The sequence below is a fragment of the Noviherbaspirillum agri genome, assembly GCF_054780595.1.
On sequence record NZ_BAAGWA010000003.1, the window covers coordinates 169,250 to 226,742 of the forward strand.

General features: G+C 62.0%; 50 protein-coding genes (1 of these 50 only partly in view). 28 read left to right on the forward strand and 22 right to left on the reverse strand.

Going from position 1 to position 57,493, the window contains the following annotated elements:
• Positions 1–430: 430 nt before the first annotated feature.
• Positions 431–1,693 carry a dienelactone hydrolase family protein gene (locus tag ACYVIA_RS06360; protein WP_460839038.1) on the reverse strand — a complete coding sequence of 421 codons (1,263 nt, stop codon included), beginning with the start codon at positions 1,691–1,693 and terminating at the stop codon, positions 431–433.
• Positions 1,694–2,093: 400 nt separating this feature from the next.
• Between ACYVIA_RS06360 and ACYVIA_RS06365 the strand changes: the two genes are divergently transcribed.
• Entirely contained in the window at positions 2,094–2,345 is a 252-nt protein-coding gene (locus ACYVIA_RS06365) for a DUF6139 family protein (RefSeq protein ID WP_460839039.1), read from the forward strand.
• Between the two features lie 202 nt (positions 2,346–2,547).
• Here ACYVIA_RS06365 and ACYVIA_RS06370 read toward each other — a convergent pair whose 3' ends face one another.
• Positions 2,548–3,366: a DUF429 domain-containing protein gene (locus tag ACYVIA_RS06370; protein ID WP_460839717.1), complete on the reverse strand. Its 819-nt coding sequence runs from the start codon at positions 3,364–3,366 to the stop codon at positions 2,548–2,550.
• Between the two features lie 407 nt (positions 3,367–3,773).
• Here ACYVIA_RS06370 and cls point away from each other — a divergent pair, with 407 nt between their 5' ends.
• Positions 3,774–5,204, forward strand: coding sequence for a cardiolipin synthase (gene cls, locus ACYVIA_RS06375; RefSeq protein WP_460839041.1), 1,431 nt, complete (start codon positions 3,774–3,776; stop codon positions 5,202–5,204).
• Positions 5,205–5,494: 290 nt separating this feature from the next.
• Positions 5,495–6,892 carry a PQQ-dependent sugar dehydrogenase gene (locus ACYVIA_RS06380; protein ID WP_460839044.1) on the forward strand — a complete coding sequence of 466 codons (1,398 nt, stop codon included), beginning with the start codon at positions 5,495–5,497 and terminating at the stop codon, positions 6,890–6,892.
• 6 nt (positions 6,893–6,898) lie between these two features.
• Here the strand turns inward: ACYVIA_RS06380 and pcaC are convergent, their stop codons facing one another.
• Positions 6,899–7,309, reverse strand: coding sequence for a 4-carboxymuconolactone decarboxylase (pcaC, locus tag ACYVIA_RS06385; RefSeq protein WP_460839046.1), 411 nt, complete (start codon positions 7,307–7,309; stop codon positions 6,899–6,901).
• A gap of 137 nt (positions 7,310–7,446) precedes the next feature.
• On the opposite strand from pcaC, the gene ACYVIA_RS06390 reads away from it, so the two are divergent.
• Positions 7,447–8,058: a LysE/ArgO family amino acid transporter gene (locus ACYVIA_RS06390; RefSeq protein WP_460839049.1), complete on the forward strand. Its 612-nt coding sequence runs from the start codon at positions 7,447–7,449 to the stop codon at positions 8,056–8,058.
• A 12-nt stretch (positions 8,059–8,070) separates the two neighbouring features.
• On the opposite strand, the gene ACYVIA_RS06395 is transcribed toward ACYVIA_RS06390, so the two are convergent.
• Both ACYVIA_RS06395 and nhaR read right to left on the reverse strand, forming a co-directional pair.
• Positions 8,071–9,081, reverse strand: coding sequence for an MBL fold metallo-hydrolase (locus ACYVIA_RS06395; protein WP_460839051.1), 1,011 nt, complete (start codon positions 9,079–9,081; stop codon positions 8,071–8,073).
• A gap of 86 nt (positions 9,082–9,167) precedes the next feature.
• Entirely contained in the window at positions 9,168–10,085 is a 918-nt protein-coding gene (nhaR, locus tag ACYVIA_RS06400; RefSeq protein WP_460839054.1) for a transcriptional activator NhaR, read from the reverse strand.
• A 180-nt stretch (positions 10,086–10,265) separates the two neighbouring features.
• Between nhaR and ACYVIA_RS06405 the strand changes: the two genes are divergently transcribed.
• Together ACYVIA_RS06405 and ACYVIA_RS06410 are read left to right on the forward strand one after the other, a co-directional pair.
• Complete coding sequence (locus ACYVIA_RS06405; RefSeq protein WP_460839056.1) at positions 10,266–10,955, forward strand: Bax inhibitor-1/YccA family protein; 690 nt, start codon at positions 10,266–10,268, stop codon at positions 10,953–10,955.
• A 106-nt stretch (positions 10,956–11,061) separates the two neighbouring features.
• Positions 11,062–11,835 carry a TerC family protein gene (locus tag ACYVIA_RS06410; protein WP_460839060.1) on the forward strand — a complete coding sequence of 258 codons (774 nt, stop codon included), beginning with the start codon at positions 11,062–11,064 and terminating at the stop codon, positions 11,833–11,835.
• Between the two features lie 119 nt (positions 11,836–11,954).
• Here the strand turns inward: ACYVIA_RS06410 and ACYVIA_RS06415 are convergent, their stop codons facing one another.
• The 3 genes from ACYVIA_RS06415 to ACYVIA_RS06425 all read right to left on the reverse strand — a co-directional run bounded on the left by ACYVIA_RS06415 (position 11,955) and on the right by ACYVIA_RS06425 (position 15,420).
• Positions 11,955–13,541, reverse strand: a complete 1,587-nt coding sequence (locus tag ACYVIA_RS06415; protein WP_460839063.1) for a CHASE domain-containing protein — start codon at positions 13,539–13,541, stop codon at positions 11,955–11,957.
• A gap of 543 nt (positions 13,542–14,084) precedes the next feature.
• Entirely contained in the window at positions 14,085–14,489 is a 405-nt protein-coding gene (locus ACYVIA_RS06420) for a hypothetical protein (protein WP_460839065.1), read from the reverse strand.
• 73 nt (positions 14,490–14,562) lie between these two features.
• A complete protein-coding gene (locus ACYVIA_RS06425; RefSeq protein ID WP_460839068.1) occupies positions 14,563–15,420 on the reverse strand; it encodes a nuclear transport factor 2 family protein in 858 nt (285 codons plus the stop codon).
• 119 nt (positions 15,421–15,539) lie between these two features.
• Between ACYVIA_RS06425 and ACYVIA_RS06430 the strand changes: the two genes are divergently transcribed.
• The gene (locus ACYVIA_RS06430; RefSeq protein WP_460839070.1) at positions 15,540–16,373 is read left to right on the forward strand and encodes a helix-turn-helix domain-containing protein; all 834 of its coding nucleotides are present in this window, start codon (positions 15,540–15,542) and stop codon (positions 16,371–16,373) included.
• 63 nt (positions 16,374–16,436) lie between these two features.
• Here the strand turns inward: ACYVIA_RS06430 and ACYVIA_RS06435 are convergent, their stop codons facing one another.
• The 7 genes from ACYVIA_RS06435 to ACYVIA_RS06465 all read right to left on the reverse strand — a co-directional run bounded on the left by ACYVIA_RS06435 (position 16,437) and on the right by ACYVIA_RS06465 (position 24,838).
• A complete protein-coding gene (locus ACYVIA_RS06435) occupies positions 16,437–19,067 on the reverse strand; it encodes an EAL domain-containing protein (protein ID WP_460839072.1) in 2,631 nt (876 codons plus the stop codon).
• Positions 19,025–19,663, reverse strand: a complete 639-nt coding sequence (locus ACYVIA_RS06440) for a SpoIIE family protein phosphatase (protein ID WP_460839074.1) — start codon at positions 19,661–19,663, stop codon at positions 19,025–19,027. Before ACYVIA_RS06440 ends, ACYVIA_RS06435 begins: the two co-directional genes overlap by 43 nt.
• Positions 19,660–20,082: an anti-sigma regulatory factor gene (locus tag ACYVIA_RS06445; protein ID WP_460839076.1), complete on the reverse strand. Its 423-nt coding sequence runs from the start codon at positions 20,080–20,082 to the stop codon at positions 19,660–19,662. The genes ACYVIA_RS06440 and ACYVIA_RS06445 overlap by 4 nt, the downstream gene beginning before the upstream one ends.
• Complete coding sequence (locus ACYVIA_RS06450) at positions 20,060–20,440, reverse strand: STAS domain-containing protein (RefSeq protein WP_460839079.1); 381 nt, start codon at positions 20,438–20,440, stop codon at positions 20,060–20,062. Before ACYVIA_RS06450 ends, ACYVIA_RS06445 begins: the two co-directional genes overlap by 23 nt.
• An 11-nt stretch (positions 20,441–20,451) precedes the next feature.
• Entirely contained in the window at positions 20,452–21,486 is a 1,035-nt protein-coding gene (locus tag ACYVIA_RS06455) for a protoglobin domain-containing protein (protein ID WP_460839081.1), read from the reverse strand.
• Between the two features lie 263 nt (positions 21,487–21,749).
• Positions 21,750–23,795 carry a putative bifunctional diguanylate cyclase/phosphodiesterase gene (locus ACYVIA_RS06460; protein WP_460839082.1) on the reverse strand — a complete coding sequence of 682 codons (2,046 nt, stop codon included), beginning with the start codon at positions 23,793–23,795 and terminating at the stop codon, positions 21,750–21,752.
• Between the two features lie 47 nt (positions 23,796–23,842).
• Positions 23,843–24,838: a PAS domain-containing protein gene (locus tag ACYVIA_RS06465; protein ID WP_460839083.1), complete on the reverse strand. Its 996-nt coding sequence runs from the start codon at positions 24,836–24,838 to the stop codon at positions 23,843–23,845.
• A 371-nt stretch (positions 24,839–25,209) separates the two neighbouring features.
• Between ACYVIA_RS06465 and ACYVIA_RS06470 the strand changes: the two genes are divergently transcribed.
• The 11 genes from ACYVIA_RS06470 to ACYVIA_RS06520 all read left to right on the forward strand — a co-directional run bounded on the left by ACYVIA_RS06470 (position 25,210) and on the right by ACYVIA_RS06520 (position 37,770).
• Positions 25,210–27,753, forward strand: coding sequence for a CHASE domain-containing sensor histidine kinase (locus ACYVIA_RS06470; protein WP_460839085.1), 2,544 nt, complete (start codon positions 25,210–25,212; stop codon positions 27,751–27,753).
• Positions 27,754–27,924: 171 nt separating this feature from the next.
• On the forward strand, positions 27,925–28,608 hold the full coding sequence (locus ACYVIA_RS06475) for a response regulator transcription factor (RefSeq protein ID WP_460839087.1): 684 nt from the start codon (positions 27,925–27,927) through the stop codon (positions 28,606–28,608).
• Positions 28,609–28,668: 60 nt separating this feature from the next.
• On the forward strand, positions 28,669–29,820 hold the full coding sequence (locus ACYVIA_RS06480; protein WP_460839089.1) for a methyl-accepting chemotaxis protein: 1,152 nt from the start codon (positions 28,669–28,671) through the stop codon (positions 29,818–29,820).
• A gap of 9 nt (positions 29,821–29,829) precedes the next feature.
• Positions 29,830–30,198: a response regulator gene (locus ACYVIA_RS06485; protein WP_460839091.1), complete on the forward strand. Its 369-nt coding sequence runs from the start codon at positions 29,830–29,832 to the stop codon at positions 30,196–30,198.
• A 210-nt stretch (positions 30,199–30,408) separates the two neighbouring features.
• Positions 30,409–30,738 carry an STAS domain-containing protein gene (locus ACYVIA_RS06490; RefSeq protein WP_460839092.1) on the forward strand — a complete coding sequence of 110 codons (330 nt, stop codon included), beginning with the start codon at positions 30,409–30,411 and terminating at the stop codon, positions 30,736–30,738.
• Positions 30,739–30,741: 3 nt separating this feature from the next.
• Positions 30,742–32,940 carry a chemotaxis protein CheA gene (locus ACYVIA_RS06495; RefSeq protein ID WP_460839094.1) on the forward strand — a complete coding sequence of 733 codons (2,199 nt, stop codon included), beginning with the start codon at positions 30,742–30,744 and terminating at the stop codon, positions 32,938–32,940.
• A gap of 51 nt (positions 32,941–32,991) precedes the next feature.
• On the forward strand, positions 32,992–34,632 hold the full coding sequence (locus ACYVIA_RS06500) for a methyl-accepting chemotaxis protein (protein ID WP_460839096.1): 1,641 nt from the start codon (positions 32,992–32,994) through the stop codon (positions 34,630–34,632).
• Positions 34,633–34,643: 11 nt separating this feature from the next.
• On the forward strand, positions 34,644–35,210 hold the full coding sequence (locus tag ACYVIA_RS06505) for a chemotaxis protein CheW (RefSeq protein WP_460839098.1): 567 nt from the start codon (positions 34,644–34,646) through the stop codon (positions 35,208–35,210).
• A gap of 153 nt (positions 35,211–35,363) precedes the next feature.
• Complete coding sequence (locus tag ACYVIA_RS06510) at positions 35,364–36,170, forward strand: CheR family methyltransferase (protein WP_460839100.1); 807 nt, start codon at positions 35,364–35,366, stop codon at positions 36,168–36,170.
• Positions 36,167–36,709, forward strand: coding sequence for a chemotaxis protein CheD (locus ACYVIA_RS06515; RefSeq protein WP_460839102.1), 543 nt, complete (start codon positions 36,167–36,169; stop codon positions 36,707–36,709). Before ACYVIA_RS06510 ends, ACYVIA_RS06515 begins: the two co-directional genes overlap by 4 nt.
• Positions 36,706–37,770, forward strand: coding sequence for a protein-glutamate methylesterase/protein-glutamine glutaminase (locus ACYVIA_RS06520; protein WP_460839104.1), 1,065 nt, complete (start codon positions 36,706–36,708; stop codon positions 37,768–37,770). Before ACYVIA_RS06515 ends, ACYVIA_RS06520 begins: the two co-directional genes overlap by 4 nt.
• Positions 37,771–37,902: 132 nt before the next feature.
• Here ACYVIA_RS06520 and ACYVIA_RS06525 read toward each other — a convergent pair whose 3' ends face one another.
• The gene (locus tag ACYVIA_RS06525) at positions 37,903–38,205 is read right to left on the reverse strand and encodes a hypothetical protein (RefSeq protein ID WP_460839106.1); all 303 of its coding nucleotides are present in this window, start codon (positions 38,203–38,205) and stop codon (positions 37,903–37,905) included.
• 141 nt (positions 38,206–38,346) lie between these two features.
• Positions 38,347–38,946, reverse strand: a complete 600-nt coding sequence (locus ACYVIA_RS06530; protein ID WP_460839108.1) for a short chain dehydrogenase — start codon at positions 38,944–38,946, stop codon at positions 38,347–38,349.
• 148 nt (positions 38,947–39,094) lie between these two features.
• Between ACYVIA_RS06530 and ACYVIA_RS06535 the strand changes: the two genes are divergently transcribed.
• Entirely contained in the window at positions 39,095–39,994 is a 900-nt protein-coding gene (locus ACYVIA_RS06535; protein ID WP_460839110.1) for a LysR family transcriptional regulator, read from the forward strand.
• Between the two features lie 73 nt (positions 39,995–40,067).
• Here the strand turns inward: ACYVIA_RS06535 and ACYVIA_RS06540 are convergent, their stop codons facing one another.
• Positions 40,068–40,688, reverse strand: coding sequence for a 3'-5' exonuclease (locus ACYVIA_RS06540; RefSeq protein ID WP_460839113.1), 621 nt, complete (start codon positions 40,686–40,688; stop codon positions 40,068–40,070).
• Positions 40,689–40,912: 224 nt separating this feature from the next.
• On the opposite strand from ACYVIA_RS06540, the gene ACYVIA_RS06545 reads away from it, so the two are divergent.
• From ACYVIA_RS06545 to ACYVIA_RS06570, 6 genes are all read left to right on the forward strand, one after another.
• A complete protein-coding gene (locus ACYVIA_RS06545; RefSeq protein WP_460839115.1) occupies positions 40,913–41,611 on the forward strand; it encodes a c-type cytochrome in 699 nt (232 codons plus the stop codon).
• Entirely contained in the window at positions 41,608–42,894 is a 1,287-nt protein-coding gene (locus ACYVIA_RS06550; protein ID WP_460839116.1) for a cytochrome c, read from the forward strand. The genes ACYVIA_RS06545 and ACYVIA_RS06550 overlap by 4 nt, the downstream gene beginning before the upstream one ends.
• Before the next feature lie 73 nt (positions 42,895–42,967).
• The gene (locus tag ACYVIA_RS06555) at positions 42,968–45,745 is read left to right on the forward strand and encodes a type VI secretion system Vgr family protein (RefSeq protein ID WP_460839118.1); all 2,778 of its coding nucleotides are present in this window, start codon (positions 42,968–42,970) and stop codon (positions 45,743–45,745) included.
• 8 nt (positions 45,746–45,753) lie between these two features.
• Positions 45,754–46,767, forward strand: a complete 1,014-nt coding sequence (locus ACYVIA_RS06560) for a hypothetical protein (RefSeq protein WP_460839119.1) — start codon at positions 45,754–45,756, stop codon at positions 46,765–46,767.
• 55 nt (positions 46,768–46,822) lie between these two features.
• Complete coding sequence (locus ACYVIA_RS06565) at positions 46,823–49,756, forward strand: T6SS effector BTH_I2691 family protein (protein ID WP_460839122.1); 2,934 nt, start codon at positions 46,823–46,825, stop codon at positions 49,754–49,756.
• A complete protein-coding gene (locus ACYVIA_RS06570) occupies positions 49,753–50,700 on the forward strand; it encodes a DUF6708 domain-containing protein (RefSeq protein WP_460839124.1) in 948 nt (315 codons plus the stop codon). The genes ACYVIA_RS06565 and ACYVIA_RS06570 overlap by 4 nt, the downstream gene beginning before the upstream one ends.
• A gap of 198 nt (positions 50,701–50,898) precedes the next feature.
• On the opposite strand, the gene ACYVIA_RS06575 is transcribed toward ACYVIA_RS06570, so the two are convergent.
• On the reverse strand, positions 50,899–52,002 hold the full coding sequence (locus ACYVIA_RS06575; RefSeq protein ID WP_460839126.1) for a GGDEF domain-containing protein: 1,104 nt from the start codon (positions 52,000–52,002) through the stop codon (positions 50,899–50,901).
• A 233-nt stretch (positions 52,003–52,235) separates the two neighbouring features.
• Here ACYVIA_RS06575 and ACYVIA_RS06580 point away from each other — a divergent pair, with 233 nt between their 5' ends.
• Together ACYVIA_RS06580 and ACYVIA_RS06585 are read left to right on the forward strand one after the other, a co-directional pair.
• Positions 52,236–52,886, forward strand: coding sequence for a 1-acyl-sn-glycerol-3-phosphate acyltransferase (locus ACYVIA_RS06580; RefSeq protein ID WP_460839127.1), 651 nt, complete (start codon positions 52,236–52,238; stop codon positions 52,884–52,886).
• 163 nt (positions 52,887–53,049) lie between these two features.
• Positions 53,050–54,123, forward strand: coding sequence for a 3-deoxy-7-phosphoheptulonate synthase (locus ACYVIA_RS06585; RefSeq protein WP_460839129.1), 1,074 nt, complete (start codon positions 53,050–53,052; stop codon positions 54,121–54,123).
• Positions 54,124–54,205: 82 nt separating this feature from the next.
• On the opposite strand, the gene ACYVIA_RS06590 is transcribed toward ACYVIA_RS06585, so the two are convergent.
• The 3 genes from ACYVIA_RS06590 to ACYVIA_RS06600 form a co-directional block, all read right to left on the reverse strand.
• Positions 54,206–54,490, reverse strand: coding sequence for a hypothetical protein (locus tag ACYVIA_RS06590; RefSeq protein WP_460839131.1), 285 nt, complete (start codon positions 54,488–54,490; stop codon positions 54,206–54,208).
• A 97-nt stretch (positions 54,491–54,587) separates the two neighbouring features.
• Positions 54,588–55,601 carry an AI-2E family transporter gene (locus tag ACYVIA_RS06595; RefSeq protein WP_460839134.1) on the reverse strand — a complete coding sequence of 338 codons (1,014 nt, stop codon included), beginning with the start codon at positions 55,599–55,601 and terminating at the stop codon, positions 54,588–54,590.
• Between the two features lie 199 nt (positions 55,602–55,800).
• Positions 55,801–56,562: a hypothetical protein gene (locus ACYVIA_RS06600; protein ID WP_460839137.1), complete on the reverse strand. Its 762-nt coding sequence runs from the start codon at positions 56,560–56,562 to the stop codon at positions 55,801–55,803.
• Positions 56,563–56,913: 351 nt separating this feature from the next.
• Here ACYVIA_RS06600 and ACYVIA_RS06605 point away from each other — a divergent pair, with 351 nt between their 5' ends.
• Positions 56,914–57,493, forward strand: the 5' end (the start) of a protein-coding gene (locus ACYVIA_RS06605; protein WP_460839138.1) for a sensor domain-containing protein. It continues 2,030 nt past the right edge of the window; 580 of the gene's 2,610 nt are visible here — the first part of the coding sequence; it begins with the start codon at positions 56,914–56,916; its stop codon lies off the right edge, out of view.

Here is a 57,493-nt window from a genome sequence, read left to right on the forward strand (position 1 = left end):
GGCTAGAGGGTGTTATGAACTGGAGCAGGGGTCGCGCAACCCCGAGAAGCGGCCGCATACTAGGCGCAGCGACGCGTCGTAGCGGGGCTACGGCAAGGAGCTGCAACAACGTAGGCGGCCACTTCCCGGGGTTGCCCGAAGGGTTCCGTCGAGAACGGCGCATCGCGGTGTCGCAGGCCGCTTGCAGTACCCGTACTGCGGCGCGTCCTGCTTCGTGCGCTGCATCCGTTCTCGACGGAACGCGACCCCTGCTCCAGTTCATAACACCCTCTAGAAATACGGTCACCGGATGTTGCATCGATGACAGCGAATGCGTGCGCCGAAATCAAGGGACGCACATGATAAGTGAAAAGGCAGGGAAAGGGGATGCGGAGGGAAACGAAAAACCGGAGAACGCGGGGGAAGGTGCGCTCTCCGGTACCGGCACAGATTACGGGCCGGTCAGCTTGGACGTGTCGGGATTGGGCGCTGCGGCGGTCGCGGTCACCGGCGTGGTGGTGCTGTTGGCCATCACCGGCTGCGCCTCATCGACCCAGACCACGTTGTTATCGACTGCATACAGCTTGCACGGCTCGCTGCTGTTCTTCTGACAATCGGCCAGCGCCTGCTGCACCGGATCGTCACCATCTTCCACCCAGCTCCATGCGCCGCTGGACGAAATCGCAAACGCGCGCGGCGTGGACTTGTTCAGGAAGGCGCGATACTGCTCGCGGCCACGGTCACGCAGGAAAGGAATCGCGTCGACGTTGTCGAGCGCCGCGTACTGCGTCTCCGGAATCTTGATCCCGTCGTCGAGTGCGAGCACCGTCTCGGTCGGCATGCCGAGACCCTGCAGGAACTTCTCGGTCTCCGGCCACCAGATCTGCACGCCGTCGCGGCTGCCGCTCATGCCGTGCGCATCTTTCTTGAACGGGCCGTAGGCAACCAGCTTCGCCATGCCGCCGGCCTTCACATAGGCATGATGCAGGCGCGATGCGAGTTCGGGGCCGAAGTGATGGTCGTTCTGGCCATAGAACCACAGGCTTGGCAGCGCAGTCTTGGCGCCATAGGTGGCGAACGCCTGCTCCAGCGAATCCTGCCAGCGGCAGTTGCCGCCATGCATCTTCAAACCACCGGCAAAATTGATCAGGCCTTTGACGCCGGGGAATTGCTGCGTGCCGAAGGCCATTGCGGTCAGGCCGCCATAGGACTGGCCGGCGACGACGATGCGCTCCGAGTCTGCCCACGGTTGCGTGCGCAGATACTGCAGCGTGCCGATCAGGTCTTCCGCCTGCGAGTAGCCGTGCGCGGTCATGTCGCAACCCGGATCGATGTACTCGCCGGTCGACTTGGAGAAGCCGGTACGCATCGGGATCACGACCGCATAGCCACGCTTGACGAATTCCTTGCTGATGACAAGGAAGCGATCACGGTTCTGCGAGCGCGGATTGCCGAGTGCCTTGCCGTGATTCATCACGATCAGCGGGAACGGGCCGATGCCCGGCGGCTTGAAGATCGTGGTTTCCAGTTCAACCGTCTTGCCGCCAGATACGGCGGGGACCATGACGACTTCTTCGTTGAGGGCAGCGTCGAGCGGTGCTGCGTTGACGTGGGACGGGCTGGTCATCCAGCCTGCTGTTGCGAGAACGACTGCGCCGAGCGCGCCGATCCAGTTTTTCTTCGAGGTACGCTTTTGGTCAAATAAGCCTGACATATTTCCGATATCCGTCGAATTGCAAACACATCGGCCCGCGTGGCGAGCCGTCGAATCGCGCTGTGACGTCGTTCTTGACGTAGCGCAACGTTGCCCATTCTAAATATCGGGTTTCCTCGGTTCAATGCCCGTTTATGCAACTCGGAAAGGTTTTTTTACGGAAATTTATTGATGCGACAAGGATTTACCCGCATTCCTTGCTGATGCGGCAACAGGATGTGGGGAAAGGGTGGAAAAACTTTTCCATCAGACACTTTGAGCAAGCTCAGTACGTGCGATGCGGGGTGTGCGCACCATGCCTGACAGGGCGATGCAGAAGGCGTACGTTTGTTTTTATGCAGCGCGCAACCTTCACGATGCCCGACGGTCAATAGCAAACACCGTTTTATATGGAGGAAGCATGAAAGTTGACGTGTACAAGCGTCCCGACCACGAGGGCCTTTATTCATACCTGGCGGTGCCCGAAGGCCGGCCGATTCCGAATGAGGCAACCAATGTCGATTGGGAGACGGCGGAGAGCAATGTCGACCTCGATCCGGACAACGAACCTTTGCTCGGGCTCTCCGCGGACGATGCACTGGAGCAGATCAATGCGAAGGGGTATGCGATCTCCAGCGTACAGAACAAGATCAGGATCGGACCCAACATATAACGCCTGCGGCTGCCCATTCACGCAGCAGCCATTCCTCCCCAAGCGATCGCACGCCATCCGCTAAAGAACGCGAACGACAGCGAGCGCTCCTTCCCCCTCCCGGGGGAAGGCCACAGAATTCACCAAGGTCAATGCCACTTCGCCGGGCGCTGCAGCTTGTCACGGTGCGGAGTCATCCGCCTGCAGCCTTCATGCAGAAGTGTCATGTGCAGCCGTCGTGTGCGGCGCCTGCAGTCCATCCTTCGACCGGATCCATGTCACGTGGCAGGCCGTAGTGCGGGCGTGGCGCCGCCCATGCCGCAGCCACTGCGCACAGCACCGCATCCAGCCAGTCTGCGCTGCCGTCATCGATGAGATGGCGGCGCAGCCTTGCCGGCAGCGTGAGCGTCACGCCGAGCGGATGCGTGCCGTTCTCCAGCGCCCGCACAATCTGCTCGCGCGCGGCACGCCGCTCCGGTGTCTGCTTCGCGCGCTCGTCGCTCTTGTAGGACGACCGCGTGACGGCGCGCGCCACAAGTCCCGGATAGCCTTCCAGCGCAATGCGTTGCGGATCTCCCGCATGCAGGCCGACTACCGTGACGCCCGCACGCAGCAGGCGTTGCGTGCCTTCATGGAACATGTACGCCACCGGCGGATTTACCCATTTCATCGACGGACTGGAGCCGGCAGGCCGGTCTGTCGCGCGATGCGCAAACTTGTTGCCCACCGGGCGCGCATCGCAAAAGGCCTTGAAGATGGCGCGCAGTTCGGTGCGCGGCAAGGCGGCGCAATGGGTGACGAGCCCGGCCCAGGTCTGCGGCCAGCCGAGATGCTCGACCAGTTCGCGTGAGAGTCCGAAAGGAAAATCGAAAGCGCCGATCCATGTGTCGGGCGCGGAGAGCCATGCCTCGTAGGATGCCCAGTCCGCATGCGTATCGATGCGTTCGAGCTTGAGCGTCGTGCCGACGAGCTCACCGTGCGCGACCGTGATCGGCTTGGCGCGGCGCGGGACAGAAGTGAAATCGACACCGACGATATGCATGGCGAGGGCGGAATGGATGACAGCAAACAGGTGCAATGTTAGAGCGGTTTCGCCCTGACCTGCTCGCCGATGCCGGGCGCCTTACCTCCGTCACTACGTTGCGGGGGGCCGCCGAGGCCTCCTTGTCGTAGCCCGCTACGCCGCGTCGCCGCGCCCCTCGGCGGGCCCCTTGTTACGAAGGCAATCCGCCTCGGCCTCGTCTGAGCCAGTCAGGACGAAACCGCTCTAGCCCGGACGCAATAACGCTGTCGGTCATCAATACTGCTGCGGATTATTTTTAGTTTCAGGAATTATCGATCAGCAAAAGTGATCGAAGAATCAATGCCGCCGTGCTGATGTGCACCTTCGACGCCTGCCGTCGAAGAACTGGCGTGACGCGGCACTTCGCACAATAAGAAAGCAACGCAATGAAGGGACCACTGCCTTTCTCCGGAACATGGCAGCGCCGCGCAGCAGCGCTCGTACCTGCCATCTTGCTGGCCATCCTGTCGGGATGCGCGACATTGCCCGATGTGACCTACCTGCATGAGCGGGAACTGGTACCGCGCAGTGCCCCCACCATCGTCGGCCACCGAGGCGAGTTGCCGGAAGAAAAAGCCGAGGCCTTGCTGGCACGGCTGCAAAGCCGGGCCGGGGAGACCGACATCCTCGCCCGGCATGTCGCCGCAGAAGAAGCGATCAGCGGCCGGCCTCTCGTCGCCGGCAACAAGATCACCCTGCTCGACGATGGCCCGGCCACGATGCGCGCGATGATGACGGCGATCCGCAATGCACGTGACCACATCAACCTCGAGACCTATATCTACGAAGCGGACGACGTCGGGCGGGCTCTCGCGGAGCTGCTGATGCAGAAAAGCCGCGACGGGATTGTCGTCAATCTGATCTATGACAGTGTCGGCTCGCGCGAGACGCCGCGCGAGTTCTTTGATCGCCTGCGCAGCGGCGGCGTCGCCGTGCATGAATACCACCCGGTCAATCCGCTCGAAGCGGGCCCCGACTGGGACATCAACCAGCGCGACCATCGCAAGATCCTTGTCGTCGACGGCCGCATCGCCTTCACCGGCGGCGTCAACATCAGCGAGGTGTACGGCAAGAGCTCGCTGATCCGCAGCCGGCGCCACCAACCTCCGCCGAAGGACGTCAAGCAGGCGGCGTGGCGCGACACGCACATGCAGATCGAAGGGCCGGCCGTGGCGGAATTTCAGGCGCTGTTTCTCGACACCTGGAAGCGCAAGAGCGGCAGCGCCGCGCGCCATGCAAACTACTTCCCGCCGCTGAAGGCCGAGGGCAATGCGCTGGTGCGCGCGATCGGCAGCACGCCGGACAAGGCCGACTATGCGGTTTACAAGACCTACATTTCGGCGCTGGCCCATGCCGACAAATATGCGCACCTGACCACCGCCTACTTCGTGCCCGACCAGCAGATCGTGCAGGCGCTGACCGATGCCGCACGGCGCGGCGTCGATGTGCGCATCATCTTTCCCAGCTTCACCGATTTTGGCCCACTGCTGTATGCGAGTCGCTCGTACTACGACGAGTTGCTGGCAGCCGGCGTCCGTGTGTACGAGCGCAAGGCGGCGATGCTGCATGCGAAGACGGCCGTCATCGATGGCGTCTGGTCCACCATCGGCTCGACCAACCTCGACATGCGCAGCTTCCTGCACAACGACGAGATCAATGCGGTGATCCTGAGCATCGATTTTGCGGAACGGATGGAAGCGCTGTTCCAGCGCGACTTGCGGGAATCGTCGGAAGTCAGGCCGGAAGAATGGCGCAAGCGCGGCATCCGTCAGCGAATGCGCGAGTGGGCGGTCCGCCTGTTTGCCTACTGGCTCTGACGGCTCTGACGGCTCTGACGGCTCTGACTCGGCTCTGATACAACTCCGATTCAATTCTCAGCCCACCCGGCTGAGGGCAGCAGCCCCGCGCGACATGCCGCAGCGAACCGATACAGATTTTTAATCAATGCAACTCTTCCGCCGATTGCACGGCAAGACCGTGCGAGCCTCTCTTTGATACACGCCCATCTTCAAGCCTGTGTCACTTAATTTTTATCAATGCCTTGAACCAAATTGACATTCTTGCATCCGACCCTGCGTGTGCGATGGCTTGGAAGCGATGTGAGCAAATGAAAAATTCGATCGAAGTGCCTGCCTTCGTGTGGAGGTGGGCAGCGTCATTGTTATCGGGAATCGTATTGACCGCCTGCAGCGGCGGTGGCGGTGGCGGCGGAAGCGGAGGCAGCACCAGCAGCGCACCGGCTGCCAGCCCGCCGGCACAGGTGGCCGGCGCCTCGGTGGAGCAGGCACTGGAGGTACCGGCGGCACTGTCCGACGGGCCGCTAAGCGCCGACAACAAGCTCACGGTGCCACCCGGGTTCGGTATCCGCTTGTGGGCAAACGTACCGGGTGCGCGCTTCATGGCACTGGCGCCGAACGGCGACGTGCTGGTGTCGCAGCCGAGCACGGGACGCATCCTGCTGCTGAGGGAACGCGCGGGCGATGCGCCGCAGGAGTTCGAATTCGCATCCGGGTTGCGCAAACCGCACGACATGGTGTTTCACCGCATCGGCGACACGACCTACCTCTATGTTGCGGAGTCCCATCAGGTCACGCGCTCGGTCTACAACAGCGGCGACACGGCCAGCGCGGAACGGCAAGTGGTGGTTGCCGACCTGCCGGACGACTCGACGCCGGAGCTGCAGGGCCGCTACGGTCACCAGTTGAAGAATATCGCGCTCTCGGCAGACAACAAGTTGTATGTCTCGATTGCCTCCGCCTGCAATGCCTGTGCGGAGGACACCGTCAGCGATCCGGTGCGCGGTGCGATCTATCAATACAACGCCGAAGGCGGCGAGCGGCGCCTGTTTGCGCGCGGCATACGCAATGCCGAAGGGCTGGATTTCATCCCCGGCACCAATACGCTATGGATCGCGGTAAACCATCGCGACGAGATCCGCGTGCCGGTGGATGAAGATGTCGATGGCGACGGCAGCAGGGATCGCGGCAAGCTGCTGCCGTCCTATGTCGACGACTATCCTGCCGAACCCTTCACCGTGGTGCGCGACGGCGGCAACTACGGCTGGCCGTTCTGCAATCCGGTGCCGAACGCGGCGATGTCGAACCTCGCATTGCAGCTCGATTACGACACGAATGCCGATGGCAGCAGCCTGGACTGCGCCACCGTGGATCGCCCGGCCAAGGGCATCCGGCCCCATGCGGCGCCGCTCGGCTTTTCCTTCCTGCATGACAGCGCCGTGCCGGCCGCATACCGCAAGGGTGCGGTGGTCGCGCTGCATGGCTGCTGGAACTGCACCAGCCTGCGCGCCGGTTTCAAGGTCGTGTACTTCCCGTTTGACGATGCAGGCAATGTGGGGGCGGAAGTCGACCTCGTGACCGGCTTCGTCACCAACCCCGACGCGCGCGCCGTGTGGGGCCGCCCGGTGGATGTGATCGCGGACGCGAAAGGCGGCCTGCTGATCTCGGACGATTTCGCCGGCGTGATTTACCAGCTCTATCCGAAGTAACAAGAGTTACTTCGCAGCGGCGATCACCTCCTGCGCCACGCGGAAACCTTCCACGGCTGCCGGCGCGCCGCAATAGATAGCGGCGTGCAGCAGCACTTCGCGGATTTCTTCCGGCGTTGCGCCGTTGTTCAGCGCGCCGCGAATGTGGCCTTTCAGTTCGTGCGAACGGCCGAGTGCCGTCAGCATGGCCACGGTGATGAGGCTGCGGGTCTTCAGCTCCAGCCCCTCGCGGCACCAGACCGTGCCCCACGCATTGCGGCTGATGAACTCCTGCAGCGGCATCGTGAAGTCGTCGGCGTTCGCAAACGCATTCTCGACAAAATCCTCGCCCATCACCTTCTTGCGCATCTGCAGGCCGTCTTCGAATTGCTGGTCGCGCTGCTTGTCCTTCTGCTTGTCATTCTGCTGGTCCATCATCGTTTCCTTTCCGGTAAAACCTCGATTTTATAAAACCCGGCGCGAGCGGCCCCCGGAAATGCTGATCAGGAGAGGCATATTCATTTTTTCCCCGGCACAGCGCAGAATGCGGCTTTCACTTTTTCCGGAGTGGCACCGTGCTGCTTGCCTATTACCTGAAAGGTCTCGGCCTTGGCGCCGGCCTGATCATTCCGATCGGCGCGCAGAATGCGCACGTGCTGCGCATGGGCCTGTACCGGCGCCATGTCGGCCTGACGGTGCTGGTGTGCATCGTGTGCGAGATGCTGTTCATCACCCTCGGCGTGGCGGGCGTGGGTTCGGTGGTGGAAGGCAATCCACTGCTGCTGTCGGCAGCACGCTGGGGCGGCGCGGCCTTCCTTGCGTGGTATGGCTTGCGTTCCTTGCGCGAAGCATTCGGACGCCATGCGCTGAATGCTCCGCCGGCGGCCGCCGCAATGACGGCCATGCGCGCACTGGTTGCCGCACTCGCGGTGACGGTACTCAATCCGCACGTGTACCTGGATACCGTCGTTTTGCTTGGCGCCATCGGCGGCCGCCAGGGGAGCGAAGGGAAATGGCTGTTTGCACTCGGCGCAATGAGCGCGGCCGTGCTGTGGTTCACCTCGCTCGGTTTTGGCGCACGGCTGCTGGCACCGTGGTTCGCGAAGCCCGCAGCGTGGCGCGTGCTCGACGCATTGATCGGCGCGGTGATGCTGGTGCTGGCGGCGACGCTGGCAATGCAGGACTGAGTGCTGCCTGCTTCAGCGTTTTTGCGGGCGGAACTTGTAGGTCTCGCCGTGCTTCAGGTACGTGACTTTTGACTGCAGTCCGGCAGCATTCACTTCCTTTTCGAATTCCGACAGCGGCGACTTGAACACGTCGTAGTCGTTGAAATGAATCGGTATCGCGTGCTCCGGCGCGATAATCTGCAGCATCTGCACGCCATCCTTGCCGTCCATCGTGACCTTCATCACGCCGAGGATACGCGTGCCGCCCAGGTGCAGCAGCGCGAGATCGATCTCCGGGTATCGGCGGGGAATGTCGTTGATGTCTTCATAGACCAGCGTGTCGCCGCTGATGTACATGCGGTAGTCGGGCTTGCCCTGGCTCGCGGAAAATTCGAGCATCGATCCCATCGTCTCGGGCAGCGGCGTGGATGCCACCGGCGGTCCGTGGCGCGCGGGCATCGCGCTGATGCGCAGCGTGGCATCGCCTTTCTTCACGAGCAAGGCATCCCATGTGTTCAAGGCATGACGCTGCCTGAATCCCATTTCCTCAAGCGCCTTGGCCGCTTCCGGCGTCGTCACAATGGGAATGTTGCGGTCGAGCTTTTCCTGCACCAGCTGATCGAAGTGGTCGCCATGCATGTGCGAGAGCACGATCAGGTCAATCGGCGGGAGCTGCTCCAGCTCGATGGCGGGATTCGTCAGCCGCTGCGCCTTCAGCCCATAGCCAAGGTGCACGTGCTCGCCTTTGTGCAGGAAGTTGGGATCGGTCAGGATGGTGAAACCGGCATAGCGGATCAGGACGGTGGCATTGCCGATGAACTGTACGGAGCCGCCATCACGTGCCGCCTCTTTCTTTTCATTCCCGGTTGTTTTCGCGGGCAGCACCAGCTCTTTCACTGCGGCAGGCGGGGCGGCGGCGGAAGGTGCCTGCGGTGCCTGTGTCTGTGCCATGACCAGCAAGGGCAACAAGGAAAGCAAGGGCAACACAAGGCAGGCGAATAACATGGCAGCGCGCCTGTGCTGCGGCACAATGTTGCAAGACATGGCGACTCCGGACAGCGTCCAAATATCTCACGGTAGAAGCCGCCGTGACACCGCACAAGCCGGTCAACGGAAGGCGTTGAGATCGCTCAAGATGCGGCCTTGGCAAACACGCCGCCGTGGCTTGCCGTCAGGATCGCTTCCACCGCCGGATGCTTGATCTTGCGCTCGTTGGAAATGGCGTAGAACTGCTCGCGCACTTCCGTCAGCTCGCCGACCGGCACGGCACCGAACAGTTTCTTCACGTCCTCGGCCAGCGCATGCGGCGCAGGGAACAGGCCGAGGCCGTTGTGGCCGAAGGTGTTAAGCAAGGCGTTATCGTCGAACTCGCCGACCACATCGGGGCGCACCCCGTGCGCCTCGAACCAGTGGTCGAGGCGGCCGCGGATCGCGTGATTGCGCGTGGGCAGCAGCAGCGGCGCGCCATGCAGGCTCTCCGGAAAGTTCGGTGCGTAACGCTCTGCCAGCTTCGGCACTCCGTAGAGCTCGATTTCGCTTTCGCCCAGGAGGTGGCTGAAGACGCGCAGCGTAGTGCCGGACGGCACGGGGCGGTCGGTGAGGATCACGTCGAGCTTGTGCACCGACAGTTCGCCCAGCAGCGATTCGAAGTCGTCCTCGTGACAGACCACCTTGACCTTTTGCGGCAGGTTCAGCGCCGCTTCCAGCAGGCGGGAGGCGGTCAGTTTCGGCAGCGAATCGGACAGCCCGACAGTCAGGCGCATGGTTTGTCCGACATCGCTTTCCATCAGCACCTCCTGCATCTGCTCGCCGAGCAGGAAGATCTGGTCGGCATAGCCGAGCGCAATGCGGCCGGCTTCGGTCAGCGCCAGGCGCCGGCCTTGTGGCGCGAGCAGCGCCTTGCCGATGGATTGCTCCAGCAAGGCCAGCTGGGCGCTGATGGTCTGCACGGCAACTTCGAGCCGTTCTGCCGCACGCGTGATGCTGCCTTCCTTGGCAACGACCCAGAAGTAATACAGATGGCGAAAATTGAGTCCGGTAGTTTTCATTTTTCCGATTTCCCGAAGTAACGCTTCCATTATCTTCGCTTTTTAAAGCATGACAAGTGTTTTAACATGCACATCACATTTGGACAGGAGTTACCCATGTAACCGCAACATTGCGCTGCCTCGCCGGAGCGCCCGCAAGGTTTGACTGTTTGAATCTGCTTTTCTTGAAAGGACTTTGAAATGAACGATCGCAACCATTCGCTGCGCAACCATGCGTTCGGTGCCCGTGCCGCCTCGACGGTGATGGATGCCTCTGCGCACAAGGTCTTGCGCAACACCTACATGCTGCTGGCCATGACACTCGCATTTAGCGCCGTAACGGCGGGTGTGTCCGCTGCAATGGGGCTGCCGCACCCCGGCATCCTGCTCACGCTGGTCGGTTACTTCGGCCTGCTGTTCCTGGTGACCAAGTACCGTGACCGTGGCCTGGGTGTGGCATTCGTGTTCGCACTGACGGGCTTCATGGGCTACACGCTCGGTCCCATCATCAGCCATTACCTCAACATGCCTAACGGCACGCAAACGGTGATGACGGCGCTGGGCGGCACGGCAGCAATCTTCGTCGGCCTGTCCGCATATGCGACGGTGACCAAGCGTGACCTGTCGTTCATGGGCGGCTTTCTGACGGTGGGCATCCTGGTGGCCTTCCTGGCCGGCCTGGCAGCAATCTTCCTGCAGATCCCGGCGTTGTCGCTGACGGTCTCCGCAGTGTTCGTGCTGTTGATGTCCGGCATGATCCTGTATGAGACCAACCAGATCGTGCGCGGAGGCGAAACGAACTATGTGATGGCAACCTTGTCGCTCTTCGTGTCGATCTTCAACTTGTTCACCAGCCTGCTCCACCTGCTGGGCTTTGCGAACAACGACTAAGCCGCAGCGGGCGGCAACGGATGTTGCCCCCGCCGACAAAGGGACGTCGACGTGGACGTCCCTTTTTTTTGGCACGACAAACAACAATTAAACGGACAACAACAATATGATCGAACTGCTTTCCGATCCGCAAATCTGGATCGCCTTCTTTACGCTGACGGCACTGGAACTGGTGCTGGGCATCGACAACATCATCTTTATTTCCATCCTGGTGGACAAGCTGCCGCCGGCGAAGCGGGAAATGACGCGCCGCATCGGCCTGTTCCTCGCGATGTTCATGCGCATCGCGCTGCTACTGACGCTGTCGTGGATCGTCGGCCTGACGCAGCCGCTGCTCACCGTGCTCGGCCAGGAATTCTCCGGACGCGACCTGGTGTTGCTGAGCGGCGGCCTGTTCCTGTTGTGGAAGAGCGTCGGCGAAATCCACGAAACCTTTGACGGTGCCGGAGGACACGCCTCCGCCGCCACGGCAGTGAAACACACCTTTGCCGGCATCATCCTGCAGATCATGGTGATCGACCTGGTGTTCTCGCTGGATTCCATCATTACCGCGGTCGGCATGGTGGACAACATTACCGTGATGGTTGCTGCCGTGATTGTGTCGGTCGGCCTGATGATGTTCTTTGCGCGCCCGATCGGCACCTTCGTGTCCGCGCATCCGACCATCAAGATGCTGGCACTGTCCTTCCTGGTCGTGGTGGCGGTGGTGCTGATCGCGGAAGGCTTCGGTCATCATGTGCCGAAGGGCTACATCTACAGCGCGATGGCGTTTTCGGTAGTGGTGGAGATGTTGAATATCCGCCTGCGCAAGCGCTCGATGCGCGATGAGGTCGAAGCGACACAGTACGTGCCGGAGACGACTGGGAAGAAACCCCACTGACGGGCCGCATTCCGGCATTGTTCCCGCAACCGGAAGGCGCGAACGGCGGGACAAGATGGAAGGCAGGGAGCAACAGCTTCCTGCCTTTTTTGTGCCGGCTGCCATGCCGTAATGTGACGTTAGGTGCCGACTTGTTTGTCGCCCCCCGCAAACTGGACGTTGCTCCTGCCCTTGTTCTTCGCATCGTACATGGCAAGGTCGGCGGCCTTGACCAGCGCCTTGTTGTCGGTGCCGTCTTCCGGATAGAGCGCCGCGCCGATGCTGGCCGAGATGTTGAAGGTGTGGCCAGCGATTTCGTAGGGTTCGGTCAGGCGCGTCAGGATCTTCCTCGCCACGGTCAGGACCGCCGGCCTGCCGTCGACGTCGGACAGCAAGGCCACGAATTCGTCGCCGCCGAGACGCGAGGCGGTGTCCGATTCGCGCATGCAGCTGTGCAGGCGCTTGGCGACTTCCTTCAGCAGCAGGTCGCCGTACGCATGGCCATAGTTGTCGTTGACCGGCTTGAACTTGTCGAGGTCGATGAACAGCAATGCGAGATGGTGGTTGTCGCGCTTGGCCTTGGCAATCGCCTGCTGCAGCCGCTCGTCGAGCAGCTTGCGGTTCGGCAACCCGGTCAGCACGTCATACAGCGCCAGCTGCATTGCCTGGTTTGCCGCCTGCAGCGCGCGTGCGCGATCGTCGAGAAAGATCCAGATCAACAGCGCAAGCAGCAGGCTGATGCTGATACCGGCACGCAGGATCAGGTCCGGGCGGTCGGAGCGCAGAGTCTGCTCAAAAGCCGGGAGAGCAGTCGTCACCACCGTCCAGGTACGCTGGCCGGCAGTGATTCGCCCGACGTTGCGCAACCTGCCATTGCCCTCGGTTGCACTGGCAGTCAGGTCGGAGTCGTACATCTTCGCCTCCTCCCTGATCTGGTCCAGATCGTAGATCTCGATATCGAGGTCATCTTCATCTTCGCCGGCAACACCGCGCATGAAGTCGGTCATGCGAAAGGGCGCATAGGCCCAGCCGATCAGTTGCCGGCGACGCTCTTCCAGCAGCTCGCTCGGCGGATTCTCGCGATACAGCGGCAGGTACATCAGGAAGCCCGCACGTGCCCCACCGTTTCCCTCCTGAACCAGTGTCACCCGGCCGGACAGTGCCGCCAGGCCGGTATCGCGTGCCTTAACCATTGCCGCGCGGCGCACCGGCTCCGAGAACATGTCAAAGCCAAACGCGCGCAGGTTGTCGCCCTTGAACGGCTCGAGGTACAAGATCGCCGTATAGAAATCACGCTCGCCTGCCGGCGTGATGTGGTAGTTGGGAAACCCCTCCTCCCGCACGGCCGCCTCGTGCTGCTCCTTTTCCGCAGCAGGCACCGCCGCGGCAAAGCCGATGCCCTGGATGCCGGGATAGTTTTCCGCCAGGTTCAATGCACTGACAAAGGTATTGAACTCTTCCCGGTTGACCGTCCTTGATGCATTGAACAGGCCACCCAGTGCACGCAGCACCTGTTCATACACAAGGATGCGCTGCTGGATGCGCTCGTTCGATTCGCGCACGCGGAAATCAAACGTAGTGTGCAAGGCACTATCTGCCGCCTGGCTGGCGGCGTTCCACGTTTGATAGGTAACGTACAGGCCCAGTAAAAGCGTGATGATCGTGAGCAGCTCGCGGGCTTGGAAGATGTTCCGTATACGTTGTCTGCTGCTCTCAAGTTTCCTCATGCGCTGCCCTGGTGGACATGGATGCCGAATAAATAAATTAGATGTGATTCGGGAAGGATGTTCCGTCGTGCGGCAGAGCGATATCAATTTCTGCGCTGCCGCCGCAGGCATTGCCTGGCGCAACAGCAAGATCAGACCGCGGAGCGGGGAATAGGTTTCCGGACTTACAACTTCACGTGAGTATGCCGCCTTGCCAGGATCCGTCTGAAAGCGTCCATGCTGCACCACAGCGTGGACGGCTTGACCAGCCGCATCAGACAAGGATCCGGGCGGGCCTGCGGTCAAGCGTGTCGGTGTTGAAAGGCTTGGCGGACAAGGCAATCTCGATTCGCAATGTTCCTGCCGGAGACAAGAAGAGCGCTCGACGGGCTGACATACAGTGCAGTCTTGCCTTCGAGGAGCGTGGGGCATGCCGAATTGACGTTTCCCCTCTCATGCAGCACTCGGTATCAGACGTCCGATCCTGTCGCTCCTCGCTGACGGCAATCTGTTGAAGCCGGTGGCAGCCCGCTGCTGCGGGCCGCTCCCTGTGCATTGCCGACTTTAGTACGCAAGTTTCGACGCAGACCTGCGCATGGCAAAGAACTCCAGCTCCGCCAACACCGCAACCACGAATGCCTGGGCGGCGATGAACAGCTGGCCATACAGCGTCGGCTGCACCCAGCCGGAGAACAGCAGCACGATGCTGTCGATCACCCACATGGCATTGACGACGATGACGGCCCAGACGCCACGCCGGGGCACTTCGGGCCGCGTACCGATGAAGGCGACGAACGCCGCGAACGGCAGCAGGAGGATCCCCGCTTCACGCAGCAGGGCCAGCGGCAGGCCGAGCAACGGTGCAAGCAGCGGTGCGCCCAGCGCCATCAACAAGCCGGTGGCGGCGCTGGCGAGGGCATCCACGAGCAGGACACGGCGCAGGAAGGAAGGGGATTGGAAGTCGAACATGATGTACTCCTTGAGAAAAGAAATTAAAAAACAAGACAGCGGGGATGCGTCGATACGTAAGGCTTGATGCTGCTCAAACCGTCAGCGCTTCTGCCGGCGCCATTGCGCGCGCCCGTGCGCGCCGCGCCAGCGCGTACACCAGCGGGTGGTCACAGAAGATCCGGTTCTCCGCGACAAGGCCATCGCGCACCTTCACGCGGTCAACACCGGTGAATTCGAGCGGCGCGCCGTTCCAGGTGCCATGTGCGATCCAGCGGATAAATACGTACTCGCCGTTCTGCGCATGCTCGGCGACCTCCAGCCGGAAGTCCGGCACCATCGCCAGCAGTTGCGCGATCCGCGCGGTGTACTGCGCGATGCCGCGTACCGGCTCGGCATCGCCCGGCCAGTAACCGGCCACGTCCGGTGCAAGCGCGCGCGGCACCATGGCTGCGTCCGGCCTGGCCCAGAAGGCCGCAAAGCGATCCGCCGACCAGCCCGCGACGCTGCGGGGCTTTGGTGCATCCGCAAACCCCTGCGGTTCAAGGAAGCCGCTGACGCTGTGCAGGCGGCCGTCTTTCACCACACCGAAGTCCACGCGCTTCAGTTGCATTACATCCGTCTTGCCGGGCGCTACCGCCGCCGGGCCCATTTCCCATGAAAAGCGCACACGGTCCTGGTAACTGTCGACCGCACCCATCCGACTGAACCGGTGGCCCGGATAGCGTTGCTGCACGCCTTCCACCATGGCATCGATGGCTGCCAGCCCATAGGCATGGGTCAGCGGGTCGACGTAATCCGCATCCGCGGTCCAGGTGCGCGCGATCAGCTCGCGGCGACGTGCTGCATCGGTTTCATTCCAGATGGCGATGTACTGGTCGACCAGCCGCTCGATGCTTTGCTCCATGCTTTGCCCGGTGAGGTCGTCGGTGCGGGTTTTCTGCGTGTCCATGATGCTCTCCTGAAGTTGAAAGTTCGTCGAAGGTGATTCATCTTTGTCCACGCGGCGAGGCAGGTCGATTACGTCCGAGGTAATGTGAATGCGGCGCAGGCTTCGGCTATGATCGACGCATGAATACTGCCCGCCCCGTTGGAGATGTCCTGCGCGAATGGCGCCAGCGCCGCCGCCTGAGCCAGCTCGACCTTGCGCTGGATGCCGATATTTCGACACGGCACCTGAGCTTCATGGAAACCGGTCGATCGCTGCCCAGCCGCGACATGGTGCTGCGCCTTGCCGAGCGGCTGGACATGCCGCTGCGCGAGCGCAATGCGCTCTTGGTCGCTGCCGGCTACGCGCCGATGTTTTCGGAAAGAAGCCTCGACGATCCGGTGCTGCAACCGGCCCGCAAGGCGATGGAACTGGTGCTGACCGGCCATGAGCCCTACCCGGCGCTGGCCGTTGACCGGCACTGGCATCTGCTTGCATCAAACCGTGCCGTGCCGCCGCTGCTGGCGGGCGTCGATCCCGCCTTGCTGCAGCCGCCGGTCAATGTGCTGCGGCTGAGCCTGCACCCGGGCGGACTTGCGCCGCGCATTGCCAACTATGCGCAATGGCGCGCCCACCTGTTCGAACGCCTGCGCCGGCAGATCGAGGTCAGCGGCGACCACTTCCTGGTGGATCTGTTGAATGAACTCGGCGCCTACCCTGCACCAGCATCCGCATCAGCATCGCCGCGTTCCGGCAACGCCCATGAGTACGGCGGTGTGGTGGTGCCATTCCAGCTTGCTACCGACAACGGCACGCTTTCCTTCATCAGCACGACGACGGTGTTTGGCACGCCGGTCGATGTCACCTTGTCGGAACTGGCGCTGGAGTCCTTCTTCCCCGCGGATGCGGCAACCGCCGACGCATTGCGGAGTCTGGCGGCGGGCTGGGGCGGCGGGCAGGATCAAAAAGGGAATTAGCAGGCAGTTGAAGACCGACTGCACGAGCAGCAGGCTGCCCTGCTTCGATGCGCTGCGGCGGCATCACGCGGCCAGCAGCGCGGCGACTTCGTTGCCGGGCAAGGGCTGGCTGCAGTAGAAGCCTTGCAGCTGGTCGCAGCGCAGCAGCTTGAGCAGCTTGGCCTGCTCTTCGTCGGCGACGCCTTCGGCGATCACGCCGAGCTGCAGCGAGTGCGCGAGTGAAATGACGGAGCTGACGATGGCAAGCCCGGACGGGCTCTGGTTCATGTCGACCACAAACGAGCGGTCGATCTTCAGCAGGTCGATTGGCAGCCGCGTCAGGTAGCTGAGCGAGGAATAGCCGGTACCGAAATCGTCGATCGCGATCTTCATGCCCATGTCCTTGGCCGCGCGCAGCTTCGCGATGTTCTGGTCGATGTCATCCATCAGGATGCTTTCGGTGATTTCCAGGTCGAGGATGTGTTCGCCGTCGAGCAGCTTGCGGCCGATTCTCTTGAGCGAATCGACAAAGTCGCGGTTGCGCAGCTGGACCACCGAAATGTTGACGGCAATCGGCGGCGGCGACAGGCCGCGCGCGCCCCACTCCTTGTGGTCGCTGATCGCCTTCTCCATGATCCAGCGCCCGACCGGCAGGATCATGCCGGTCTCTTCCAGGATCGGGATGAACGACGCCGGCATGATCAGTCCTTCCTCCGGCTCCTGCCAGCGCAGCAAGGATTCCAGCCCGACCACGCGGCCGCTGGCGGTGTGGATCTTCGGCTGGTAATGCAGGGTGAACTCGCCGCGCTCCAGCGCGCGGTACAACCGGTTCTCGAGCGTCAGCCGCTTGGCCACGCTGGCATTCATCTCCTTGCGGTAGAACAGGTAGTTGTCGCCGTTCTTCTGCGACTTGCGCAGTGCCGCTTCCGCATTCTTGTACAAGGTGTCATGGTCCATGCCGTCGCTCGGGAACAGCGAGATCCCCGCCTTTACCGCGAGATACACCTCGTAGCCGCCGCACTTGAAGGCAGGGCGAAAGCAGTCCTCCAGGATTTTCTCCAGCATGTGTGCCGCGTCCGCCGCGCTGCGGATTTCGGCGAGCATGATGGCGAACACGTCGCCGCTGATATGCGCAAGGCTGTCTTGGGACGAGACCTGGCGCCCGAGGCGCTCGGCCGTCTGCTTGAGCAGGGCGTCGCCGACATGGCGCCCGAAGGTGTCATTGATGTTGCGGAAGCGCTCGATGTCGAGCACCAGCACCGCCAGCATGCGCCCTTCATGGCGCGCGGCTTCGGTCTGCCGCTGCAGGCGGTCGAAGAACAGGTCGCGGTTGGGCAGGTTGGTCAGCGCGTTGTAATACGCAAGGTAGTTGATCTGCTCTTCCTTGACGATGTGGTTGAGCGCGTAGGAGATGTCCTCGGCCAGCTCGCTGAGCAGTTTCAGCTCTTCATGGTCGAAGAATTCCGCCTCTCCTGCATACAGCAGCAGCACGCCGACCGCTGTGCGCTCGACGCATAGCGGCAATGCGACGAAGGAACGGTAGCCGCGCCCGGTGTAGGCATCCTTTGATACGACGCGGTCGCTGTTGGCGATGTCGTTGCAGACCACCGGCTTGTTATGCAAGAGCACGCGGTCGAGGATGGCGCGCTGCTCCAGCACATTGGTTTGCGAGCCGGATGGCGGCGCCAGGGTTTCGGTATCGGCAAACTGCCATGCGGCCGGCGTGATGTCGCCCGATTGGTCGTCGCGGAAGCCGACCCATGCCAGCTTGAACTTGCCCTGTTCGACCGCGATGCGGCAGGTTTCCTGCATTAGTTCATGGCGGTCTCTGGTGCGAATGATCGCGGCGTTGATTGCACTCATGATCACCTGGATGCGGGAGAGGCGCGCAATCTTGCGCTCCTGGTTCTTGCGCTCGGTGATCACCTCGGTGAACATGATGATGCCGCCGATCTCGCCGCGTTCGGTGTACCAGGGATGGATTTCCCAGCGCACCCAGTCCAGCGTGCCGTCGGCGCGCTGGAACGGCGCTTCGTCATTCTTGTCGGAGGCGCCTGCCAGGCAACGGTCATAAATGCTGCGCCATGTTGCAGGCGTCTCCGGGAAGACGTCGTAATGCCGCAGTCCGATGATGTCGCGCTCGCCAAGGCGGTAGTCGGCATGCCATCTGGCGCTGACCAGCACGTAGCGCAGGTCGCGGTCGAGCATGGCGACTGCGGCAGGCGTGTGCTTGATGAACATGCGCATGCGCTCTTCGCTGACCTGCAGCGCATAGGCCTTCTGCTTGAGCGTGTCGTTCAGGTGGCGCAACTGGTCGATGGTTTCGACATAGCCGCGATACATCATCTCGAATGGCGCCAGCGCCTGCCCGAGAAATTGCGCGCCCCTGGCGAGCAGGCGCACCGCTTCACCGGGTGATATATCGCGCTCGCTCTGGACCGACGACAAGGCAGCCTGGTGGATCTCCACCAGGTTCAACATGCTCAGGCGGCTGGTTGCGCCGCGCCGTCCGAGCTCGTACGCATCCAGCAGCCCGGCCTCATCCTCCTGCCCGCGCAGATAGCTTGCCAGCGCATAGCGATATTCATCCATGAACTCGGCATAGGCACTGTCCGGACCGAAGTCGGTTCCCATGCTGCCGGACAGGTGAGCGCCGGCATCTCTGTCTTCGGTCAGCTTGCCGTCGCTACCGGGCGCATTGCGCCGTTTGTCCATTGCACCCCCAGTATCAAGGCATCGTCCGTATCGCGGGCGTATTGCGAAAACAGGTGGTTGACCAGTCGCTGTGGTTCGTTCGAATAGCGCAGATCGCGAAGGAAGGCGCTGGCAATGCCGTCCGTGGCCAGCAGCAGCAAATCGCCCTTCTGCACCGGGAGCGTCGCCGGCAACAGTGGTGGCAGGCGATCGCCGACAATGCCCCCACGCAGCAGCGGCGACGCCGGTTTGGACTCTTGTGCACCCGCCCGCACCAGCATGCACTCGACGTTGCCGACACCCAGCCATGTCAGCGTGCTGTCCGCTTCGCTGAAGGAAGCCAGCGTCATCACGACGCCACGCATCTTGCGAAGCTTGTCGTGGCAGAGTTGCATCAGCGTCACCACTGGTTCGCTCGCATGCGCGGCGAGAATCTCGACCGTGTGCCTGGCCGCTTCGGCAGCGCGCTCTCCATGTCCGAGCCCATCGATTGCCGCCACCAGTGCGCCGCCGGCAAATCCTTCGACCAGATATTGGTCTCCGCACTCCTGCTCGCCGGGATAAGGCCGACCCGCAACCCAGTACTGCAACAGCCGCGTGGAGCCCGAGCGTGTCATTGTTTGGCTCTCTCCCATTTCTTCATCGTGATGGTCGTGCCCTTGCCGACCTCGGAATCAATGTCGAACTCGTCCATCAGGCGCCGTGCGCCGGGCAGGCCGATGCCGAGCCCGCGCGACGTCGAGTAGCCATCCTGCATGGCGAGATCGAGATCGACGATGCCCGGTCCATGGTCCTTGACGATGATGACAAGGCCGCGCCGCTGGCCCTGATGGATCACCTTCAGGTGCAGGCAACCGGTTTTGGCGTAGAGCACGGTGTTGCGCGCGATCTCGGAGATCGCGGTGGCGATGATGGTCAGCTCCGTGTTGGTGAAGCGCAGCGACGAGGCCAGCTCCTTGCCTTGCTGGCGCGCCTTGAGCACGTCCAGGTCGGACTTGATCGGCATTGCAGTTTCACGCTCGATCACTGGCGGCATTACCTTTGTTTCCACGGTTTCTCAGGACTGACAGTCCATCCTCCAGGTCCATCGCGATGGTGGTGCCCTCGAGCCGCAACCCGAGCTGCACCATGGACATCGCAACTTCCGGCTGGATGCCGACGACAATAGTTTCCGCGCCAAGCAGTCGCGTCATCTGCGCGATGCTGCGCAAGGTGCGGGCGGAAAAGGAATCCATGATGTCGAGCACGGCGACATCGATGATCACGGCGCGCGAGCGATGTTGCCTCACTTTGTCCACGAGCTGGTCCCGTAGTGCAAGCAATTCGACGTCGCTGAGCGCGCCTTGTATCGAGGCAATAAGAAAATCCTCCTGTTTAAGAATCGGCACCAGCATGACCGCCTCCTTCATGCCATGTCGTCGTTGCGACTGTTGTGGCGACTGCCATCGATGCTGCTGAAGTTGTCGTCCGGTCGGTCGGTCTTGCGGCGCTCCGGGCGCACGCGCGTCACCTTGTAGCCGCTGAGCTGTTCGGCACGCTCGATTGCACTCTGCATATCACCGACCGTTTCGATCTGTCCCAGTTCCACGCCGATGGTCACCATGGTCAAGGCAATCTCGGGCGATACGCCGGAGATGATCACCTTCGAGCCCATCAGCCGCGCCGCTTCGACCGTCTGCACGAGATGGCTGGCCACGCGGGAATCCACATACGGCACGCCGGTGATGTCGAGCACCGCGACCTTGGCGCGCGTGTCGCGTATCGAGCGCAGCAACTGTTCGGTCAGCTGGCTGGCCCGGTAGGAATCGATCATGCCGACCATCGGCAGCACCACGATCCCCTGCCGGAAGGGCAGCACGGGCGTGGACAGCTCGCGAATCGCGTCTTGTTGCGCACCAATCGTTTGCTCGCGGGAATCGATATACGTGTCGATGGCAAGACCGATATCAAGGAAGGTCAGCTTCATCAAGGACAGGAAAGCATCCAGTGCATGTTGCGGGTCGTCCTTGAACGTCGCGAACAAGCGCGCACCAACGGCACGCAGGTAAAAGTTGTACATGCCGAGATAGGAATCGACCGGCAGCCCGATGCGCTCGTGCGTCTTCCCGATCTTCAGCCGGTTCTCGATGTAGTCCTGGTCGTAATTTCCCTTTGTTAGTCGCAGGAAATACGCGCGCTGCAGATTTTTTACATGGGCCAGCAGTTCCTGCTGGTCGCGAAAGAACTGCCGGGTTTCCTCGAACGACATCAGGTGCCGGTAAAACTCTTCGATCACGTCGTCCGCGTATTTCTCCGCGAGGTCATTGATGCCCTTGAGGCGCGCCACATCGTCGTCGTTGAATTGCAGGAAATCCTTGCGCCGCCGGATCTCCTGCGCATCCATGTTCAGGCTGTTGACGATGGCAGGCCATTCCTTCTTGTGCGCTCTCCGGGCGTCCATCCCATCTCCTTGTTCGAATAATGGAAGGCGGACTCATCTAATGTTTAGATGCATGGCCTTCAGGATGAACTTTTTGACAGCGGGGAATACGCCATAGTTTCGGCCGGTTGCCTTTCCTTACGAAGTCGCAAAGTGCTGTAACCGCCGGTTGATGCATCACATAAACTGCGATTCAAAAGGCCGCGTGCAATGCAAGCCGGCGCGAGTGCGCCGTAGTTACGCGGATAAACATCGACTGAAATGAAGCGAAGGAAGATGGTCGTTCAGAAAAGCTGTTCGAACTCTTCCGGCGGCACGGGGCGGGAAAACAGGTAGCCCTGCGCAAAGTCGCAATGGCAGGCCGCCAGCAATGCGCGCTGCTGTTCGGTTTCCACCCCTTCGGCAATGACTTTCATGCCGAGCCGGTGCGCCATCACGATGATCGCTTCGCACAGCGCCAGGTCGTCGGAGCCCGGGGCAAGGTTGCGCACGAAGGCCTGGTCGATCTTGATGTAATCGATGTCAAATTTCTTCAGGTACGCCAGCGAGGAATAACCGGTGCCAAAGTCATCCAGCGCCACCTGCACGCCATGGTCGCGGAAAGCGTACAGCTGCTCGCGCACTTCCTGCGACACATCCATCAGCAACCCTTCGGTGATTTCGACGGCGATGCTCTGTCCCGGCAGGCCTTGCTGCCGCAGGTAGTCCAGCCATGCCGTGTCGCTCAAGCCGGCGTTGCGGAACTGTGCCGGCGACACGTTGATGCTGATCTGGAAGGCAGGGTGGAAACGCTTGCGCCAAACCGCGACCTGCTGCACCGCCTGCCGGTACAGCCAGGAACCGAGGTCCACGATCATTCCGGTCTCTTCCGCGACGGGGATGAACTCGGCGGGGCTGACCAGGCCGCGCGCCGGGTGCTGCCAGCGCACCAGCGCCTCGGCCTTGTAGATGGTACCGCTGGCGAGTTCCACGATCGGCTGGTAGTACACGCGGAACTGCTTCTGGGCCAGGGCCACGCGCATGTCGCTGATCAGGCGCTTGCGCGCCTGGGCCGCTTCCTGCATGGAGGCGGTGAAATAGCTGTAGCGGTTACGCCCCTGCGCCTTGGCCGCATACATCGCCTGGTCCGCGTTCTTCAGCAGGGCGTCGGTTTCCGTGCCGTCCTGCGGATAGAAGGTCACGCCGATGCTGGCCGAGATATACACCTGCTCCTCGCCGAGGCGGAATGGCGCGGCCAGCGCCAGCAGGATGTCCTGCATCACGCGCTCCGCGCCATGCGTCTTGTGCAGCTCGCCGAGGATGATGCCGAATTCGTCGCCGCCCAGGCGCGCCACCGTGTCGGTATCGCGCACGCAGGTCATCAGGCGCTGCGCGGCGTCGCGCAGCAGTTGGTCGCCCATGCTGTGGCCGAGCGTGTCGTTGACTTCCTTGAAATAGTCGAGGTCCAGGTACAGCAGCGCCGCAGGCTGGCCGCTGCGATGCGCCATCTTCACAGCCTGGTCGAGGCGGTCAAGGAACATGCTGCGGTTGGGCAAACCGGTCAGCGGGTCGAAATTGGCCTGCCGCCAGATCAGCGCCTCCGACGCCTTCTGCTCCGTGATGTCGGCGAACAGGCCGACGCGGCTCTGCACGGACCCGTCATCATTGAAGACGGTGCTGACCGACAGCCGGCGCAGGAAATCCTCGCCATTCTTGCGGCGTGCCCACAGCTCGCCGTGCCAGCGGCCGGTTGCCTCAAGTTCGTCCCACACCGCGGCGTAACCGTCGGGGCTCCCGCGCGGCGAGTTCAGCATCGTGATCGGTTGCCCGACCGCTTCCTCGAGCGAATAGCCGGTGATCTCGGTGAAGGCAGGATTGACGGTCACGATCACGCCATCGGGATTGACGACCGCCATGCCGTCGCTGCTGTTGCGGTAGACCAGCAAGGCCTGCCGCAACGATTCTTCCGCGCGCTTGCGTTCGGTGATGTCGAACACGATGGAGAACAGCAGCGGCTTGCCCCGGAACTCGATGGCGGAGGAATGCACCTCGACGACGCGCTCCTCGCCGCAGGCAAGGCGGTGCCGGAAAATGAAGTAGTTGCGCTGCTCCTGCAGCGCGCTTTGCATCTCCTCCTGGATTTCTTCCGGTTGCTGGGTGTTGATGCGGCTGATGTTCATGCCGCGCAGCTCGTGCTCCGGATAGCCGTAGAATGCGCTGGCGGCGCGGTTGGCATCCTTGATCACGCCGGTCTCCGGATCGAGCAGCAGCATGATGGCGCTGTGCTTGCGGAACAAGCGTTGGAACAGGTCTTCGCTATTTTCCGGATTGTTCGTGTGTACGTCTTGCATGTTTTCCAGCGCCTGTTGTTCTTTTTTTTAAAAGCCTGCGCCTCTGTTCAGGCCTGCATATCGGTCGAGAACAAGCGGTAGGCGGCGCGGCCTCCCTGCTTGGCGTGATACATCGCCGCATCCGCCCGGCGCAGCAGCGTCTCGACATCATTGCCGTCGCGCGGAAACAGGCTGATGCCGATGCTCGGCGTGATGGTCAGCTCATGCCCGTCGATCGTATACGGCTTGCTGAGCGCATCCAGCACCTTTTGTGCGGTCTCGTCCGCCGCCTGCGGCGAATGCATCTCCGGCAGCACCACGACGAATTCGTCGCCGCCGACGCGGGCGACCGTATCGATTGCGCGCAAAAGCCCGCGCAACCGCAGCGCGATCGCCTGCAGAAGCAGGTCGCCGATGCGGTGGCCGAGGCGGTCGTTGACCGGCTTGAAGCGGTCAAGGTCGATGAACTGGATCGCCACCTGGTGGTTGTTGCGCCGCGCCAGTTCCACCGCCTGTTCCAGGCGGTCCTGCAGCAGGCGACGGTTCGGCAGGCCGGTCAGCGCATCGTGGTTGGCGAGGTAGCGGATCTGCTGCTCGGCCATCTTGCGTTCCTGGATCTCGGCCTGCAGGCGCGCATTGGCCAGCGCCAGCTCGGCGGTGCGCTCCTGCACCCGCTGTTCGAGCTCGTCGCGTGCGCGCAGCAACGCCTCCTGCACATTCTTGCGCTCGGTGATGTCCTCGGTCATGTAGATCGAGCCCTTGCTGCGGTCGTTCGGATCGATCGCCTTGGCCAGCACACGGCACCAGAAGGTGCTGCCGTCACGGCGCTTCATCAGGTATTCGATATCAAGCCGCTCGCCGCTGCCAAGGACGGCGCGGGCGACCTCCGCGAAGGCGGCAGCCGACGCTTCGGAGGGATACAGGATCTCGGTGGGCTGGTTCTTCAACTCATCGCTGCTCCAGCCAAACATCTCGGAAAAGCGCGGATTGCAGTGCAGGAAAGCGTGCTTGCGCGTAAAGGTGATGCCCAGCGAGGCGTTTTCAAGAATCGCCTGATACTCCAACAGCGTCTGCCGAAGCTGGACTTCATCGTCCGGTTGCGGATGGGCTTCGATGCTCGCAGAAATGATCTTCTCCTGATGCTCAGCTGAACTGCCTTGCCGGCATGGGAGCCGAGGTCACCCCGTATCGGCCGGCAAGGGTCCTATCGTACCTTTTCTAGAGAGAAATAGCGTTGCCAATCTTTTCACTGACGGCATTCATTTCATATTGAATTCATACTGAATTTCATATTGGGATGGAGCGGCGCGCATGCCAACCGTTCCACCGGATTTACTTGACTCACGTCATTGCCGAAACCATTTCGCCCCTCCTACACTGGCTTGCTCCTACATACCGGCGGTCTCCCGTCCGCATCGCGACTGGCATCCCAACCATGATTGACATTCCCGAGGCTGGGCGCTCGGCCCTGTGCGTATCGGCATTACCTGCCAGGATGCGCCTCGTCAAATGGCTGCCGCTGCTGGTCCTCGCACTGGCCCTGGCATTGACGCTGCACTCGTGGCGGCGCGAGGTTCGGTCGGCGGAACGGGAACTGCAGCATGATTTCGACCTGCAGGCCCAGCAAATCGTTGCCACGATCGGCCAGCGCCTGGCCGCTAGCCGGCAAGTGCTGCATGGCGCGCGCGGCCTGTTCACCGCATCGGCCAGCGTCGAACGCAGCGAGTTCCGCAACTATGTGGAAGCGCTGCACCTGCAGCAGAGCCATCCTGCCATCCAGGATCTCTACTTTGTCCCGAACACCTCGCCGGCCGGCAGCGCCAGCGAAAACGCCGCCGGCGAAGGCCACGTCCTCGTCGCGTTCCGGGATTTGCCTGCCAGCGACGACATGCCCGGCTTCGGGCCTGATAGCCGTTACGATGACGCACACCGCGAGGCGATGGCATACGCGCGCGACAACGGCGCGGTCGCCATCACGCGCAAGGTGGCAATCCCGTCCGGCATCCAAGGCACGGCCGAACCCGGCTTCGTGATGTACCTGCCGGTCTACAGGCACGGCATCAAGCCGGTATCCCAGACGCAGTTCCGCTCGAACCTGGTCGGATGGATCGCCGCCCCCATCCGTATTGCGGCGCTGATGGTGCCGCTGGCGCGTGGCGGCAAACTGGAGCTGGACGTCGAGGTCTATGACGGCAAGGAGATCACGCCGGCCGCCCTGCTGTTCGACGCCGACAACAAGCCGGTGCACGAGGCAAGGATCCCCTCGCGTTTTCAGGCGGCGTCGGCGCTGCAGGTGGCCAACCATGACTGGAGCATCATGGTCCGCTCGCTGCCGCCTTTCGAGGCAAGGCTGGACGACGGCAGCACCATCGCCGCATGGTTCGGGATCAGCACCAGCCTGCTGCTGGCCATCGTCACCTGGCTGCTGGCGGGCAGCCGCTCCCGCGCGGTGGAAACGGCACGCACCCTGCACCGGGAACTGATCGAGCGGGAGGCGCGGTACCGGAACATGTTCGAGCGCAGCGCATCGATCGCCTTCGTCGTCGACCCGTGCAGTGGCCGCATCCTGGACGCCAACGGCGCGGCAGAAGCCTTCTGGCAGTACCCGCCGCACCAACTGCGGCGCTTGAGCATCTTCGATATCGATATCGCACCGCGCGCCAATACGCAGGCACTGCTGCGCGATCTTGCCGCGCGCAACGCAGCGCATTTCGAGCGAAAGCAACGACTGGCGACCGGCGAACTGCGCGACGTCGAGGTGTACGCCGGCAAGCTCGCTGTCCGCGGCAAGGTGCTGATCTTCGCCATCCTGCACGACATCACGAGCCGCAAGCAGGCCGAACAGGCCGTGCGCGCCAGCGAGGAGCGCTTCCGACTGATTGCCGAAAACACCGGCGACGTGATCTGGATGATGGATGCCGAGACATTTGAGCTCACCTACATCAGCCCGTCGGTCCAGCGCCAGCGCGGCTACACGCCGGAAGAGCTGATCGCCAGGCCGCCGGAAAAGGGGAAGGCGCAGCTGCGGGAGCGGCTGCGCGAACGCGTCCGCGCTTACCTGGCCGGGGACGAATCGGTGCGGCGCGAAACGAATGAGATCGAGCATTCGCACAAGGACGGCCGGACGATTCCGCTGGAAGTCGTGTCGACGCTGCTGTGCGACGAGCACAACGTGCCGCGCGCGATCATCGGCGTGTCGCGCGACATCTCCGCGCGGCGCAAGGCGCAGAAAGAGCAGAAGCGCTTTGTCGCGATGGTCTCGCATGAATTCCGCACGCCGCTTGCCACCATCGACGGCGCCGTGCAGCGCCTGCAGGCAACCGCCGTTGACGCCGACGAGGCCACGCACAAGCGCTACGCCAAGATCCAGAATGCCGTCGACCGCCTGACCACGCTGCTCGACGACTACCTGACGCAGGACCACATCGTCAGCGCCGGACATGGCCTGCGCCTTGGCATGGCGTCGCCGGTCGCGCTGCTGCGGGATGCACAGACATCCGCCCGGGCACTATCGGCCGAGCATCGGATCGACGTCGATGCCGGCGACGCGCCCGAACTCTTCCTCTGCGACGCCGACCGGATGCGCCTGACCTTGCGCGTGCTGGCCGACAACGCGGTGAAGTACACCCCGCCCGGGTCGCGCATTCTCTTGCGTGCGCGCAGCGTGGCGCACGGTGGCATCGAGTTTGTGGTGGAGGACGACGGCAACGGCATTCCGGGCCATGAACTGCCGCGCGTGTTCGACAAGTTCTTCCGGGGGCAGGGCGCATCGCAGCAAAGCGGATCCGGACTCGGCCTGCACATGGCGCGTGCCGTGGCGGAAATGCATGGCGGCACGCTCTGCGCCAGCAACCGCGCTGCGGGCGGCGCACAATTTACGCTCTGGCTGCCGGGCCAAGGGCGTTCTGCCGGTTGTCCGCAACATGCCAGGGGCACGGCCGCATTGCTGTCTTCGCAACCACCGCCCGCCGGTTTCTAAATACTTGTCTCAGGTCAAAAAATTTGACCTCAACTGCCCTGTTCGCGGGGAAAACCGGGTTGCCGTAAGAATCAGAGAGTTTCATGCGCTTTTAACTTCCTACAATCAAAAACGTCAGCAAGCCGTTTGCTGACGTGACCGATTGCAGTTCCTCATTTGCGTGCTGACATCATGGCTCATCTGATTATTGTTGAAGACAATCTGCCCTACGCCGAAGAGATCGCCGATTTCCTCGAGGACGCCGGCCATCACGCCGATATTGCCGGCGATGGCGCGACGATGTGGTCGCTGCTGATGCACCAGCGCACGGATGTGATCCTGCTTGACCTCGGGCTGCCCGACGACTCCGGATTCAACATCATTCCGCGCCTGCGCGAGCTCCACCCGGAGACCGGGATCATCGTGCTGACCGCGCGCGTGATGCTCGACAGCCGCATCCTCGGCCTGCAGCTCGGCGCCGACAATTACCTGACCAAGCCGATCAAATTCAAGGAACTGGCCGCGCACATCGAAGCGCTGTGCCGCCGCGTGGGCGGGCGTACGCAGCACGAGGCCGGGCACAGATGGTCGCTGCACAGGGAGGAACGCCGCCTGCGCGTGGGCGATGCCAGTTCCGTCGACCTCACCGAAAAAGAATTCAAGATGCTTCACATGCTGGCGATGTCGACCCGGCCGATTCCACGCGACTCGCTGATCGTTGCACTCGCCGGCGACAACCACGCCGACACGAAAAAGATGGACATGCTGGTCTACCGCCTGCGCAAGAAGGTCAGGTCGGCAGTGGGCGCCGAACTGCCGCTGCGCAGCGCCTACGGTGAGGGTTACAGCCTGTCTGTACCCATCTGCCTGCACTGACGCAGCGGGGGACTGCTCCCCCTGCGAAAAAAACCGGAAGACACATTGTGGAGGGAAGCTTTGAACAGTTTCAACCTGCGCGACGCAGCCGTTGTCTATCCGGTCGCCCTGGCTGCCGCGGGGGCGGCCGCGGTGCTCGTTTCCGGCGGCGTCACCTGGCTTGGGGCGGGACTTGCCGCCCTGCTCGCTGCCGGCGGTGCAGCGGCAGCCTACAGGATATCGCGCCGGCACACCGTGCCGCAGCAGGCGGCGGAGCGCTATCTCGCCGCGCAGCAGCAGTTTGGCGAGAAGGTCGCGCCGGTGTGGGCCGGCCACATCGAGACCTCGCGCGTGCAGATGGAAAACGCGATCTCGGCGCTCACCGGAGAGTTCTCGGGCATCGTCGTTCAGCTGGACGAGGCGATGCGTTCGGCGGGCACGGCAACCGCCTCCATCGAGGACAACGGCAATGGACTGGTCGCCGTATTTGCGCACAGCGAAAGGCGGCTTGCCGGCGTCGTCGCGTCGCAGCGGGCCGCGATGGACAGCATGACGGCCATGCTCGACAAGGTGCAGGGGCTGGGTCATTTCATCGGCGAACTGCACGACATGGCCGCCGACGTGGCCAAAATCGCCGCGCAGTCGAACCTGCTCGCGCTGAATGCCGCCATTGAAGCGGCGCGCGCCGGCGAACTGGGGCGCGGCTTTGCCGTCGTGGCGAACGAGTTCCGCATGCTGTCCAACCAGTCGGGCGACACCGGCAAGCGCATTGCGCAGAAAGCCGCGGTGATCAGCGACGCCATCCGCCACACCTGCGAGGCCGCGTCGGAGTCGGTGCGGCAGGAAGGAAGCGCGATGTCGGCGTCGGAGGCAACGATCGAGGAAGTGCTCGGCGGCCTGCGCCAGGTCACCGATGCACTGCTCGCGTCGAGCAGCCTGCTGAAGAAGGAGAGCGCCGCCATCAAGGACGAAGTTGGCGAGGCGCTGGTGCAGCTGCAGTTCCAGGATCGCGTCAACCAGATCCTCATGCAGGTCAAGGCGAGCATCGAACAGCTGCCGTCGGTGCTGGCGCATAACCGCGAGCAGTTCATGCGGCATCGCGAGCTGCAACCGCTCGATCCGGCGGGGCTGCTCGGCGACATGAAGAAAAAATACGTGATGTCGGACCAGCGTGCGGTGCACGAAGGCCGCGAGATCAGCCAGGCGCAAACCAGCAACATCACCTTCTTTTGAGGAGGGCCCATGAGCAAGACGATCATGATTGTCGACGACTCCGCATCCATGCGGCAGGTGGTATCCATCGCACTCAAGGGCGAAGGCTATGCGGTGATCGAAGGCCGCGATGGCGAGGACGCGCTGTCCAAGCTGGCTGGGCAGAAGGTGCACCTGATCATCAGCGACGTGAACATGCCGGTCATGGATGGCATCAGCTTCGTCAAGCGGGTGAAGCAGATGCCCGACTACCGGTTCACGCCCATCCTCATGCTGACCACCGAATCGGAAGAGGAAAAGAAGCGCGAAGGCCAGGCCGCGGGTGCGCGGGCATGGATGGTCAAGCCATTCCGGTCGGAACAGTTGTTGAACGCGGTGCAGAAACTCTGCCTGCCGTAAGAGTCTGTTTGAAAACTTACTGCGCAGCCCGATTTTGGCTCTGCGATGCTCGTCGTACCTCACGTACGACTGCGCTTCTCAAACCAAACTCGGACCGCTCGCTACAGTTTTCAAACAGGCTCTAAGCGCCGCTTGCCACCCGACGCACGACTCCGGTTCGCGCACTGCGGTTGACAAATAGGCTTTCAGAAAACGACTTGGGAGAACGCGATGACTGCTTCACGGCAAAACGCCAGCACCACGGTGCGCGTCCAGGGAGAACTGAACATCTACCGCGCGGCGGAGCTGAAGGAGGCGCTGCTCGCGCAGATTGCGCCCGGCGCGGCGCTGGAGATCGACCTGTCCGGCGTCACCGAGCTCGACACCGCCGGCCTGCAGGTGCTGATGCTCGCGAAGAACACGGCGCGCGCGCTCGGAACCGACATGAAGCTTGTTGCACACAGCCCAGCCGTCGTCGATGTGCTGGAGCTGCTGAACCTGTCCGCCTGGTTTGGCGACCAGGTCGTCATTTCCCCATCCCCCACTTCCTTTGCGAGATAAGCAATGAATCTCGACCAGGCACTGCAAACCTTCATCGTCGAAAGCCGCGAGCTGCTGGAAGACATGGAAAACGCGCTGCTCACCATCGAGCAGGCGGAAGATCCGACTGAAATGGTCAATGCGATCTTCCGCGCGGCACATACCATCAAGGGCTCGTCCGGCCTGTTCGGCCTCGACCATATCGTCCGCTTTACCCATGTGGTCGAAAACGCACTGACACAGGTGCGTGCCGGCAAGCTGGCCATCACCGACCGCCTGGTGTCGCTCCTGCTGTCCTGCTGCGACCATATCGCGTCGATGGTGGATGCCGTGGCCGAGGGACAGTTCGACGCGGACAACGAAACGCTGCAGCGCGGCGAGCCGCTGGTGCAGGCATTGCTTGCCTACCTTGGCCAGCCACAGCAAGCGCAACCAGCGCAACAGCCGGGGCAGCCATCCGTGCCCGCCCCCCTTCCGGACGAGCCGGCAAAGGTGGAACGCATTGCCGGCGATGCACACGGCGCCGACCTCTGGCATCTGTCGCTGCGTTTCGGCCCGGACGTGCTGCGCAACGGCATGGATCCGCTGTCCTTCCTGCGCTACCTCGGCACCATCGGCCGCATCGTCGACATCGTGACGCTCGCCGACGCCCTGCCGGATGCAGAGCACATGGATCCGGAGGCCTGCTACCTCGGCTATGAAATCGCCTTTTGCAGCGACGCCGACAAGGCGACCATCGAAAACGTGTTCGAGTTCGTGCGTGACGACTGCCGGCTGCGCATCCTGCCGCCGAAGAGCCGGATCGCCGAGTACGTTGCGCTGCTGCAGGACATGCCGGCGCAGTCCGCCCGCGTCGGCGAGCTGCTGGTACGTTGCGGCACGCTGACGGCGCGCGAACTGGCAGACGCGCTCAAGGCACAGGCCGCCACCGAGCCGGCGCAACCGCTGGGCGAGATCCTGATCGGACAGCAGGCGGTGCAGCCCGAAGTGGTTGAAGCGGCGCTGACCAGGCAAAAGCAGGTTCGCGACACGCATGCGCAGGAAAGCCGCTCGGTGCGTGTGGATGCGGAAAAACTCGACCAGCTGATCAACCTGGTCGGCGAACTGATCATTGCCGGTGCCAGCGCCAGCCTGATCGCCCGCCGGACACAGGCGGCCGAACTGCAGGAAGCCATGTCCAAGGTCACCGGTCTGGTGGAGGACGTGCGCGACAGCGCGCTGCAGCTGCGCATGGTCAAGATCGCCGCCACCTTCAACCGCTTCCAGCGCGTGGTGCATGATGTGTCGCGCGAGCTTGGCAAGGACATCGCCCTCGTAGTGTCAGGCGAGGACACCGAGCTCGACAAGACGGTCGTGGAAAAGATCGGCGACCCGCTCACACATCTGGTGCGCAATGCCATGGACCATGGCATCGAGCCGGCCGAGGTGCGCGTTGCGCGGGGCAAGCCGGCGCAGGGCACCGTCAAGCTGGATGCTTACCACGACTCCGGCAGCATCGTCATCGCGGTCAGCGACGACGGCGGCGGCCTGCCGCGCGACAAGATACTGGCCAAGGCGATCGAACGCGGCCTGGTGGAACCGGGCCACAACCTCTCGGACGAGGAAATCTACAAACTGATCTTCGAGCCGGGATTTTCTACGGCGGAGCAGGTCAGCAACCTGTCCGGCCGCGGCGTCGGCATGGACGTGGTCAAGCGCAACATCACCGCGCTGCGCGGCAGCGTCGGCGTGCACAGCGAGGAAGGCGTGGGCACCACGGTCACCGTGCGTCTGCCGCTGACGCTGGCGATCATCGACGGCTTCCTCGTCGAAGTCGGCCGGTCGGTATTTGCGATACCGCTGGACATGATCGAGGAATGCGTCGCGTACGCCGCCGAAGCCGGGCACGACTACGTCGACCTGCGCGGCGAAGTGCTGCCGCTGATCCGGCTGCGCTCCATGTTCGAGGTCGAAGGCGCAGCGGTGCGGCGCGAGAACATTGTCGTGGTCAGGCATGCAGGCCAGAAAGCCGGCCTGGTGGTCGATACCCTGCTCGGCGAGTTCCAGACCGTGATCAAGCCGCTCGGAAAGATGTTCAGCCGTGTGCGCTGCATCAGCGGCTCCACCATCCTGGGCAGCGGCGACGTCGCGCTCATCCTCGACATCCCGGCGCTGGTACAGGAAGCGGCGGGCGCAGCAATGAATTCAGCAAGAGCATTAGAGAACAGCGCATTTTCCGATTAATGGTCTCGCGTCGAGACCGCAAAACAAGGAGTGAATATCGTGTTTTCGAATATGAGAATCGGAGTACGTCTCGGTGTGGGTGCGGCAATCCTGACAGGCCTGCTGGTTGCTGTGGGCAGCGTCGCCATCACGCAGATCAGGAACATCAACGCCATCGTCGAAAAGGTGCTGACCGAAGACTGGGTCAAGGTCAAGCTGGCGAATCAGATTGTAGACACCGTCAACGCCGACCTGCGCGGCGTGCTGGCTCTCGCCCAAACGACTGAAAAGGCCAAGATCGAAACGCTGCAGGCAGCCATGGTCGAGCAGTCACGCAAGCTTAACCAGTACTACGCCGAACTGGAAAAACTGATCGCCAGCGACAAGGGAAAGGCGCTCTATGCAGGGATACAGGAGGCACGCACGCCTTATGTCGCAGCGAGAAAGAGTGCCGGTGAACTGGCGCTTGCCGGCAAGCGCGACGAAACCCTGACTAAGCTCGTCTACGAGGTGATACCGGCGCAGGAGGAGTATGTGCGTGCCATCGACAAGCTGATCGCACACCAGTCCGAGTCGATCGAACGCGGTCGCGCGGACGTTCAGGCGATCTATGACCACGCATTCAATATCGTGCTGATGCTGACCGGCGGCGCCATGCTGTTCGCGCTGGTTGGTTCCGTGCTGCTCACACTCGGCATCACGCGCCCGCTTTCCAGCGCGGTGGAAGCCGCCCACCGCCTTGCCGGCGGCGACCTGTCGATGGACATCAAGACAACCGGCAAGGATGAAACCGGCCAGCTGTTGCATGCGATGCGGGAAATGGTTGCCAAGCTGTCGCAGGTGGTCACCGACGTCAATGGCGGCGCGCAGGCGCTCGCCAGTGCCTCCTCCGAGGTGAGCGCCACGTCGCAGTCGCTGTCCCAGGCAGCCAGCGAGCAGGCGGCCAGCGTCGAGGAGACCAGCGCCTCGATTGAGCAGATGACGGCGTCGATTGCGCAGAACACGGAGAACGCCAAGGTCACTGACGGCATGGCGAGCAAGGCAGCGCAGGAGGCCGCCGACGGCGGGGAATCGGTGAAGGCCACTGTGGCCGCGATGCAGCAGATCGCGAAGAAAATCGGCATCATCGACGACATCGCCTACCAGACCAACCTGCTGGCGCTCAATGCAGCGATCGAAGCGGCACGCGCCGGCGAGCATGGCAAGGGATTCGCCGTTGTCGCCGCCGAAGTGCGCAAGCTGGCCGAACGCAGCCAGGTGGCCGCGCAGGAAATAGGCGAAGTGGCTTCAAGCAGCGTGGAACTGGCGGAAAAGGCCGGCAAGCTGCTCGACGAGATGGTGCCGACCATCAGCAAAACGTCCGACCTGGTGCAGGAGATTGCCGCCGCATCCGCAGAACAGTCGTCCGGCGTCAGCCAGATCAATGCCGCAATGGCGCAGCTGAGCCAGACCACGCAGCAGAACGCGTCGAGCTCGGAAGAACTGGCGGCGACCGCCGAGGAAATGAGCAGCCAGGCGGAACAGCTGCAGCAGACCATGTCGTTCTTCCGCCTCGATAGCAAATCCGGTACCGGTGGCGGCGCGAGCGCCCCGCAACGGAAGCGGCCTGCCGACGCGCGCCGCCAGCCCGGCGCGCCGGGCATGTTGGCCGGGAACCTCGCTGTCGCTGCCGCTGGCGGCCAGCCCGATGAATCGCACTTCACCAAATTCTGACGGCGGTTGCCATGAATGCCATCGTCAAGAGCGAGAGCAAGGATACCGCCCCCGGGCAGGGCGGCGTCGGCCAGGCGCAATACCTCACCTTCACGCTGGGCGGCGAGGCGTTCGCCATCGGCATCCTGCACGTGAAGGAAATCATCGAGTACGCCGGCCTCACGGAAGTACCGATGATGCCCGCATGCATCAGCGGCGTGATCAACCTGCGCGGCGCGGTTGTGCCCGTCATGGACCTGTCCGCGCGCTTCGGCAAGCCGCCGACCGTCGTCACAAAGCGCACCTGCATCGTGATCGTGGAAGTGCAGGCAAACGATGAGCGACAGGACATGGGCGTCGTGGTGGATGCGGTCAATGCGGTGCTGGAAATCCCCGCATCCGACATCGAGCCGGCACCTGCCTTCGGCGCCAAGGTCCGCACCGACTTCATCGAGGGCATGGGCAAGGTGAACGGCAAGTTCGTCATCCTGCTCAATATCAATCACGTGCTGTCGCCGGACGAAGTCGGCGCCCTCGCCGGCATTGGTGTGGTTGCGGCTGCGACGATCAATGCGACCGCTGACACGGTGACAGCATAGGCTCGGTGCGGCGTCGCTAGCGTACCCGCCGCTAGCGGCACCCCATCCGTTTCGACGAGGGAGTGCCGCAACGGGCCGGCGAGCGGGGCACACTTCCGTCGCGTGTCCGTCGCCTGCCTGCTTGCCCTCAACCTTCCGAGACGGAGAACGACCGTGGGTACGATCGACATTACCGAGAAGGAATTCAGCCAGTTTCAGCGCTTCATCTACGAAGCAACAGGCATCAGCCTGGCGCCGTCGAAGAAGTCGCTTGTCACCGGCCGGCTCGCAAAGCGCCTGCAGCACTACCGGCTGGGCAGCTATGCGGAGTATTTTGCGTTGCTGGCCAGCGGCTCGGCACGCGAGGAAGTGCAGACGGCAATCGACCTGCTGACCACCAACGAAACCTACTTCTTCCGCGAGCCGCAGCATTTCGAGCTGTTGCGCGCGCATGCGCTGGAGACGCATCGCCACACCGAAACGTACCGCGTCTGGAGTGCCGCCTGCTCCACCGGCGAAGAAGCGTTCAGCATTGCGATGGTGCTGGCCGACTGCCTCGGTCATGCGCCGTGGGAGGTAATCGGCACCGATGTCAGCACACGCGTGCTGCATGCCGCCACGGCCGGCCACTACCCGATGGACCGTGCGCGCCATATGCCGCCGGACTGCCTGCACCGTTTTTGCCTGAAAGGCATCGGCGAACAGGCCGGCACGCTGCTGATCGACCGCCAGTTGCGCAACCGCGTGCGCTTCCAGCAAGCCAACCTGAATGAAGCGCTGCCGGAGCTTGGACGCTTTGACGTGATCTTCCTGCGCAACGTCATGATCTACTTCAATGAAGAGACCAAGCGCCAGGTGGTCGCGCGCGTGCTCGCCCTGCTCAAGCCCGGCGGCCATTTCTACATCGGCCATTCCGAGAGCTTGCACAATTTAAGCGATAGCGTGTCGCTGCTCGGCCCTTCCGTCTATCGCAAGCCATGAGCAAGCATGAGTGGACCATGATGCGGCACCGTATCGGCATCTACCTGCAGCCCGGCGAATATTTTGTCGGGCACGCCGGGCACTCGATCCGCACGCTGCTCGGCTCCTGCGTGTCCATCACGCTGTGGCATCCGGCAAGGCGGATCGGTGCGATGTCACATTTCCTGCTGCCCAGCCGCGGCACGCCGCCTGCCGCCACGCCGGACGGTCGGTACGGCGATGAGGCGATGCGCCTGATGCTGGACGAACTTGCGCGCCTGGACGTCGATGGGAGGGAGTGCCATGCGAAGGTGTTTGGCGGCGCCCGCATGTTCCCGGTGCAGCCGTTTGCAGGCGCGATGCATGTCGGCCGGCGCAACGGGGTGGCGGCGCGGCGGCTGCTGCAGGAGCATGGCATTGCGATCGTGTTGGAAAGCCTGTTCGGTGACGGACACCGGCAGATTGTGTTCGACGTGGACAGCGGCGATGTGTGGGCGCGCCACGCCAGGCTGCCATCGCCCAAATTGCCCGAATTGCCCGAATTTCAGGAGCGCGCATGAAGCGTATCAAAGTGATGGTGGTGGACGACTCGGCCGTGGTGCGGCAGGTGGTAACGGACCTGCTGCAGGCCGACCCGGGCATCGAGGTGCTGGGTGCCGCGTCCGACCCGCTGCTGGCGATGACGCGCATGCAGGCGCAGTGGCCGGACGTGATCGTGCTGGACATCGAGATGCCGCGCATGGACGGCATTACCTTCCTGAAGAAGATCATGAGCGAGCGGCCGACGCCGGTCGTGATCTGCTCCACGCTGGCCGAGCAGGGCGCGCGCACGTCGATGGCGGCACTCGCAGCGGGCGCCGTCTCGATCATTACCAAGCCCAGGCTCGGGTTGAAGCAGTTCCTGCAGGACTCCTGCGATGATCTTGTTGCAGCGGTGAAGGCGGCTGCCCACGCCAATGTCAGGCAGCTGGTCGTGACGGAGAAGCACACGGCGGATGCAGTCCTGCCGCCGGCAGAAGTGCATGGCGCCATGCTCCAGACCACCGAGCGCGTCGTTGCGATCGGCACGTCGACCGGCGGCACGCAGGCGCTGGAACAGGTACTAACTGCGCTGCCGCGCGTGTGCCCCGGCATGGTGATCGTGCAGCACATGCCGGAGAAGTTCACCGCCGAGTTCGCTGCACGGCTCGACAGCATCTGCCGCATCAGTGTGAAGGAAGCGAAGAACAACGACCGCGTCATTCCCGGGCAGGCGCTGATCGCGCCGGGTGGCAAGCACATGCTGCTCAGGCGCAATGGCGCGCAATACTATGCGGACGTGATCGACGGCCCGCTGGTGAACCGGCACCGGCCCTCCGTCGATGTGCTGTTTCGTTCGGTCGCCAAATGTGCGGGCGCCAACGCACTGGGCATCATCATGACCGGCATGGGCGACGACGGCGCGGCCGGCCTGCTGGAAATGCGCAAGGCCGGCGCCCGCACTGTCGCGCAGGACGAGGAAACCTGTGTCGTGTACGGCATGCCGAAGGAAGCAGTGCAGCGCGGCGCGGTAGAGAAGAGCGTGCCCCTGGGCGGCATTGCGCGCGAAATCCTGCAGCAGCTGACGGTGGCATCGGTATAGAGCGATTACAGAAAAAAAGGCCGGCATCGCAATGCCGGCCTGTCAGTTTGCGGCTCGCTAATGGCGAATGCAAACCGCAACAGATTGAGAGTGATGCACGCCGAAAAAATGTCCAGCACTCTCTTGGGGAAACTACTCGTACTTGCCGCGCGCGAGGAAGTTGAACAGCTTGTCCAGCTCGCTACGTTCCTCTTGCACCTGAAAGCTGTTGAGATACTTTTGATAAGCGTGCGGATCGGTCTTGCTGAGCGCGGCGAACTCAGCCGCGGTCATCGGCATCTGCGCGGCCGGCGCCTGCTGCGCAGTGAAGTTTTCCAGCGTGATTGCAGCGGGATCCTGTTTCACGGATGCGATGCCCACCGCGTGCAGGATGTCCGGGCTGCGCCACGCGATGGCGCAGATGGCGACGATCAGGATGAGCAGCAGGGTTTTCATGGTTGTCGTTCTCTTTGCTCTCTTTATGCAGGGCAGGTTCTGCCGATACGAGGCTGCATGACGTTATCACGCCGCCAGCGACCGCAACATCCCATGAATATGTGACAGCGGCGTGTGACCGCATCGTGTGAAAGCTGCGCGTCACCAGACCCGGTACACCTGCCCGGTCTGCAAGCCGTCCACGCTCTTCACATAGGCGGTGGCAACGCGCTGTGCCGGCACCGGCTCGAAGCCTTGAAAGTAGGGGCCATAGGCGTCCATGGACTCCTGCAGCACGGAAGGACTGACGACGTTGATACGCAGGCCGCGGGGCAGTTCGATGGCGGCGGCGCGCACGAACCCTTCGATGGCGGCATTGACGGTGGTGGCATTGACGCCAAAACGGATCGGATCGTGTGCGACGATGCCGCTGGTCAGCGTGATCGAGCCGCCGTCGTTCAGGTGCTGCTGCGCGGCCAGCGCGACATTCACCTGCCCCATCAGCTTGTGCCGCAGGCCGACGCCGAACTGCTCCGGCGTGAAGTCCGCCAACGGGCCGAAATGCACTTCGCCAGCGGCGACCACGACCGCATCCGCCCTGCCAATCCGCTCGAACATGCTGTGCACGCTCTGGATGTCGGTCATATCCAGCTGATGCTGGCCGCTGGTCTTTCCTGCACGGATGACCTCATGGCGCGCAGCCAGCTGTTGCGAAACGGCGCGCCCGATGGCGCCGCTGGCGCCGATCACGATGACTTTCATTGGATTCTCCTGTGTTGTGGATGAAAACGAGGCCGGCGCCCGCTGCCTTTCGCAGTCGCTGCACGCCAGTGCGGCAATTATCGATTTCTTCACACTGAGAATAAATGCGCTAGCATGAACAACATTTCAAACCATAGGTTAGCAATGTATGGACAGGCTGCGCAGCATGGAAGTCTTCGTAGCAGTGGTGGAAGCCGGCAATTTCACTGCCGCGTCGGAGGCATTCAACATTTCGCCCGTCATGGTCGGCAAACACATCCGCGAACTGGAAGAGCGGCTCGGCGCGCGGCTGCTTGCGCGTACGACACGGCGTCAAAGCCTGACGGAGATCGGGCGCGACTACTACGAACGCTGCCGGCAGATCCTCGCCGATATCCGGGCCGCTGAATCCGGAGCGGAGGCAATGCGCGCCGTCCCGCGCGGCACGCTGAAGGTCAGTGCGCCGGTCACCTTCGGCACACAGCGCCTGGCGCCGGCGATGGCCGACTATCTGGCCCTGCATCCGGAGGTGAGTCTGGACCTGAACCTGAACGACCGCGTGATCGATCTCGTCGAAGAAGGCTACGACGCGGCAATCCGTCTTGGCGCGCTGGACGACTCCGGCCTCGTCGCACGGCCGTTGTCCTCCTATCGCATGCTGATCTGCGCATCGCCGGAATACCTGGCGCGCGCCGGTGTGCCTGCCACGCCTCGCGATCTGGCAAAGCACCAGTGCCTGGACTTCATGCATTGGAACAAGCGCGTGCGCTGGAAGCTCGATGCATCGCACGGAGAAGCAGCCGAGCTGCCCGCCAGCCGTTTTCGTTCCAATAACGGACAGGCATTGCGCATGGCTGCGCTGCGCGGCTATGGCATCGTGATGCAGGCGGAGCTGCTGCTGGCCGAAGACGTGGCGGCGGGCAGGCTGGTACCAGTCTTGCAGGACTATGTGCCGCAGCCGCGGCCGATGCATCTGGTGTATCCGCGCGACCGGCAGCCGACGCCGAAGCTGACCACCTTCATTGATTTCATGCTGGAGCGTTTCGGCCCGGCAGCCTGCACCGACTGAATCACTACTCGCGGCGCGGCGTCCGTATGCGCACTCGCATGGCCGCTATACCGCCTGAGGCATTCGATGCCGGCTAATGCCGCAGCTCCCGTTCAAGGAACTGCGGCACCTTGGCCGCACTCAATGCCGCCACGCGCGACAGAAGGCGCGTGTCGATATCGGCAATGCCGTAGTTGCGGCGCAGGTGCTCGCCGATATGGATCAGGACCTGCGCACTGACCTCTGCATCGGCCTCGGCGCGGTGCGCATTGCCGTTGAAGCGGATGCCGAGCGCCGACGACAGCGAACCGAGCTTGTAGCTGGGCAGGCCGGGAAACAGGCGGCGCGACAGCTTGAGCGAGCACACGAGCGCCTCATGCTGCGGCATCAGGCCGAGTTCGCGCGCCTCGGCGATCAGGAATTTTTCATCGAAGCTGGCATTGTGCGCCGACAGTATGTCCTTGCCGATGAAGCGCAACAGTTCCGGCACCACGTCGGAGACGCACGGTGCGCTGTCGACCATCCGCTGCGTGATGCCGGTCAGGCTGGTGATGAAGGCCGGCACTTCCACGCCGCAGTTCACCAGCGACACGAAGCGATCGACGATGCGCCCGCCCTCGATGCGCAGCGCGGCGACTTCGGTAATGCGCGCACCGGCAGCCGGGCTCAGGCCGGTGGTTTCGAAGTCGAGCATGACGATCGGTTGCTGGTACATGGTGGAGATACTTTGCCGCGGGCCGGCGGTCGTGTGGATGGAAGTGCGGCCGATTCTACGGCAATGCACAGCCGCTGGCGATGTCTGACAAGCAAGCAGGGCTGAGCTGCCTGCGGCCATGGTGATACAAGGATTACAATCTTCCGATGCGCAATTCCTTCCGGTTTATTTTTCAGCCATCACCACTATCGCAGCCACGCTTCTCCAAAGCACGCTTTTGCTCGTTGGCCGCTCTTCTCATGGCCGGCTGCATCGCCGGGTCAGTCGCAGCCCAGGCATCGCAAAACGATGGCGACATTGCGCGTCGCGTCGCGCCCTGCATGGCGTGCCACGGCAAGGAAGGACGTGCGGCGAGCGACGGTTACTATCCGCGCATCGCTGGCAAGCCGGCCGGCTATCTGTATAACCAGCTGATCAACTTCCGTGACGGACGCCGCCGCCAATATCCATTGATGACCTATACGGTGCAGCACCTGTCGGATCCCTACCTGCTGGAGATTGCACGTTTCTTTGCAGCACAACAGTTGCCGTATCCGCCACCCCCTGCGATCGATGTTCCGGCCGCAACGCTGGAACGAGGCAGGACGCTTGCCACCAAAGGCGATGCGACGAGAAAGCTCCCCGCCTGCAATGCTTGTCATGGCGACGCGCTGACCGGTGTGGCGCCGTCGATCCCCGGTCTGCTTGGTTTGCCGCGCGACTACATCAACGCGCAATTCGGCGCTTGGCGCGAAGGTGCGCGGCGTGCTGCTGCACCGGACTGCATGGCACAGCTTGCACAAAGGATGAGCGTTGAAGACATCAGTGCCGTGTCCGCGTGGCTTGCAACCCAGCCGGTGTCGACGGGTACGCCGGCGGAACGCGCGAGCGGCAGATTGCCACTTGACTGCGGCAGCTTTCCGGTGGAAGGACAGGCACGATGAGGCGCATTGCCCTTCTCCTACTGGTCGCGCTCGTTGCAGTCGCGGCAGTGCTGCTGGCAGTACTGCTGTATATCGGCACGCGGGAAGATGAAACGGAGGCGGCCGCCAACCCCACGCCCGCAACGCCGGAGCAGGTGGCCCGCGGTGCCTATCTCGCGCGCGCGGGCAACTGCGTGGGCTGCCACACCGAGCGCGGTGGCTCTCCCTATGCGGGTGGCCGGGCGATCCGGACGCCATTCGGCGCGATCCATGCCCCCAACATCACGCCCGACAATGAAACCGGTATCGGCAGCTGGACAGCCGACGATTTCTGGCGCGCGCTCCACAATGGCAAATCGAAGGATGGCACGCTGTTGTATCCGGCTTTCCCGTACCCCAATTACACCAAGGTCACGCGCGCGGACGCGGACGCAATGTATGCCTACTTCCGCACGCTGACGCCGGTGCGGCGGCCCAACCGCGAACCGGAATTGCGCTTTCCGTTCAACCAGCGCCTGTTGCTTGCCGGCTGGCGCGCGTTGTACTTCCGCCCCGGCACCTATCAGGCGGCACCTGCACGCGACGCGGAATGGAACCGCGGCGCCTACCTCGTGCAGGGTCTGGGCCACTGCAATGCCTGCCACACACCCCGCAACGTCCTTGGTGCAACACAGGAGAAGGCGGAATTCAGCGGAGCGATGATGCCGATGCTGGGCTGGCATGCCGCCGCGCTGACCGGAGAGGCGCAGACCGGGCTCGGCCAGTGGACGGTGCAGGACCTCTCCGCGCTGCTCGGCACCGGCATATCGCCGCGCGGCGCGGCGTCCGGGCCGATGGCAGAAGTGGTACGCAAGAGCCTGCAACATCTTTCCGGGGAAGACCTCCGCGCGATGGCGGTTTACCTGAAGTCGCTGCCTGGTAGTGCGGCAAGATCCGGCCAGGCTGCACTGCAGCCGGAAGACGATAAAACCCTCAAGCTCGGCGCCGCGCTGTACGAGGAACACTGCACCGACTGCCACAAGGCCGCCGGCGAAGGCGTGCCGCCTCACTACCCCGCACTTGCCGGCAACCGCGCCGTCGTGCTCGAAACGCCGGCAAATGCCATCCGGGCACTGCTGCACGGCGGCTATCCGCCCAGCACGCGAGGCAATCCTCGGCCGTACGGCATGCCGCCTTTCGGTCCGACACTTAATGACCAGGAAGCTGCCGCGGTGCTCTCCTACATTCGTAATGCGTGGGGCAACCGTGCGCCCATGGTCAGTGCCGATCAGGTAAATCGGCACCGTACGGTGCACGTGGACTAGCATCACCTTTATTGTTATTAATGCAATTCCGTGGTGAAATAACGTTATTTAAAAGACAACGTCATTTCCCCTCATGATCGACATCCTGTCCGGCGCGGCAAGCGAACTGCGCGCCTGCCTGGCGCAATTCACGCAGGACACGCGCCTGCTGCGCCTTGTCACCTCGCTCGGCAGCGACCGCCTGCTGGTCGAACATATCGACGGCCGCGAAAGCCTGAGCGAAACCTATCGCTTCCATGTCACCGTGCTGTGCACCGACGCCCGGCTGAACCTGCAGCCGCTCCTCGGCCAGCCGGCGCTGCTGCAGATGCTGACGCAACACAGCCGCACCGATCTTCGCCCCATCCATGGCCACATCAGTGTTGTCGAACAGCTCGGCTCCGACGGCGGTTTTTCCCGCTGTCGCCTGACGATCGAACCCTGGCTCGCCTTCCTGCGCCACCGGCGCGATTGCTACGTGTGGCAGGGCAAGAGCGTCCTCGACATCGCTGCCGAAATCTTCAGCGACTACCAGGGCAACGGCAAGCTCGCTCCAGCGTGGCGCCTCGCGCTGGCCGACGAAAGTATCTACAAGCCGCGCGACGTGTGTACGCAATTCGAGGAAAGCGACCTCGCCTTCATCGAGCGCCTCTTTGCCGAGGAAGGCTTGTTCTACTGGTTTGAACACCAAGTAGACACCACCAGTGACGGCTTCGGCTGCCACACCCTCGTGATCGCCGACCACAACGGCGCCTTCACACCGAACCAACAGTCCAGCATCCGCTACCACCGCGCCAGCGCCGTCGAAAAAAGCGACAGCATTACCGCCTGGCACGCGCAACGACGGCTCGCCACCAATGCCGTCACGCTCGGCAGCTGGAATCCATCCCAGGTTTCGTTCATCAATACGGCGGTCCAATCCGCGCACAATAACGGCGACGTGCCGCTGCTGCAGTCCATCGACCATCCCGGTGCACACCGCTTCGCCACACAGGAAGATGCCGAACGCAATGCGCGCCGCCGACTGGAAGCGCTCGAGGCGCGCAACAAGACCTACACGGGCGCCAGCACCGTCCGCACGCTCATGCCCGGCACCACCTTCGTCCTCACCGGCCACGCCGTGCATGATGCCGACAGGAGCCGGGATGGCGATGCAGCAGCCACCTTCGCCGTCACCAGCGTGCACCACCGCGGACGCAACAACCTCAGCGCGCAGGCCCGCACACTGCTGCACAAGGTGTTTGCCAACACCATCCGTGCAGCGCAAGACGACGCTGACGAGCCGTTGTACAACAACCATTTCGGTGCCCTGCGTGCCGACATCCCATGGCGCCCGCTTACCGAAGACAGCCACGGCGCGCTGCTGCATCCGAAGCCGACCGTCACCGGCATCCACACCGCCATCGTAGTCGGCACGCCGGGACAGGACATCTCCACGGAACGGGACCACCGCATCAAGGTGCAGATGCACTGGCAGCGCGGTGCGCAAAGCCAGAGCCGGCTCGCACACCCGCAGGGCGGCGACAACGCACCCGGCAACGACGGCGCCTACATCTGGGTGCGCGTTGCAGAAGCCGCAGCCGGCCCCAACTTCGGCAGCAGCTTCCTTCCGCGCATCGGCCAGGAAGTCATCCTCGATTACCTCGAAGGCGACATCGATCGCCCCATCGTCACCGGCAGCCTGTACAACGGCAAGGGCATGCAAGACGCGCAAGGCAACGAAGCCGCACAAGGAGCCGGCCCGGCCACAGGAAACGCGCCTGCATGGTTCGCGGGCACCAGCGGCGACCACGCGCACAACGCCATCCTCTCCGGCTTCAAGACCCAGGAAATCGGCCATAGCCGTGACGGCCAGGGCGGCTACAACGCCCTCATCTTCGACGACAGCACCGGCCAGGTCGGTACGCGCCTGCAGACCACGCAACACAAGACCCAGCTGAACCTCGGCCACATCAAACGCCAGCGCGACAACGAACGCAAACAAAGCCACGGCCACGGTGCAGAACTGACCACTGAAGCATTCGGCGCCATCCGCGCAGGAAAGGGCCTGCTCATCAGCGCCGACGCGCGCCCCAACGCCAGCAGCACACATATGGACGTCAAGGAAGCGCAGGGTCAGTTGAAGCAAGCGCGCGAACTACAAACAAATCTCGCCAGCACGGCACAAAAACACAACGCCTTCATCGGCAAGACCCTCGACAAGGAGCAGCACGAACGCCCCGAGAAAACCCTCGACCAATTGCTCGAATCACTTGACCAACACACCGAAGGCACAGGCACACCGGAAGGTGGCGGTGCCGGATCAGCCCCTGCCTTCGGCCGCCCCGACCTCGTCATCAGCGCCCCCGCCGGCACTGCCCTGCTGACACCGGAGGACACCCACATCGCAGCGAATACGATCACCGCCACCGCCGGCATCGACATCAGCGCCACGGTCGGCAACAACCTCGTTGCCGTCGTCAAGGACGGCATCAGCCTGTTCACCTACGGCGATGCAAAAGCCAAGCGCAAGGAGCATGGGGACAAGGGAATCAAGCTGCATGCGGCACAGGGGAAGGTCGATATTCAGGCGCAGAGCGCGGAGCTCAAGGCGGCGGCTGACAAGGATGTGAACATCAGCAGCACGCAGGCCAAGGTCGACGTCGCCGCGAAGGAACATGTCTTGCTCACGGCCGGTGGTGCGTACGTGAAAATCAGCGGCGGAAGTATCGAGATCCATGCGCCGGGCAAGGTGGAGTTCAAGGCGGCGATGAAGGATTTGAGTGGTCCGGCCAGTATCTCGCATGCGCTGGCGAAACTGCCGAAAGGGCAGCTTGCAGAGTGCCCCAGCCTGCAGCAGTCAGCCGGCGCAGGCGGCGCGAGTGCAATCTGAGGAACGTGATGCAGCAACGAACATCTGAAAAACATCCGCGTTCCCTGGCCTGTATAGAGCCATTGCGCGCGGAACTTGACCCTATTACGCCGATATTTGTGCTTGTCGATCCCATGCTCGGCGAACCTTTGCCGATTGACGGCATGGATGCCGCCGGAATGGATCTGCAATTTCAACTCGAAGCGCTATGGCAACGATCGGTCACTCGCATCGAGCTGCACAAGAACGTTCCGCTCCCTCCAAGTAAACACCCATATCTGGTTGAACTGCAGGGCATCTCTGATCCCTGGCTGGAAGAAACCCTGGTTATGGCCCACGCTGAACGTGCGGCCATGCTGGTCGATGGCCTGAATGGTGAAGGAGGAGCGGCGCATCGTATTGGCGGCTGGCTGCAAAGCAGTATGCAATTGCCTCAGTTGGCTGCGACCTTATCCGCGCTATGTTTGGTAAACACCGAAGCCAGAACGTCCGCAACCTACCTGCGATTGGTTGATCGACGTGTGCTGGCGCTGCTGCGACACGTCGTCGGAGATGATCGTGTCGCTGGCCAGTTCGGCAGACTGCAACGTTGGGTCTATCTCGATATGCAAGGTCAGCTCGCTACAGTACAAAGTGCACACGAGCAAGCCACAACGCTCCAGCTCAATCGGGATGAATGGAGACACATGGAGCAAGGTGAAGCCTTGCATCGTGTCATCGCACAATGGCTCGGCGAAGCCGCGAAAGCAGGGGAGTCCGGTCACTACCATGATTCTGCACAGCAGTTATATGCGCCGGCTCGAAAGGCTGTCGAGGCTGCAAAGAAGGCGGCTGTTCAATGGCCACATCGGTTTACCCACCCGCTCGACGAAGTCACCTGGGCCACCTTAACACTTCTGAATCCACTGCTGGACTCGAACGAAACAGTGCATGCGTTGCTGGCGCAAAGCGGCACGGTAGACGACCCGCCTGAACCTGTACGTTATCTACATAGCGAAATCTCCAGCGCCGCTGCACTCGGCCAGAGGGGCCAAATCGCCTAATGCGACCTGTAACGGTGTCTTGCCTCAATCGACACGTTGATTTTCCGAGAAATGAATGACAAACGCTAAGAAGAACTGCGACACCTGCAACAAGAGTTCGCTGTCATTGCTGCTGCTGCGCCCAAGCCCGATTGCCAAGAGCGGTGCATTAATGCCGCCGGGCGCTGCCTCAGTGACAAGCGACGATGCAGTAACCGTGGGATTGCTGCCAAAGCGTGTTCCCACAGAATCGCGATTTGCGCTGCGCCTGCTGCGTGCCGGTTACGTACATGTCTACATCCCGAATCCGCCACCGGGCATGAGGCACTGGCTCGTATATCGCGTAACTGACCAAGCTGATCTGGTCCCGGAGAGCACCGAATGGTTCAAGCAACAAGTCAATGTTACTTGTTCGACCAGCAACCACAATCCGGTTGGCATGAAGCTGCTCGACATCCCGCAGGCACACAAAATCAGCGAGATCTGGATTGCCTATAGTGCGAACCTTTGGAGCGACACCTTACGCGGAAAGAACAGGGCCAATCCCAAGGTCATGCAGAAAATCCGGCTCGCAGGCGGTTCGCCGAACACGTTTCAACCCACTGCTGCCAATCTAAAAAGCAAAGTGCTCGAATGTGCACTTTCCAAGCTCAGCATCAATGCCGCCACCGACCACGACTTTGCATTCAATAGCATGGCTCAGCAGGTGGACAAGCTAGCTGAGAACATGGTCCGCGCTGCCGCCTGCCATCCCAAGACCAAGGGCAAGGAACTGGCGGTCGTGCTGGGCGATCCGGTAGGCATTGCCACGGAATTGAACGAATTGCGTCTGCGTCGGCAAGAGCTGGCCAAGCAGGAAATCGAAAAGCCCGAGCATGCACATCCGCTCAACAGTTCCAATGCGCTGATGGGGTTAAAGCAGACCCTTCTCGATGAAAACCTCGCCGCCAGCTTCGAGCAAGTCAGCCCGCTACGTACGAAAACAGCGTTCGATCAATCAAAGGACTTACCAGCTGGAACCGAATGGCAACCTCTCTCCGCCGAGCAACGACAGGCGCTCATTAAATCAGCATCGAGCGACAACTGGCTCATCGCCGCATTGAAAAGCCCCTATAAAACCACCTTCGAGCAAGAGAACATCGGCCGTGTCATCTACCCGGACCATGAAGCACGTGCGGCGGCCTGGGCGCGGACGCAGACCGAAAAGACATGGAGTCAGTTCACTGGAAAGTACGACGAAGCCAAACGGAAAGAGTGGGTCGGGAGCTTTGAAGCACGCATGAAGAGCCAGCACTATGATCCCTTAACCAAGTATGAAGCTGATTGGATGGGAGCATTGGCTGATGAGCGCACGCTTGCCTACTTCAAAGATCACTTCGACTCTGCAGATCCGAATACCCGAACGAAGCATCACAGCCCAGGCACTGTATATGCAGCGGAAGTCCATCGGGCCTACACGCCCGCCCCGCAGACGCAGGGTGAAGTACTCGATCAATACTTGGCGATGTTCAAGGAATCCATTGCTGACGAAAAGGCTGTGGTATTGCGCGCGCTGGTAGCAAACCAGCAGTGGGCGATCGATCAGATCGCGTCCGAGATCGACAGCAACAAGCGCGACAAACTCTATGATTTCATGAAAGGCTTGGTGTCCGGTGCTGAAGGAACAGCACAAGGCACCATGAAGGCCAAGTACAGTTGGCTCGGTGATGTGGTCGGCGGCTATTCGGTAGGTTTGTGGGGTAGTGCAGTTGCAGCGCTAAGCTCGGCGATGGCGCGTTCGCCGCAATCTGTGCAAGGATGGAACTGGCTACTCAACCGCCTTCAAGGGCTGGCGATGGTCCGCCAGGCGATCGATCTGGCACTGCAAGCCACGCTGCAGGGCGGCAGCTTCAAGGTGCCGGTACTGGTTAAAGTACGGCTACCCATTGACGAAGCGATGCAATTGCTGAGAGACCGCGCCGGGCAAGACCTGGGAGTGACGCGCTCGCGTCTCAAGCGGCTCAAAAAAAATCAGGGCACAATAGAACTGAGTCTGCTCACAGACAACCGCACGATCGAACAGGCAAGGGGGCAACTCCCTGCCTTGATCCAGGACCGGAACACGCCGGTACAAATGGGGGCGGCAGCGCGTAATCACGCTACACACTCTGTGCATGCGCTGAGTGGAACCATCGTGTTAAATGCGGAGGAATTCACCCGGCTCTATCACCAACAGGCCAAGCTGACATCATCGGCAGCCAAAGCGCTTAAAGACAGCATGGATGACGTTCGATCCGTGGTCAAAGGCCTGGATGGACGCCTGGCTATTGGGAGCGTGATCATTCAGTGCCTCGGCTTGCTAAGCAACTACAGCAATCTCAGCAGCAAAGATCTCAAGGAAGTACGCGATGCCTGGTACGGCGTGAGTGACAGCGCTGCAGGTATGATTGGCGGCCTGATGGAAATGTGGGTGGTGGTCTATACGTCGAGACTGAACGCGACTGTGGGGACCGAGGCGGCAAAGCAAAGCACCAAACTAATGGCCTTGCGGGGAGCAGCGTTTATTACGGGAGTCGTCGGCGGGGTAGTTAATGCTGCGCACGCGTTTGTAAAAGCCGATGACATGGATTCACAAGGAAACAGGGAAGCAGCAAAACTTCTTCGTCTCTCAGGCTGGGCTTTTTCTGGCACCGCTCTTACTGCTATAGCAGGTCTTTCGGGAACCACTGCAGAGTGGATCGTTGCCCGGCAAATCGGCAGCTTGGTCGTTCAACGAACCGCTGCCGGAGTAGCTGCACGCATGGCAGCGCCCATGCTAGGCCTTACACTTACGGGGTGGGGCATCGTACTACTTGGCGCCGGCATTGTTTTCCAGGTGGGCGCCGTGATTCTCATGCCCACCCCCATGCAAAAATGGGCCAGTCGGAGCTACTTCGGTACGGGCAGCGACAAATTCCCGAGGGGAGATTGGAAAGCGGAATATGAAGCTCTTCGAAAAGCCGTCAAAGAGTCCACGGAAGGTGCCGAATGACAATTAACGATAAGCTCAATCGCCCAATTGCGCGATTCGGCAAGAATCAGCGCGCCCATACCTTTGCGAAAACGTTCGGGTGGGTCAGATCAGTCTATCCCAATGCAATCGAGTATACGGTTGGCCCCCAAGGATTGCGCGGGCTTGTTTTAGTCATCTCAATGATCGGAGCACTCATCGCTTTTGGCTTTGGGACTTGGCGAATGATCGTCGATGTTCCAAGATTCTCGGGCGATTTCCTCGACGCCATAATGCTACCCCTGCCGTTTATTTTTGTTGGGTTAGGGTTCTATTTTGTTTTGAAAGGAATCCGCCTGGATCTCTTTCGTCCTATTGACGAGCCTACGATTTTCGATCGAAAGAACCGCAAGGTCTATCGCGTACTGCGCGATGTGCATCCGGGCTTGCGCGGACTGTTCCGGCGCTGGCCCTTACGCTATGCCTGTTACGACTGGGACCTGATCGATGCCCAGCACGAAGCAAAAGTCATCACTACCGGCTCTACCGTGTCGCGCTACCATGCGCTGGTCTTTTTAGTCCGGCAGGCGCCGAACAATCCAAATTACATGGACTACTTCACGATCGGCAATAGCCTAGTCCTGGGTGAAACGAACGTCGCACCGGTGTGGGAGCATATCCGCCGCTTCATGGAAGAAAACGGCCCGCACCTTCCGCCGGGTGACGTGTTGGCCGACGCGGATGTTCCGCACACTTGGTGGCAAAGCATGCGCGCGGTGTTCCCGGCATCCAAAGGCGATACCTTCTGGGGTTGGCTCAAACAGGAGCTGCCGTTTGCCCTGCTATTGCTCGCCTTGTTCCCGTTGACTGTTCCAATGTTTATATTGTGGGGCACGGGCAACTGGCTCAGCCACAAGACCGCCACACCGATCCGCTGGCCAGACGAAGTTCGGCAAGCAGTCGGTCCTGTGCAGAATGAACCTTGATAGTTCTATTGCCCTGTCCGAAAGGCCATCAAGGCAGGCACGGCGGGTAAGGCACGGAAGCTACAAAGAAGCTCGACTTAATAAGAAGCATTGGAAGCGCTGCATTATGTAGTGCCAGCATATTGCGTAGAATCCTCGGGCTCCCACTGAGTCTGCCACCGACTGGGTTCGAGGCAAAGGGAAGGGTTGTCAACCACCCTACCCCACCACAACCCGATTCCTCCCCGCCGACTTCGCCTGATACATCGCACGGTCGGCCCGGCTGACGGCCTCGTTGATCGGTTCCTGGTCTCCCAGCACAACCAGGCCGCATGAGAAGGTAACGCGCATGCCGTTGCCGATATCGGGAAAATCAAGGCTGGCGATCTGTTCCTGCAGGCGTTGCAGGACCTGTTCGGCGTCATTCAAGTCGGTGTCGGGAAGGAGCAGAAGGAATTCTTCGCCGCCCCAGCGTGCCAGCACATCGCTGGTGCGCAATGCGATCTGTGCGCGCTGCGCAAACTTGCGGAGCACCTGGTCGCCGGCTGCGTGGCCGTAGGTGTCGTTGATCTGCTTGAACAGGTCGATGTCGATCAAGGCGATGCAGACCGGATTGCCCTGGGTGTTATGGCGCCGCTCCTCCTGCTGCAGGATGTCGCTCATGTAGCGGCGATTGGCCAGCGAGGTGAGCTCGTCGCGGGTTGCCATGACCTGGATGCGCATGAGGGCGACGGCCAGTTCTTCCTTCTGTTCCTGCACCCGCAGGCGCAGCATGTTGAGTTCGCCGGTCAGGTAGGCAACGACCAGCATCATGGTGGCGGCAAGCAGGAAGTGCGCTACCTCCAGCCTCGGCTTGAACTGCACCGGATCGCGACTCACCATCCAGATCATCGCCAGGCCCAGCAGAATGATCGCGAACAGACTCATCCGCCGCGACATTTTCGGTTTCAGCGTGAAGGCGCAGAAGACGAGCACGACAAGCAGGATGACCAGCGTTGCGCCGCGAATCGGTCCGCTGATGGCGTAGGCGGCAACGATGCAGACGATGGCGAAATTGCCTTGGTACGTCGCCAGTTGTGCGGGTAGCAGGCGCAGCTGCTTGCTGGCGCGAATGAGGAAGTAAAAGACCAGCACCCCGGTGCAAATGAATACCGTCAGCCAGATTGCCGGTTCCTTCGCCACATTGCCGGCCCAGGATTCGAACCACAGCAGCCCGACGCAGATCGAGTACAAGCCGACCGTCGCCATCCAATAGGCCACCTGCCGGCGGATCTTTCCGTCGGTGCTGGCAAAGCTCTGGGTAATCTCCTGAAAGCTGGACATCTGGCAGCGGCCTCTTTCGGATAACGACGATGACAGCACCTGCTGATGAAGGGCAGGCCCGTACGAATTGGGGCCATGGCTTATAACTCCAGGTTCGCCATCGTTGTCGGATTTTTACCGGATTTTACATATGTTGCAACAAGGAAACTGGAGCGAGGCTGGTCAGTTTTTCCACAAATCAATATTTTGGCGTTTTACGAGGCATAATGAGGCCGTTTCTGCACGAGCCCGCCATGTCCGACCATTACCTCAGCACCAGCACCCTTCCAACCGGTCTCCAGCGATTTGCGCTGCGTACGCTTGCGTTGTTCGGCTGGCGCGTGAACTTCGCGCCACTGCCGGGACCGCGCGGTGTGGTGATCGTGTATCCGCACACGTCAAACTGGGATTTCCCCATCGGTCTCCTGGCCAAGTGGGCCATGGGCGTCAGATTCCGCTGGCTGGGCAAGGAGTCGCTGTTCAGCGGTATCTGCGGCGCCACGCTGGGGCCGTTCTTCCGTGCATGGGGCGGTGAGCCGATCGCACGCGGCGCGTCCACCGGCGCGATTACCCGTCTCGCACAGCGCATCAATTCCGAGAATTTCTTCTGGCTGGTACTGGCTCCGGAAGGAACGCGCAAGTACCGCGACAGCTGGCGCAGCGGCTTCTATCACATTGCGCTGACCGCCAAGGTGCCGCTCTGCATGGCCACCATCGACTACGGCAAGAAGGAAGTGCGGCTTGTCGACTACGCGACCCTGACCGGCGATGCAGCAACGGATGTCGCGCGCATCCGCGAGGCATACCAGAACTGCCGCGGACTGAAACCGGAATCCGCCGCACCGATCGTTTTCTCCACCGAGCAGCGGGACGCGGGCAACGAACGCGGCTCCAAGCGCGCCTGACCGACTCCGCCCGCCCTGCGATTGCCTCTCCGGCCAATGAGCAGGGCGGCCCCGCCGCGCCAATCAGGCACAATCCCCGCCGCCACGCGTTACACTGTCGCTTTTTTGCGGGCTTTCCCGCATGCCGGCCCCTCCGCGTCACGCCTCCATCCAAGCAGAAACCATGACCACTTTCAATATCGAAAACGTTAACGTCACTTCCTTCGACCCGATGCCGACACCGGAGGAACTGCACGCGCAATTGCCGCTGACCGATGCGGCCGGTAACGTCGTGATGCAGGCGCGCGAAGCACTGCGCAACATCCTGGACCGCAAGGACCCGCGCATGTTCGTCGTGGTCGGTCCCTGCTCCATCCATGATCCGGTCGCCGGGCTCGACTATGCGCGCCGGCTGAAGGCATTGCAGGAAGAGGTGAAGGACACGCTGCTGCTGGTGATGCGCGTGTATTTCGAGAAGCCGCGCACCACCACCGGCTGGAAGGGCTACATCAACGACCCGGACATGGATGATTCCTTCCACATCGAGCGCGGCATGGCGAATGCACGCAAGTTCCTGCTGGATGTGTGCGAGCTGGGCCTGCCGACGGCAACCGAGGCGCTGGATCCGATTTCACCGCAATACCTCGGCGACCTGATTGCCTGGACCGCGATCGGTGCGCGCACCACCGAATCGCAGACGCACCGCGAAATGTCCTCCGGCCTGTCGACGCCGGTCGGCTTCAAGAACGGCACCGACGGCGACATCGGCATCGCGATCAACGCCATCCTGTCGGCCGCACACCCGCATTCCTTCCTTGGCATCAACAGCCAGGGCCGTGTGGCGATCGTGCGCACTAGCGGCAACCGCTACGGCCATGTGGTGCTGCGCGGTGGAGATGGGCGTCCGAACTACGACACGGTGTCAGTCGCGATGGCGGAGCAGGCATTGGCCAAGGCCAAGCTGCCGGCCAACATCGTGGTCGACTGCTCGCATGCAAACAGCTTCAAGAATCCGGAACTGCAGCCGCTCGTGATGGCGGACGTAGTGAACCAGGTGCGCCTCGGCAGCAAGTCGCTGGTGGGCGTGATGATCGAATCAAATATCGTGGCGGGCAAGCAGTCGATTCCGGCCGATCTGTCGCAGCTGAAGTACGGCTGCTCGGTGACGGATGGTTGCGTGGGCTGGGAAACAACCGAGAAGATGATTCGCGATGCGGACGCCATGCTGCGCGGCGTGCTGCGTGAGCGCCTGAAGTAAAGTCGTGCTACACCAGCCGCGCCGGCTGGATGAGGCGCTGGCGCGATGGGAATGCCCGCCGGGCAGCGGGCAGGTGGAACGATCAGGCGGGATTCCGGTGTGACTTGCGCTTCGCGAGCGATTCCGGCGACGGGATGGCGATCGGGTCGCTCGCAGGGAAGGTCATCTCCACTGCATCGTCCAGCAACTCCTGCTCCATTTCCTCCGGGTCGTCCGAACAGGTCTTGCGCGTAGTCACATCCTTGGCGGAAGCATCGTCCGCCGATACGTCCTTCGGCGTCACCGAGGGCGAATTGTCTCCAGGTGACGAGTTGTATTCCTGCGGCTGCTTCTTGTCCTCTTCCGCAGTCCTCTTAGATTTGGACATCGTATTTCTCCAGTTAAAGTGCATGACAAAGCAGTCGCGCTAAACAGCAGTCGCGCAGCTCCCTTTCATGCGATAGCGACAACCGGAGAAAGTTTCCTCAAACCAGACCCTGGTCGGCCAATTCCTTCTTCACATAGGCGTAGAACACCGGCGCGGCAACGACACCCGGCAAACCGAACAGCGCTTCCATCGTCAGCATGGCTGCGAGCAATTCCCATGCACGCGCATTGATGTGCGTGCCGATGATCTTTGCGTTGAGGAAATACTCAAGCTTGTGGATCACCACCAGGAACAGCAATGACGCAGCCGCAATCAGAAGCGAATGCGACAGGCTGACGATGACGATGACGGTATTGGAGATCAGGTTGCCGATCACTGGCAGCAGTCCGGCGAAGAAGGTGATTGCCACCATGCTCTTCGTCAGCGGCAAATGGATGCCTGACAGCGGCAGGATCACCATCAAGTAAATCGCGGTGAAGATCGCATTGATAGCGGCAATGCGCACCTGCGCAAACACGATCTGCCGGAACGCATGGTGCAGCGTGACCACGCGTGCGTGCATCGCCGCTGCCAATGGTTTGTAATTCGGCCGGGTCGTGGTGTCGTACAGCGCCGCCATTGCGCCGATCACCATGCCGACCAGCAGATGTGCGATGGTGCGACCGGCCTCGCTGCCGATCGACTGCGCCTGCACCGCGTGCGTGCGCAGCCAGTTGATCAGCGCCTCGCGAATCGCTTCTGCGCCCGCAGGAATATACGCCTTCAGCCATGCCGGCATGTGGTCGCGCGACTCCTCGATGATGTCGGCCAGTTTTTTCAGCAGCACTTCAATGCTGCCGGCATCGCTCTGGAAGAAACTGACCGCGCCCCATACGCCCAGCGACAACAGCAGCACGATCAGCGAACCGAGGATCGCCACGGCGATCATCCTGGCGCGGTGGTCGCCGATGTTCTTGCCGAGAAAAGGGGACAGCACATGCACCAGCGAATACACCAGCAGGCCGGAAAACAATGCCGCCAGCAAACCCTTGTACAGCGCGATGACCAGTGCGCAGGCGGCCAGCAGGTAGGAAACGAGGGCGGGAAAAGTGATCCTGTTTTGCGAAGGCATGATTCTGTTCTTGGTGTTCTTGCTGTCCTTGTGCAGCGAAGCGTGAAGCTTACGCGATAACGGGCAGCGCTGGTCGCAAAACAGGTGGGAAAAGCAATGTGGAGCGGCGCCTGGAAGCGAAAAGCATCATCGCCAGGCGATCCGCCGTCAATGCACTTGAAGCGTTGCCGAGGGCGGCAGCCGCCCGGCCGATCCGCTCCTACAGATCGAACCGGACGGCAACGCAGGTAATGCGCCCCGCCAGCGCCTGCGCGTCGGCATCCTCGCGCGTTTCATGCTGCGTGACGAGGTATTTCTCCTTTGCACCAGGCTCGCGGTTGCGATAGATGTTCAGGTGCAGCTGCTGCTGTTGCGGCACATTTTCCAGGAACTGCGGGCCATTCTCGGAAAGCCGGCCATCGAGGGTAAACACCGTCACCACATCATCGTCGCCGATGTAGCCATGCACCTTGTAGACCGGATGCCGGGCACGGGTGGTGATGATGTCCACCGGCTGCTTGGTGGTGATGGTGCGTACCGGCCTGGTGAGGTCGAGCGGACGACCTGCCTCCGGCCGTGTCTTCCTGACCGCCGTGACTGTCGTACCGTACATGTCCGCTCTGGACTCGCCCGGGTCGCCCCAATCGGTCTTCTCGGACCACTCTTCTGTCGCCCCTGTCGCTTCAGTCGTCTGTGCGCCACGACTGGTGTAGCGCGGCGCGTCAAAGGTGGGCTTGGTCGCTCTGTCAGCAGAGTGCTTCTTCTGCTGTGCGTCCTGTGCTGCAGCGGCAGCGCGGCGCTGCGCTTCGATCACCGCCGGTGGCGGTGTATCAAAGGTCTTGCGTGCAACATTGAACGTCATCTCGTAGTTGTACAGCTGCTCGTCCGTCATGTCGGGAAACGGTGCCGGATGTCCGCCGTCAATCGTGCGATATGCTGCTGCAGGCTCGCGCTTGCCTAACATTGAGCCCAGAATGCCCACGTCCTACTCCTTCACATAGTTTCCTGTTTGCACTTCCACTCCCCGCCGTGGACAGTGGCGCGACGATGCATCGCAGTAGTGCCCGCTACAGTTGTCGCGCAACTATTGACGTTTCGACTCGTGACGCCTGCCGGGGTTCGTCGCCATGGGGCATTTCCCTGTCCGATTTTGTTTCAGTTTGTAGCGGCTGCCCGTGTCCATCGGCTGCAGCGCGGCCAGAGTTCCGCCATGCGGGAACCGTGCAACGGGATCGGCTCTCTATCTTTCTTCTATCATGCGCATCCCATTGCGACAAAAACCGGCATCAGGTGTTGCCACATGGCGAGAACGTCCGCGCAAGGAGTGTGATCGATGACGACGGTACCGGACTACGAAGCCATCCTCAACGCTTCGCCGTACCTTTACCTGCTGCTGGCGCCCGACCTGACTGTTATCGGCGCCAATGATGCGTACTTGCGCATCGCGCACCGCAAGCGGGAGGAAGTGCTCCATCGCAACGTGTTCGATGCCTTTCCCCCCGACCCCAGCGACCCGGAAAGCCGACAGCTCTTCCTCGCCTCATTCGAGCGCGTGCTGGCGACCGGCGAGCCGGATACGATTGCACTGGTCCGTTATCCGGTACCTGCATCGGAGCAGAGCGAAGGCGGCATGGTCGAGCGCTACTGGAATGTCGTTCACACGCCCATCATCGGCGTGCAGGGCGAAGTCATCTGCCTGGTGCAGACGCCGATCGACGTCACTGAGCTGCATGCGTTGCGGGAGACCCTTGCCGCCGCTGGTGTTGCAGTCGCCCCTTCCACTTCGGCCCGGAGCCGGTCGCGCAGCGGGATGATGATGCTGGCAGCCGCCAACCGCATGCTCGACGACGAGCTCAACTACCTGCGCCGCCTGTTTGCGCAGGCGCCGGGTTTCATCGCGATCCTGCGCGGGC

What these genes read in the sequence shown, in the direction of transcription:
- ACYVIA_RS06370 (WP_460839717.1), bottom strand. Translation starts at nt 3,366, where the DNA reads ATGCATATCGTCGGTGTCGATTTCACTTCTGTCCCGCGCCGCGCCAAG.
- ACYVIA_RS06555 (WP_460839118.1), top strand. Translation starts at nt 42,968, where the DNA reads ATGATCGACATCCTGTCCGGCGCGGCAAGCGAACTGCGCGCCTGCCTG.
- ACYVIA_RS06440 (WP_460839074.1), bottom strand. Translation starts at nt 19,663, where the DNA reads ATGACACGCTCGGGCTCCACGCGGCTGTTGCAGTACTGGGTTGCGGGT.
- ACYVIA_RS06570 (WP_460839124.1), top strand. Translation starts at nt 49,753, where the DNA reads ATGACAATTAACGATAAGCTCAATCGCCCAATTGCGCGATTCGGCAAG.
- ACYVIA_RS06365 (WP_460839039.1), top strand. Translation starts at nt 2,094, where the DNA reads ATGAAAGTTGACGTGTACAAGCGTCCCGACCACGAGGGCCTTTATTCA.
- ACYVIA_RS06450 (WP_460839079.1), bottom strand. Translation starts at nt 20,440, where the DNA reads ATGCTGGTGCCGATTCTTAAACAGGAGGATTTTCTTATTGCCTCGATA.
- ACYVIA_RS06420 (WP_460839065.1), bottom strand. Translation starts at nt 14,489, where the DNA reads ATGTTCGACTTCCAATCCCCTTCCTTCCTGCGCCGTGTCCTGCTCGTG.
- ACYVIA_RS06405 (WP_460839056.1), top strand. Translation starts at nt 10,266, where the DNA reads ATGAACGATCGCAACCATTCGCTGCGCAACCATGCGTTCGGTGCCCGT.
- ACYVIA_RS06515 (WP_460839102.1), top strand. Translation starts at nt 36,167, where the DNA reads ATGAGCAAGCATGAGTGGACCATGATGCGGCACCGTATCGGCATCTAC.
- ACYVIA_RS06495 (WP_460839094.1), top strand. Translation starts at nt 30,742, where the DNA reads ATGAATCTCGACCAGGCACTGCAAACCTTCATCGTCGAAAGCCGCGAG.
- ACYVIA_RS06575 (WP_460839126.1), bottom strand. Translation starts at nt 52,002, where the DNA reads ATGTCCAGCTTTCAGGAGATTACCCAGAGCTTTGCCAGCACCGACGGA.
- ACYVIA_RS06425 (WP_460839068.1), bottom strand. Translation starts at nt 15,420, where the DNA reads ATGGACACGCAGAAAACCCGCACCGACGACCTCACCGGGCAAAGCATG.
- ACYVIA_RS06560 (WP_460839119.1), top strand. Translation starts at nt 45,754, where the DNA reads ATGCAGCAACGAACATCTGAAAAACATCCGCGTTCCCTGGCCTGTATA.
- ACYVIA_RS06595 (WP_460839134.1), bottom strand. Translation starts at nt 55,601, where the DNA reads ATGCCTTCGCAAAACAGGATCACTTTTCCCGCCCTCGTTTCCTACCTG.
- ACYVIA_RS06535 (WP_460839110.1), top strand. Translation starts at nt 39,095, where the DNA reads ATGGACAGGCTGCGCAGCATGGAAGTCTTCGTAGCAGTGGTGGAAGCC.
- cls (WP_460839041.1), top strand. Translation starts at nt 3,774, where the DNA reads ATGAAGGGACCACTGCCTTTCTCCGGAACATGGCAGCGCCGCGCAGCA.
- nhaR (WP_460839054.1), bottom strand. Translation starts at nt 10,085, where the DNA reads ATGAAAACTACCGGACTCAATTTTCGCCATCTGTATTACTTCTGGGTC.
- ACYVIA_RS06380 (WP_460839044.1), top strand. Translation starts at nt 5,495, where the DNA reads ATGAAAAATTCGATCGAAGTGCCTGCCTTCGTGTGGAGGTGGGCAGCG.
- ACYVIA_RS06435 (WP_460839072.1), bottom strand. Translation starts at nt 19,067, where the DNA reads ATGGACAAACGGCGCAATGCGCCCGGTAGCGACGGCAAGCTGACCGAA.
- ACYVIA_RS06530 (WP_460839108.1), bottom strand. Translation starts at nt 38,946, where the DNA reads ATGAAAGTCATCGTGATCGGCGCCAGCGGCGCCATCGGGCGCGCCGTT.
- ACYVIA_RS06540 (WP_460839113.1), bottom strand. Translation starts at nt 40,688, where the DNA reads ATGTACCAGCAACCGATCGTCATGCTCGACTTCGAAACCACCGGCCTG.
- ACYVIA_RS06565 (WP_460839122.1), top strand. Translation starts at nt 46,823, where the DNA reads ATGACAAACGCTAAGAAGAACTGCGACACCTGCAACAAGAGTTCGCTG.
- ACYVIA_RS06445 (WP_460839076.1), bottom strand. Translation starts at nt 20,082, where the DNA reads ATGCCGCCAGTGATCGAGCGTGAAACTGCAATGCCGATCAAGTCCGAC.
- ACYVIA_RS06525 (WP_460839106.1), bottom strand. Translation starts at nt 38,205, where the DNA reads ATGAAAACCCTGCTGCTCATCCTGATCGTCGCCATCTGCGCCATCGCG.
- ACYVIA_RS06410 (WP_460839060.1), top strand. Translation starts at nt 11,062, where the DNA reads ATGATCGAACTGCTTTCCGATCCGCAAATCTGGATCGCCTTCTTTACG.
- ACYVIA_RS06395 (WP_460839051.1), bottom strand. Translation starts at nt 9,081, where the DNA reads ATGTCTTGCAACATTGTGCCGCAGCACAGGCGCGCTGCCATGTTATTC.
- ACYVIA_RS06550 (WP_460839116.1), top strand. Translation starts at nt 41,608, where the DNA reads ATGAGGCGCATTGCCCTTCTCCTACTGGTCGCGCTCGTTGCAGTCGCG.
- ACYVIA_RS06520 (WP_460839104.1), top strand. Translation starts at nt 36,706, where the DNA reads ATGAAGCGTATCAAAGTGATGGTGGTGGACGACTCGGCCGTGGTGCGG.
- ACYVIA_RS06415 (WP_460839063.1), bottom strand. Translation starts at nt 13,541, where the DNA reads ATGAGGAAACTTGAGAGCAGCAGACAACGTATACGGAACATCTTCCAA.
- ACYVIA_RS06360 (WP_460839038.1), bottom strand. Translation starts at nt 1,693, where the DNA reads ATGTCAGGCTTATTTGACCAAAAGCGTACCTCGAAGAAAAACTGGATC.
- ACYVIA_RS06470 (WP_460839085.1), top strand. Translation starts at nt 25,210, where the DNA reads ATGATTGACATTCCCGAGGCTGGGCGCTCGGCCCTGTGCGTATCGGCA.
- ACYVIA_RS06485 (WP_460839091.1), top strand. Translation starts at nt 29,830, where the DNA reads ATGAGCAAGACGATCATGATTGTCGACGACTCCGCATCCATGCGGCAG.
- ACYVIA_RS06590 (WP_460839131.1), bottom strand. Translation starts at nt 54,490, where the DNA reads ATGTCCAAATCTAAGAGGACTGCGGAAGAGGACAAGAAGCAGCCGCAG.
- ACYVIA_RS06505 (WP_460839098.1), top strand. Translation starts at nt 34,644, where the DNA reads ATGAATGCCATCGTCAAGAGCGAGAGCAAGGATACCGCCCCCGGGCAG.
- ACYVIA_RS06585 (WP_460839129.1), top strand. Translation starts at nt 53,050, where the DNA reads ATGACCACTTTCAATATCGAAAACGTTAACGTCACTTCCTTCGACCCG.
- ACYVIA_RS06500 (WP_460839096.1), top strand. Translation starts at nt 32,992, where the DNA reads ATGAGAATCGGAGTACGTCTCGGTGTGGGTGCGGCAATCCTGACAGGC.
- ACYVIA_RS06490 (WP_460839092.1), top strand. Translation starts at nt 30,409, where the DNA reads ATGACTGCTTCACGGCAAAACGCCAGCACCACGGTGCGCGTCCAGGGA.
- ACYVIA_RS06430 (WP_460839070.1), top strand. Translation starts at nt 15,540, where the DNA reads ATGAATACTGCCCGCCCCGTTGGAGATGTCCTGCGCGAATGGCGCCAG.
- ACYVIA_RS06580 (WP_460839127.1), top strand. Translation starts at nt 52,236, where the DNA reads ATGTCCGACCATTACCTCAGCACCAGCACCCTTCCAACCGGTCTCCAG.
- ACYVIA_RS06455 (WP_460839081.1), bottom strand. Translation starts at nt 21,486, where the DNA reads ATGGACGCCCGGAGAGCGCACAAGAAGGAATGGCCTGCCATCGTCAAC.
- ACYVIA_RS06475 (WP_460839087.1), top strand. Translation starts at nt 27,925, where the DNA reads ATGGCTCATCTGATTATTGTTGAAGACAATCTGCCCTACGCCGAAGAG.
- ACYVIA_RS06460 (WP_460839082.1), bottom strand. Translation starts at nt 23,795, where the DNA reads ATGCAAGACGTACACACGAACAATCCGGAAAATAGCGAAGACCTGTTC.
- pcaC (WP_460839046.1), bottom strand. Translation starts at nt 7,309, where the DNA reads ATGATGGACCAGCAGAATGACAAGCAGAAGGACAAGCAGCGCGACCAG.